The sequence below is a fragment of the Mesorhizobium sp. M1329 genome (genome assembly GCF_040318035.1).
Classification (GTDB): Bacteria; Pseudomonadota; Alphaproteobacteria; order Rhizobiales; family Rhizobiaceae; genus Mesorhizobium.
The window spans coordinates 87,501-143,468 of the sequence record NZ_JAMYLN010000007.1; the positions used below are offsets into that span (position 1 = coordinate 87,501).

General features: G+C 63.1%; 55 protein-coding genes and 1 pseudogene (2 of these 56 running past the window's edge). 22 read left to right on the forward strand and 34 right to left on the reverse strand.

Annotated elements, in window-relative coordinates; all coding sequences use genetic code 11:
- Positions 1-695: the end of a M23 family metallopeptidase gene (locus tag NKH21_RS09250; protein WP_352864459.1), read on the forward strand. It extends 1,264 nt beyond the left edge of the window; 695 of the gene's 1,959 nt are visible here — the last part of the coding sequence; its start codon lies off the left edge, out of view; its stop codon occupies positions 693-695.
- 17 nt (positions 696-712) lie between these two features.
- Here the strand turns inward: NKH21_RS09250 and NKH21_RS09255 are convergent, their stop codons facing one another.
- Complete coding sequence (locus tag NKH21_RS09255; protein WP_352670279.1) at positions 713-2,278, reverse strand: MFS transporter; 1,566 nt, start codon at positions 2,276-2,278, stop codon at positions 713-715.
- 168 nt (positions 2,279-2,446) lie between these two features.
- Here NKH21_RS09255 and NKH21_RS09260 point away from each other — a divergent pair, with 168 nt between their 5' ends.
- Positions 2,447-3,079: a TMEM175 family protein gene (locus tag NKH21_RS09260; RefSeq protein ID WP_352670282.1), complete on the forward strand. Its 633-nt coding sequence runs from the start codon at positions 2,447-2,449 to the stop codon at positions 3,077-3,079.
- Between the two features lie 21 nt (positions 3,080-3,100).
- Here the strand turns inward: NKH21_RS09260 and NKH21_RS09265 are convergent, their stop codons facing one another.
- The 9 genes from NKH21_RS09265 to NKH21_RS09305 all read right to left on the reverse strand — a co-directional run bounded on the left by NKH21_RS09265 (position 3,101) and on the right by NKH21_RS09305 (position 15,913).
- Positions 3,101-4,582 carry a L,D-transpeptidase family protein gene (locus tag NKH21_RS09265; RefSeq protein ID WP_352864463.1) on the reverse strand — a complete coding sequence of 494 codons (1,482 nt, stop codon included), beginning with the start codon at positions 4,580-4,582 and terminating at the stop codon, positions 3,101-3,103.
- 236 nt (positions 4,583-4,818) lie between these two features.
- Positions 4,819-5,184 carry an MmcQ/YjbR family DNA-binding protein gene (locus NKH21_RS09270; protein WP_352670285.1) on the reverse strand — a complete coding sequence of 122 codons (366 nt, stop codon included), beginning with the start codon at positions 5,182-5,184 and terminating at the stop codon, positions 4,819-4,821.
- A gap of 147 nt (positions 5,185-5,331) precedes the next feature.
- Positions 5,332-7,938: an ATP-dependent chaperone ClpB gene (clpB, locus tag NKH21_RS09275; protein ID WP_352670287.1), complete on the reverse strand. Its 2,607-nt coding sequence runs from the start codon at positions 7,936-7,938 to the stop codon at positions 5,332-5,334.
- A gap of 237 nt (positions 7,939-8,175) precedes the next feature.
- Positions 8,176-9,150 (reverse strand): DUF4167 domain-containing protein, encoded by a 975-nt coding sequence (locus tag NKH21_RS09280; RefSeq protein ID WP_352670289.1) that lies wholly within the window; start codon positions 9,148-9,150, stop codon positions 8,176-8,178.
- A 331-nt stretch (positions 9,151-9,481) separates the two neighbouring features.
- Positions 9,482-10,360, reverse strand: coding sequence for a peptide chain release factor N(5)-glutamine methyltransferase (gene prmC, locus NKH21_RS09285; protein ID WP_352864467.1), 879 nt, complete (start codon positions 10,358-10,360; stop codon positions 9,482-9,484).
- Positions 10,353-11,432, reverse strand: a complete 1,080-nt coding sequence (gene prfA, locus NKH21_RS09290; RefSeq protein ID WP_352864469.1) for a peptide chain release factor 1 — start codon at positions 11,430-11,432, stop codon at positions 10,353-10,355. The genes prmC and prfA overlap by 8 nt, the downstream gene beginning before the upstream one ends.
- 8 nt (positions 11,433-11,440) lie before the next feature.
- Positions 11,441-13,711 carry a phosphoenolpyruvate--protein phosphotransferase gene (gene ptsP / locus NKH21_RS09295; RefSeq protein ID WP_292661374.1) on the reverse strand — a complete coding sequence of 757 codons (2,271 nt, stop codon included), beginning with the start codon at positions 13,709-13,711 and terminating at the stop codon, positions 11,441-11,443.
- A gap of 181 nt (positions 13,712-13,892) precedes the next feature.
- Positions 13,893-15,146 (reverse strand): aspartate kinase, encoded by a 1,254-nt coding sequence (locus NKH21_RS09300; RefSeq protein ID WP_254816709.1) that lies wholly within the window; start codon positions 15,144-15,146, stop codon positions 13,893-13,895.
- 197 nt (positions 15,147-15,343) lie between these two features.
- The gene (locus NKH21_RS09305) at positions 15,344-15,913 is read right to left on the reverse strand and encodes a putative glycolipid-binding domain-containing protein (RefSeq protein WP_352864472.1); all 570 of its coding nucleotides are present in this window, start codon (positions 15,911-15,913) and stop codon (positions 15,344-15,346) included.
- Positions 15,914-16,126: 213 nt separating this feature from the next.
- On the opposite strand from NKH21_RS09305, the gene ubiG reads away from it, so the two are divergent.
- On the forward strand, positions 16,127-16,876 hold the full coding sequence (ubiG, locus tag NKH21_RS09310) for a bifunctional 2-polyprenyl-6-hydroxyphenol methylase/3-demethylubiquinol 3-O-methyltransferase UbiG (RefSeq protein ID WP_352864474.1): 750 nt from the start codon (positions 16,127-16,129) through the stop codon (positions 16,874-16,876).
- A 19-nt stretch (positions 16,877-16,895) separates the two neighbouring features.
- On the opposite strand, the gene NKH21_RS09315 is transcribed toward ubiG, so the two are convergent.
- Positions 16,896-17,786, reverse strand: a complete 891-nt coding sequence (locus NKH21_RS09315; RefSeq protein ID WP_352864476.1) for a DMT family transporter — start codon at positions 17,784-17,786, stop codon at positions 16,896-16,898.
- A gap of 101 nt (positions 17,787-17,887) precedes the next feature.
- Between NKH21_RS09315 and NKH21_RS09320 the strand changes: the two genes are divergently transcribed.
- Together NKH21_RS09320 and NKH21_RS09325 are read left to right on the forward strand one after the other, a co-directional pair.
- Entirely contained in the window at positions 17,888-18,373 is a 486-nt protein-coding gene (locus NKH21_RS09320) for a MarR family winged helix-turn-helix transcriptional regulator (RefSeq protein WP_352864478.1), read from the forward strand.
- 69 nt (positions 18,374-18,442) lie between these two features.
- Positions 18,443-19,936 (forward strand): FAD-dependent monooxygenase, encoded by a 1,494-nt coding sequence (locus NKH21_RS09325; RefSeq protein ID WP_352864480.1) that lies wholly within the window; start codon positions 18,443-18,445, stop codon positions 19,934-19,936.
- A gap of 74 nt (positions 19,937-20,010) precedes the next feature.
- Here NKH21_RS09325 and NKH21_RS09330 read toward each other — a convergent pair whose 3' ends face one another.
- Complete coding sequence (locus tag NKH21_RS09330; protein ID WP_352491808.1) at positions 20,011-20,664, reverse strand: Vgb family protein; 654 nt, start codon at positions 20,662-20,664, stop codon at positions 20,011-20,013.
- A gap of 9 nt (positions 20,665-20,673) precedes the next feature.
- Positions 20,674-21,894: a helix-turn-helix domain-containing protein gene (locus tag NKH21_RS09335; protein ID WP_352670317.1), complete on the reverse strand. Its 1,221-nt coding sequence runs from the start codon at positions 21,892-21,894 to the stop codon at positions 20,674-20,676.
- A gap of 158 nt (positions 21,895-22,052) precedes the next feature.
- On the opposite strand from NKH21_RS09335, the gene NKH21_RS09340 reads away from it, so the two are divergent.
- A complete protein-coding gene (locus tag NKH21_RS09340; protein ID WP_352670320.1) occupies positions 22,053-22,853 on the forward strand; it encodes an SDR family NAD(P)-dependent oxidoreductase in 801 nt (266 codons plus the stop codon).
- A gap of 113 nt (positions 22,854-22,966) precedes the next feature.
- On the opposite strand, the gene NKH21_RS09345 is transcribed toward NKH21_RS09340, so the two are convergent.
- From NKH21_RS09345 to NKH21_RS09360, 4 genes are read right to left on the reverse strand one after another with little or no spacing between them, the layout of a single operon-like run.
- Entirely contained in the window at positions 22,967-23,392 is a 426-nt protein-coding gene (locus NKH21_RS09345; RefSeq protein ID WP_352670323.1) for a DUF1178 family protein, read from the reverse strand.
- Positions 23,389-24,273, reverse strand: a complete 885-nt coding sequence (locus NKH21_RS09350) for a carbon-nitrogen hydrolase family protein (protein WP_352670326.1) — start codon at positions 24,271-24,273, stop codon at positions 23,389-23,391. Before NKH21_RS09350 ends, NKH21_RS09345 begins: the two co-directional genes overlap by 4 nt.
- Positions 24,274-24,283: 10 nt before the next feature.
- On the reverse strand, positions 24,284-24,553 hold the full coding sequence (grxC, locus tag NKH21_RS09355) for a glutaredoxin 3 (RefSeq protein ID WP_352670329.1): 270 nt from the start codon (positions 24,551-24,553) through the stop codon (positions 24,284-24,286).
- A gap of 37 nt (positions 24,554-24,590) precedes the next feature.
- Positions 24,591-25,391, reverse strand: coding sequence for a ComF family protein (locus NKH21_RS09360; RefSeq protein ID WP_352864485.1), 801 nt, complete (start codon positions 25,389-25,391; stop codon positions 24,591-24,593).
- Positions 25,392-25,445: 54 nt separating this feature from the next.
- Here NKH21_RS09360 and NKH21_RS09365 point away from each other — a divergent pair, with 54 nt between their 5' ends.
- A complete protein-coding gene (locus NKH21_RS09365) occupies positions 25,446-26,318 on the forward strand; it encodes a methyltransferase domain-containing protein (RefSeq protein ID WP_352864488.1) in 873 nt (290 codons plus the stop codon).
- 50 nt (positions 26,319-26,368) lie between these two features.
- Here NKH21_RS09365 and NKH21_RS09370 read toward each other — a convergent pair whose 3' ends face one another.
- The 5 genes from NKH21_RS09370 to argJ all read right to left on the reverse strand — a co-directional run bounded on the left by NKH21_RS09370 (position 26,369) and on the right by argJ (position 29,529).
- Positions 26,369-26,548, reverse strand: a complete 180-nt coding sequence (locus NKH21_RS09370; protein ID WP_352566909.1) for a Flp family type IVb pilin — start codon at positions 26,546-26,548, stop codon at positions 26,369-26,371.
- Between the two features lie 108 nt (positions 26,549-26,656).
- A complete protein-coding gene (locus NKH21_RS09375; protein ID WP_352864490.1) occupies positions 26,657-26,962 on the reverse strand; it encodes a hypothetical protein in 306 nt (101 codons plus the stop codon).
- Between the two features lie 127 nt (positions 26,963-27,089).
- A complete protein-coding gene (locus NKH21_RS09380; RefSeq protein ID WP_352491816.1) occupies positions 27,090-27,512 on the reverse strand; it encodes a (deoxy)nucleoside triphosphate pyrophosphohydrolase in 423 nt (140 codons plus the stop codon).
- The gene (locus tag NKH21_RS09385) at positions 27,509-28,288 is read right to left on the reverse strand and encodes a GNAT family N-acetyltransferase (protein ID WP_352670340.1); all 780 of its coding nucleotides are present in this window, start codon (positions 28,286-28,288) and stop codon (positions 27,509-27,511) included. Before NKH21_RS09385 ends, NKH21_RS09380 begins: the two co-directional genes overlap by 4 nt.
- The gene (argJ, locus tag NKH21_RS09390; RefSeq protein WP_352670343.1) at positions 28,288-29,529 is read right to left on the reverse strand and encodes a bifunctional glutamate N-acetyltransferase/amino-acid acetyltransferase ArgJ; all 1,242 of its coding nucleotides are present in this window, start codon (positions 29,527-29,529) and stop codon (positions 28,288-28,290) included. The genes NKH21_RS09385 and argJ overlap by 1 nt, the downstream gene beginning before the upstream one ends.
- A 180-nt stretch (positions 29,530-29,709) precedes the next feature.
- Between argJ and NKH21_RS09395 the strand changes: the two genes are divergently transcribed.
- A complete protein-coding gene (locus tag NKH21_RS09395) occupies positions 29,710-30,936 on the forward strand; it encodes a caspase family protein (protein WP_352670346.1) in 1,227 nt (408 codons plus the stop codon).
- Between the two features lie 3 nt (positions 30,937-30,939).
- On the opposite strand, the gene NKH21_RS09400 is transcribed toward NKH21_RS09395, so the two are convergent.
- Positions 30,940-31,176, reverse strand: a complete 237-nt coding sequence (locus NKH21_RS09400) for a putative antibiotic biosynthesis monooxygenase (protein ID WP_352670349.1) — start codon at positions 31,174-31,176, stop codon at positions 30,940-30,942.
- Between the two features lie 109 nt (positions 31,177-31,285).
- On the opposite strand from NKH21_RS09400, the gene NKH21_RS09405 reads away from it, so the two are divergent.
- Entirely contained in the window at positions 31,286-31,942 is a 657-nt protein-coding gene (locus NKH21_RS09405) for a TetR/AcrR family transcriptional regulator (RefSeq protein ID WP_352670351.1), read from the forward strand.
- Between the two features lie 43 nt (positions 31,943-31,985).
- On the opposite strand, the gene NKH21_RS09410 is transcribed toward NKH21_RS09405, so the two are convergent.
- Positions 31,986-32,903: a peptidylprolyl isomerase gene (locus NKH21_RS09410; RefSeq protein WP_352670354.1), complete on the reverse strand. Its 918-nt coding sequence runs from the start codon at positions 32,901-32,903 to the stop codon at positions 31,986-31,988.
- 252 nt (positions 32,904-33,155) lie between these two features.
- Between NKH21_RS09410 and secA the strand changes: the two genes are divergently transcribed.
- Positions 33,156-35,888: a preprotein translocase subunit SecA gene (secA, locus tag NKH21_RS09415; protein WP_352670357.1), complete on the forward strand. Its 2,733-nt coding sequence runs from the start codon at positions 33,156-33,158 to the stop codon at positions 35,886-35,888.
- Positions 35,889-36,175: 287 nt separating this feature from the next.
- On the opposite strand, the gene NKH21_RS09420 is transcribed toward secA, so the two are convergent.
- The 4 genes and pseudogenes from NKH21_RS09420 to NKH21_RS09435 all read right to left on the reverse strand — a co-directional run bounded on the left by NKH21_RS09420 (position 36,176) and on the right by NKH21_RS09435 (position 38,093).
- Positions 36,176-37,126 carry an NAD(P)-dependent oxidoreductase gene (locus NKH21_RS09420; protein ID WP_352864494.1) on the reverse strand — a complete coding sequence of 317 codons (951 nt, stop codon included), beginning with the start codon at positions 37,124-37,126 and terminating at the stop codon, positions 36,176-36,178.
- A 177-nt stretch (positions 37,127-37,303) separates the two neighbouring features.
- Positions 37,304-37,506, reverse strand: a pseudogene (locus NKH21_RS09425) (hypothetical protein); the annotation flags it as partial.
- Positions 37,507-37,722: 216 nt separating this feature from the next.
- Positions 37,723-37,893, reverse strand: coding sequence for a hypothetical protein (locus NKH21_RS09430; protein WP_352670047.1), 171 nt, complete (start codon positions 37,891-37,893; stop codon positions 37,723-37,725).
- Between the two features lie 2 nt (positions 37,894-37,895).
- The gene (locus NKH21_RS09435) at positions 37,896-38,093 is read right to left on the reverse strand and encodes a hypothetical protein (protein ID WP_352670050.1); all 198 of its coding nucleotides are present in this window, start codon (positions 38,091-38,093) and stop codon (positions 37,896-37,898) included.
- A 265-nt stretch (positions 38,094-38,358) separates the two neighbouring features.
- Here NKH21_RS09435 and NKH21_RS09440 point away from each other — a divergent pair, with 265 nt between their 5' ends.
- The 5 genes from NKH21_RS09440 (at position 38,359) to NKH21_RS09460 (ending at position 43,102) form a co-directional block, all read left to right on the forward strand.
- Positions 38,359-39,759: a lipopolysaccharide biosynthesis protein gene (locus tag NKH21_RS09440; RefSeq protein WP_352670141.1), complete on the forward strand. Its 1,401-nt coding sequence runs from the start codon at positions 38,359-38,361 to the stop codon at positions 39,757-39,759.
- Complete coding sequence (locus NKH21_RS09445) at positions 39,759-41,039, forward strand: GNAT family N-acetyltransferase (RefSeq protein ID WP_352864498.1); 1,281 nt, start codon at positions 39,759-39,761, stop codon at positions 41,037-41,039. Before NKH21_RS09440 ends, NKH21_RS09445 begins: the two co-directional genes overlap by 1 nt.
- A 214-nt stretch (positions 41,040-41,253) precedes the next feature.
- Complete coding sequence (locus NKH21_RS09450; protein WP_352670054.1) at positions 41,254-41,862, forward strand: hypothetical protein; 609 nt, start codon at positions 41,254-41,256, stop codon at positions 41,860-41,862.
- A 338-nt stretch (positions 41,863-42,200) separates the two neighbouring features.
- Positions 42,201-42,449, forward strand: a complete 249-nt coding sequence (locus NKH21_RS09455) for an Arm DNA-binding domain-containing protein (RefSeq protein WP_502903478.1) — start codon at positions 42,201-42,203, stop codon at positions 42,447-42,449.
- Between the two features lie 53 nt (positions 42,450-42,502).
- A complete protein-coding gene (locus NKH21_RS09460) occupies positions 42,503-43,102 on the forward strand; it encodes a TetR/AcrR family transcriptional regulator (protein ID WP_352670057.1) in 600 nt (199 codons plus the stop codon).
- Positions 43,103-43,158: 56 nt separating this feature from the next.
- On the opposite strand, the gene NKH21_RS09465 is transcribed toward NKH21_RS09460, so the two are convergent.
- From NKH21_RS09465 to NKH21_RS09475, 3 genes are all read right to left on the reverse strand, one after another.
- Positions 43,159-44,364 carry an MFS transporter gene (locus NKH21_RS09465; protein ID WP_502911885.1) on the reverse strand — a complete coding sequence of 402 codons (1,206 nt, stop codon included), beginning with the start codon at positions 44,362-44,364 and terminating at the stop codon, positions 43,159-43,161.
- A gap of 93 nt (positions 44,365-44,457) precedes the next feature.
- A complete protein-coding gene (gene chrA, locus NKH21_RS09470; protein WP_352670063.1) occupies positions 44,458-45,873 on the reverse strand; it encodes a chromate efflux transporter in 1,416 nt (471 codons plus the stop codon).
- A gap of 17 nt (positions 45,874-45,890) precedes the next feature.
- Positions 45,891-46,868: a chromate resistance protein ChrB domain-containing protein gene (locus NKH21_RS09475; protein WP_352864505.1), complete on the reverse strand. Its 978-nt coding sequence runs from the start codon at positions 46,866-46,868 to the stop codon at positions 45,891-45,893.
- Between the two features lie 110 nt (positions 46,869-46,978).
- On the opposite strand from NKH21_RS09475, the gene NKH21_RS09480 reads away from it, so the two are divergent.
- From NKH21_RS09480 to NKH21_RS09495, 4 genes are all read left to right on the forward strand, one after another.
- Positions 46,979-47,953, forward strand: coding sequence for a Fe-Mn family superoxide dismutase (locus NKH21_RS09480; RefSeq protein WP_352864507.1), 975 nt, complete (start codon positions 46,979-46,981; stop codon positions 47,951-47,953).
- A 1-nt stretch (position 47,954) separates the two neighbouring features.
- Positions 47,955-48,419: a chromate resistance protein ChrB domain-containing protein gene (locus NKH21_RS09485; RefSeq protein WP_352864509.1), complete on the forward strand. Its 465-nt coding sequence runs from the start codon at positions 47,955-47,957 to the stop codon at positions 48,417-48,419.
- Between the two features lie 54 nt (positions 48,420-48,473).
- The gene (locus tag NKH21_RS09490) at positions 48,474-49,346 is read left to right on the forward strand and encodes a DUF1259 domain-containing protein (RefSeq protein WP_352864579.1); all 873 of its coding nucleotides are present in this window, start codon (positions 48,474-48,476) and stop codon (positions 49,344-49,346) included.
- Positions 49,347-49,709: 363 nt separating this feature from the next.
- The gene (locus tag NKH21_RS09495; protein ID WP_352864512.1) at positions 49,710-50,327 is read left to right on the forward strand and encodes a sulfite exporter TauE/SafE family protein; all 618 of its coding nucleotides are present in this window, start codon (positions 49,710-49,712) and stop codon (positions 50,325-50,327) included.
- Positions 50,328-50,381: 54 nt separating this feature from the next.
- On the opposite strand, the gene NKH21_RS09500 is transcribed toward NKH21_RS09495, so the two are convergent.
- The 3 genes from NKH21_RS09500 to NKH21_RS09510 form a co-directional block, all read right to left on the reverse strand.
- Entirely contained in the window at positions 50,382-51,713 is a 1,332-nt protein-coding gene (locus NKH21_RS09500; RefSeq protein ID WP_352670079.1) for a cation diffusion facilitator family transporter, read from the reverse strand.
- A 10-nt stretch (positions 51,714-51,723) separates the two neighbouring features.
- Positions 51,724-52,005, reverse strand: a complete 282-nt coding sequence (locus NKH21_RS09505; protein ID WP_352670082.1) for a metal-sensing transcriptional repressor — start codon at positions 52,003-52,005, stop codon at positions 51,724-51,726.
- A gap of 183 nt (positions 52,006-52,188) precedes the next feature.
- Positions 52,189-53,259 carry an NAD/NADP octopine/nopaline dehydrogenase family protein gene (locus tag NKH21_RS09510; RefSeq protein ID WP_352670084.1) on the reverse strand — a complete coding sequence of 357 codons (1,071 nt, stop codon included), beginning with the start codon at positions 53,257-53,259 and terminating at the stop codon, positions 52,189-52,191.
- A gap of 242 nt (positions 53,260-53,501) precedes the next feature.
- Here NKH21_RS09510 and NKH21_RS09515 point away from each other — a divergent pair, with 242 nt between their 5' ends.
- The 3 genes in view from NKH21_RS09515 to NKH21_RS09525 are tightly spaced (each overlapping or abutting the next) and all read left to right on the forward strand, a layout consistent with a single transcriptional unit that may run on beyond the window.
- Positions 53,502-54,473: a LysR family transcriptional regulator gene (locus NKH21_RS09515; RefSeq protein ID WP_352670086.1), complete on the forward strand. Its 972-nt coding sequence runs from the start codon at positions 53,502-53,504 to the stop codon at positions 54,471-54,473.
- Entirely contained in the window at positions 54,470-55,939 is a 1,470-nt protein-coding gene (locus tag NKH21_RS09520; protein ID WP_352864516.1) for an NAD(P)-binding domain-containing protein, read from the forward strand. Before NKH21_RS09515 ends, NKH21_RS09520 begins: the two co-directional genes overlap by 4 nt.
- Positions 55,936-55,968: the start of a CMD domain-containing protein gene (locus NKH21_RS09525; RefSeq protein ID WP_352864518.1), read on the forward strand. It continues 450 nt past the right edge of the window; 33 of the gene's 483 nt are visible here — the first part of the coding sequence; it begins with the start codon at positions 55,936-55,938; its stop codon lies beyond the right edge, outside the window. Before NKH21_RS09520 ends, NKH21_RS09525 begins: the two co-directional genes overlap by 4 nt.

Consider the following 55,968-nt stretch of genomic DNA (forward strand, 5'->3'; position numbering starts at 1 on the left):
CGGACCGCATCGAGGTGCTGTTCTCGCAGCCCGATGGCGACGACCAGGCGTCCGACGAATCCGAGCTGCTTTACGTCTCCGCGACTTTCGGCGGCACGACGCGAAATTTCTACCGTTTCCAGATGCAGGACGGCAGCACCGACTACTTCGACGAAAACGGCAGCAGCGCCGAGCAGTTTCTGCTGCGCAATCCCTTGCCCAATGGCCGGTTTACGTCCGGGTTCGGTGCCAGGCGTCACCCCATTTTGGGGTATGTGAAAATGCACACCGGCACCGACTGGGCAGCTCCCGTGGGATCGCCGATCATTGCCGCGGGCAACGGCGTCGTCGAAAAGGCCGGCTGGGCCGGCGGCTATGGCAAGCAGATCATCTTGCGTCACGCCAATGGCTACGAGACGTCCTACAATCACCAGAGCGCCTTTGCCAAAGGCATCGAGCCGGGTGTTCGCGTTCGCCAGGGTCAGGTTATCGGCTATCTCGGCTCAACCGGCCTCTCCACCGGTCCGCATCTTCATTACGAACTGATCGTCAACGGCACCAAGGTCGATTCGATGCGCGTCCGCCTGCCGGTCGGCAAGACGCTGAAGGGCGACGACCTCGTCGCCTTCAAGCGCGAGCGGGAACGCATCGACGACCTGCTCAAGCAGGAAGACAGCAATCAGTTGAAGGTCGCGAGCGCCAAGATCGAAGGCTGAGCCGACGTTTTTCGTCGTCAGCCCTGCTGATTCGCCGTGTCGCGCGCCCATGGCAGCCGCTCGCCCGAAACCGTCGTCCACGCAGTGATTGCCGAAAGCAGGCAAAGCAGCGCGGTCACTGCGGCAACGGCGGCGAATGCCGCGTCGCTGGCGGCAAGTCGCGCCGCATCGAGGCCGGGCGCCAGGCCGGCTGGCGGCGGTTCGCCGAAACCCGGAATGCCGGAGCCGGCACCGGTGCCGAGCACGCCAGCGTAAACCCAGGCCGCCAGCGATCCCATCGCCGCCACGGCGATCAGGCCGCCGATGCGCGAAACGGCGTTGTTGATGCCCGAGGCCGCACCCGTATCCTTGTCCTCGACCGCCGTCATGATGGCGGTCGACAGCGGCGATACCACCAGCGCCATGCCGAACCCCATCAACGCCATCAGCGGGAATACCCCCAGCCAGAAATTGTGGATGCCCCAATAGGCCAGCAAGGCAAGTCCGGCAAAGGCAAGAGCCACAACCAGACTGCCGCTGGCGATCGGAAAGCGAGGCCCGATGCGGTCGGACCACTGGCCGACCGGTCCGGACAACAGTGCGATCAGTGCCGACAACGGCAGGAATATGAAGCCGACCTCGGCCGCGCTCAGCCCCCATCCGGCGATCATGAGCATCGGCAGATAGAACAGATTGGCCGACAGCGCGAAATAAAGGAAGAAGGTCGCCACATTGGCGCCCGCGAACGCGCCGATCCGAAACAGCGACAGATCGATCATCGGCTCGCGCCGCCGGCGCTCGAAGACGATGAACATGACGAGCAAAACTGCACCGGCGACAATACTCGGGCCGGACATCAGCCCCTCCCCGTCGCCGCTCATCGAGGTCAGGCCGTAAGCGAGAGCTCCGAACGCCAATATGGCGAGTGCAGCCCCGCCGAGATCGAGGCTGCGCTTTTCCGCCGGCGCGTCGGCAGGGACCTTGGCCAGCAGAAGATAGATCGAGATAAGACCGAGCGGCAGATTGATGGCGAAGATCGCCCGCCAGATGCCGTCGCCGAACGCTGACAGCACGAAGCCGCCCAGCACCGGGCCGAGCGCCGTCGTCAGTGCCGATGCCGCGGCCCAGATGCCGATCGCCCGGCCGCGTTCCTTTTTCGGATACGCTTTGGCGATAATGGCCAGGCTGCCCGGCACCATGATGGCCGCTCCGACACCCTGGATAGCCCGAAATGCAATCAGCACTGCCGGGTTAGGCGCCAGCGCACAGGCAAGCGAGGCGGCAATGAACAGGACGATGCCGGCGACGAAAGAGTGGCGCAGGCCGAAGCGATCGCCGGCGGCGCCGCCGACGAGAATGAGGGCTGAAAGCGTCAATGCATAGGCATTGGAAATCCATTGTGCCTCGGCGAGGCTGGCGCCGAGGTCGACGCGGATCGCCGGCGTCGCAATGGCCAGGACCGACCCGTCGATGAAGCCGAGCGCGGAAGCCAGGATCGCGGCGATCAGCACGAACCGCCGCTGTGCCTGCGGACAGAACGTATCGGCGGGAAGCGAGCCGGTCAGGGGAACGGCGCCGGTACCGACTTTGGTTGGCGTGTGCATGCCGCCTTACCTAGATCGCCGGCGCGCCGGCGACAACCGGCCAGCACGGTGTTCTCATTGAAACCAGGCCAACCTGGCCATACAGGCAGGATCACGGCGCTCCGGGTGCAAACGACAGATGCCGTGCTAAGCTTCTCGCAGCGCCACGGACAAGGGGGGAAATACCGCATGAAACGACCGCTCGAACCCTCGGCGGAAGGGCGCGGGCGCGTCGTCGGCATCACCGACGGCGTGTTCGCCATCGCGCTCACCCTGATCGTTCTCGAGATCAGGGTGCCGGCGCATGAAACGGTGCATTCCGAACGCGAGTTGATCACCGCGATCACAGCACTGGCACCGCGCTTCCTGACCTATGCGCTCAGCTTCCTGACGCTGACCATCTTCTGGTTCGGCCAGCAGGCGCAACACGGGCTGATCGCAAAATCCGACCGGCGGCTTGCCACGCTGAACCTCTGCTTCCTCGGCTTCATCGCCTTGCTGCCGTTCTCGACCGACCTTCTCGCCGACTTCCTCGAATTCAGGACTGCGGTGATCGTCTACTGGCTCAATCTTTTGATGCTCGGCCTGACGCTGCTCGCCAGTTGGCGCTATGCGGACAAGAACGGATTTCTGGCCGAAGGTGTCGACGCGGAGACCACCCGAACGGTCTATCTGCGCATCGTCAAGGCACAGATCCTGTGGGCCGTCGGCGCGACACTGTGCCTGATCAGCCCGTTGCTCAGCGTCGGCTTTATCCTGGTGATGCAGTTGATCTATGCCGCAGCGCTGCACGCGCCACTGCTGCGCAAGGTCATCGGGTGATTCGAGCGAAGGCGTTGCGCTTTACTCGACGAACTCCACGATAACGCCGGGCGTCACGATCTTGGCCAGCTCGCGCGCATCCCAATTGGTCAGCCGCACGCAGCCATGGCTCTCAGTCTTGCCGATCTTTGACGGATCCGGCGTGCCGTGAATGCCGTAGGTCGGCTTGTCCAGCGCAATCCAGACCGAGCCGACCGGGCCGTTCGGCCCCGGCGGGATGGTCAGGATCCTGTCGTTTTCGCCCTGCTTGAAATTGATGTTCGGGTTGTAAGTGTAGTTCGGGTCCAGCGCGACACGCGACACCGTATGCGTGCCGGACGGCGACGGCGTGTCCGACGAGCCGATAGTCGCCGGATAGGCTGCGACCAGCTTGCCCGCCGCATCATAGGCGCGGACCTGCTTGTTGGCCTTGTCGGCGATGATGCGCGCCACCGGCGTCGCCACCAGCCTCCCGAAATTGGCGACCTTGATGATGGTGCCTGGACGATTGAAATTGGCCTCCGGATTGAGCGATTTCAGATAGGCCTCGTCCATGTGGAAGCGCTCGGCCAGCGCTTCGGGCACCGACGTGTAGCCCATGCGATCGAGCTGGGCCTTTTGGCTGTAGTCCTCCGGTATCGATGCGACATAGGGACCGGCCGCATCCTCGGGCGTGATCGTATAGGAGGCGAAGGCATCGCCGCCGGATTGCGCCAGGGCGGCCTGGATGCCGATCGCGTCGGTCGACTTCAGATTGCTGCCGGTGATCTCATTATAGGCGGCGAGCGCCTTGTCGACATTCGAGCCGAACCGTCCGTCGATGACGCCGGGCGACGCACCGGCACGGTCGAGCAGCACCTGCAGCGCCGCCACGTCCTCGCGGGCGCCGAGCGCAAGCGACGGGTCGACCGCCGTCTTGCCGCCAGTGTTTGGCGGCGAGGCTGTGTCTGGCGGCAAGGCCGCCTGCTCGTTCGGCACTGTCGGCTCGACCGGCTCGATCGAGGCCTCGTTGAGCGGCTGGCGCTCGATGGTGCGCGGCTTCACCGGCTGCGCTGCCTCCGGATAATCGTTGCCGTAGCCGTCATCCGGTGGCGCTTCGGGGAACGCTTCCACCGAATTGTCGCCATTAAGATCGTAGTCGTCGGCCGGCGGCACGATGATCCTGCCCTCGTCTTCCAACTGCCTGCGGCGGTAGCGCGCCATGTCCTGCGGGTCGTAGAGATAATAGCGGTCGTCCTCGACCGGTCCGAGATTGCGCAAGCGCTCACGGCGCAAGGCACGGCGGTCGAGCCTGGTCTGCGGCGGCTGGATGGCGACAACCTTGCCGGTCTCCGCATCGACGATGACGCGGTTTCCCCTGGCGTCGTAGTAGATATCGAGATTGCCGTTCTGGGCGATCAGAACGCCGCCCGTATCGGCAGCGCGAACAACCCCCGGTACGGTGTCCGCCAGCGGTGAGGCCATCGCATTAGACGCCAGCAGCCCGGCAGCAAGCGCTGAAAGGGTGAAGATGGTGCGCAACATGGTGGCCAAGATTCTCCGGTCCGTAAATGCCGCCGTCGGCGTTGTCCCCTCAGAGCGCCGCGCGTCCTTTCGGACGCGCAAGGTCGCTCCAACACCTGAATCTCCGCACGTGCTTTCCGAACATCGAATTCGATCTTCGGGCCGATGCGGCAGGCGAACCCCTTCGACGGCAAATCAGTTGTCAACCATAAGGTTCCAATATGAACCGGGCATGAAGATGGCGGATTTCTGACCGATCAGACGACAGTGAGCCCCAACTCCTTGCGCGCCTGCTTCGTCAGCTTCAGCGCCACAAGACGGTGGCTTTCGCGCAGATAATCCTTCAGCGCCTCATCATCCATGCTTTCGCTTGTCCGGCGCTGGATCCATTTCATGCCGCGCGAGGCGAGATACGGCGCCGGCCGAAGGCCCGGCTGTTCCCTCAGCACATCATAGGCGATATCGGAGCATTTGAAGGTGACGAACGGCTCCTTGCCTTCACTCCAGCCGCCGATTGCGAAGACTTTGCCGCCGACTTTCCAGACATGGGCGCCGCCCCACTGCACGACATGGGTCGTCGAAGGCAGCGAGGCGCAGAAACTGTTGTAGTCGTCCAACGTCATCTGCGCCCCGCCAGTGGTGTAGGACCATGAACCAAAGGTCGGCTTAGCAAAAAGCGGATGCCGATTTTTCGGAAAAGATCATGGTCAAGATTGAAGATAGGAATTCCATCCCGATTCCATCGGGATGGAACAGGTCTTAGCTTGAACTCAGGCGGCCGCCTCGGTTGCCACGACTGCGGGCTTCGAGCGGAAGTTCAAGCGGTCGGATCCAGCGGTGACCTTGACGGTCGAGCCATCGAGGATCTCGCCGAGCAGGATCTTTTCCGCCAGCGGGTCCTGCAATTCCTTCTGCATCACCCGCTTCAGCGGCCGCGCGCCATAGGCCGGGTCGTAACCCTTGGCCGCCAGCCAGTCGATCGCCTCCTGATCGAGCGAAAGCGATATCTTGCGGTCGACAAGCAGGTTTTCCAGCCGCTTGAGCTGGATTTGGACGATCTGGCCCATATCCTGGCGGCGCAGCCGGTGGAACAGGATCACCTCGTCGATGCGGTTGAGGAATTCCGGCCGGAACGAAGCCCTGACGACATTCATCACCTCGTCGCGCACGACGTCGACATCCTGGTCCTCGCTAAGATTGACCAGATATTCGGCGCCGAGATTGGACGTCATGATGATCAGCGTATTGCGGAAGTCGACAGTGCGGCCCTGCCCGTCGGTCAGCCGGCCGTCGTCGAGCACCTGCAGCAGCACGTTGAAGACGTCCGGATGCGCCTTTTCGATCTCGTCGAACAGCACGACCTGATAGGGCCGGCGCCGTACCGCTTCGGTCAGCGCGCCGCCTTCCTCATAGCCGACATAGCCGGGAGGCGCGCCGATCAGCCGGGCGACCGAGTGCTTCTCCATGAACTCCGACATGTCGATACGCACCATGGCGCTCTCGTCGTCGAACAGGAAGCTGGCCAGCGCCTTGGTCAATTCGGTCTTGCCGACGCCCGTCGGCCCGAGGAACATGAACGAGCCGAGCGGCCGGTTCGGATCCTGCAGGCCGGCGCGCGCACGGCGTACGGCTTTCGACACTGCCTGCACCGCCTCGCCCTGGCCGACGACTCGCTTGCCGATCTCGTCTTCCATGCGCAACAGCTTGTCGCGCTCGCCTTCCAGCATCTTGTCGACCGGGATCCCCGTCCAGCGCGAGACGATATGGGCGACGTGGTCGGGGCCGACCACTTCCTCGACCATGCCGGCCTTGCCATCCCTGGCTTCGGCCTGCTGCAGCTGCTTTTCGAGTTCCGGGATCTTGCCATAGGCAAGTTCGCCGGCGCGCTGGAATTCGCCCTTGCGCTGGGCAATGGCAAGTTCGTTGCGCGTCTCGTCGAGCTGCTTCTTGAGGTCGGCGGCAAGCCCGAGCTTCTGCTTCTCGGCCTGCCATTTCGAGGTCAGCTCGGTCGATTCCTCCTCGAGGTTCGAGAGTTCCTTCTCGAGCCGGGCGAGCCGGTCCTTCGAGGCATCGTCCTTCTCGACCTTGAGCGCCTCGCGCTCGATCTTGAGCTGCATGATGCGGCGGTCGATCTCGTCCAGCGCCTCGGGCTTCGAATCGACTTGCATGCGGAGCCGCGACGCGGCCTCGTCGACGAGGTCGATCGCCTTGTCCGGCAGGAAGCGGTCAGCGATGTAGCGGTTGGACAGGGTTGCGGCCGCGACCAGTGCCGAATCCGAGATGCGCACCTTGTGGTGCTGCTCGTATTTCTCTTTCAGGCCGCGCAGGATCGAGACGGTGTCTTCGACCGTCGGCTCATTGACGAAGACCGGCTGGAAGCGGCGGGCAAGGGCCGCATCCTTCTCGACATGCTTGCGGTATTCGTCGAGCGTGGTGGCGCCGACGCAGTGCAGTTCACCGCGGGCCAGCGCCGGCTTCAGCAAGTTCGACGCATCCATGGCGCCATCCGCCTTGCCGGCGCCGACGAGCGTGTGCATCTCGTCGATGAACAGGATGATGCCGCCGGCCGCAGACGTGACTTCGGAAAGCACCGCCTTCAGCCGCTCCTCGAACTCGCCGCGGTATTTGGCGCCGGCGATCAGCGAGCCCATGTCGAGCGCCATCAGTTGCTTGTCCTTGAGTGATTCCGGCACGTCGCCATTGACGATGCGCAGCGCCAGCCCTTCGGCGATCGCCGTCTTGCCGACGCCGGGTTCGCCGATCAGCACCGGGTTGTTTTTGGTGCGACGCGACAGCACCTGGATGGTGCGGCGGATTTCGTCATCACGGCCGATGACCGGATCGAGCTTGCCCGCGCGAGCGTCGGCCGTCAGGTCGCGCGCATATTTCTTCAGCGCGTCGTAGCCCTGCTCGGCGCTCGCCGAATCGGCGGTGCGACCTTTGCGTACGTCGTTGATGACCTGGTTCAGCGCCTGCGGCGTGACACCCGCCTTTGACAGGATGTCGGCGGTCTTGGCCGATTTTTCCATGGCCAGCGCCTGCAATAGCCGTTCGACGGTGACGAAGCTGTCACCGGCCTTCTTGGCCAGTTCCTCGGCGGTCGAAAACACCTTTGCCAGCGGCTGCGCCAGATAGAGCTGGCCATTGCCGCCCTCGACCTTGGGCATTGCCTCCAGTGCCGTCTCAACGCCGAGCTTGACGTCACGGACATTGCCGCCGGCGCGCTCGATCAGCGACGCAGCGAGGCCTTCGTCGTCATCGACAAGGACCTTAAGGATATGTTCGGGGGTGAATTGCTGGTGATTGCGGGAAAGCGCCATGGTTTGCGCGGACTGGATAAAGCCGCGCACACGCTCGGAATATTTTTCAAGATTCATGCCTGTCTCCTTCCGTCACCGGCCCGCTTCGCGGCACCGGATCAGATTGCGGTGACGGACCCGCCCGTTCGAGCCGGATCCTGTTCACGCAAGATATGGGACGCAAACCACGGACCCTCAAGACGCCTCGACACTGGCGGACGCATAATATCGCGAGCGCACAAAACAAAACGGCGGAGATTTCTCTCCGCCGTCCAGGGTAAAGGATGCGCTAAGGTCGGCTGAACGTTTTTTCGATCAATTCTCGACGTCTGCGATCACAGCTTGACCGCCGGGGCCTTCAGCCGGCGCTGCATCGACATTCCCAGCGTCGGTATTGCCAGTCTCGGTATTGCCAGTCTCGGCATTGCCCGTCTTGGCATTGCTTGTCTCGGCACTCTCAGGGCCGGCGTTGTCGTTGCCGCCATTTGCCTGTTCGACATCGAGGCGCGGGCGACGCGGACGCCTGGGGCGGCGGGCCGGGCTGTTTTCGGCAGCGGCTTCGTTGAGCTCGGCCTGGGCGGCGAGACCCGCCGGCGAAAAATTGTCGAATTGCGGTGCGGGCTCACCCACAAAGTCCGGTTCAGCGGCCGGTACGGGCTCCGCCTGCGCCGGCGTCTCGTCGCGCCGTGGCTGTTCGATGCGCTGGCCACCCTGCTCGCCGCGCGCGCCATACTCGCCGCGCTGGCCGTTCTGGCCGTAACCGCCGTTGGGACGACGGTCGCGGTGGCGTCCGCCATTGTTGTCGCGGCCGTCACGGTTGTCGCGACCGCCCCGATTGTCGCGGCTGTTTTCCTGGTTCAGCGCCAGTTCGGCCGGCGTGCCATCGATGACCGGCTGCGGGCCGGCCCCGTGATTGACGGTCGAACCCGACGTCTCGTTGGCATTGTTGTTGCCGGCATTGTCGAACTCGTCGCGATCCTCGTCGCCATCATCGTCGAAATCGTCGCGATTCTGCTGGGCGTTCTGGATCGGCATCTGCGCCTGAGCGGCTGCGATGATGCGGTTATAGTGTTCTGCATGCTGGAGATAGTTTTCCGCCATCACCCGGTCGCCGGAGCTTTGCGCGTCACGGGCAAGGGTTGCGTACTTCTCGGCAATCTGCTGAGCCGATCCGCGGATCTTCACGTCCGGGCCGTTGCTCTCGTAGTTGCGCGTCAGGGGATTCGGCCCCTTACGATTGTTGTTGTTATTGTTGTTGCCGCCGCCGCCATTGTTGTTGCGACCGCGCATGCGCCTGTTTTGCTGTTGTGGCCTCATTAGACTCTCTTCACTTTGAAATTTTCGAAAAACTCTTCACGAACGGAGGCGCTCATGCGGCCAGCCGTTTCGTTCCTTCACCGGCGTTCGCCCGCATCAATTGCGTTGGCGCCACGTGCCATCCTGTTCCGGTTACTTCACTTGCCGGACGATTCCCGCACGAAGCTTGGGCGTCGTTTGCGCAAGAAGGCAGCTATTTCCAAGGAAAACCGAATCGCTAAGAGCACTGCCTGCTTCGTCTCATCCGGTTATGGCGACCCTAGCCGCATTCCCCGGTATTGCCAAGCGCTTTTTTCGCACTGCATCACGGCTTCCACCGTTCGAACACAAGAACTCTGTCGATTCCGCCGAGATCACGAAACGCCCCGACCGAACGGTACCCGGCCGCGGAGAATATCTCCGTAACCTGTTGGTGCTGCGTATGGCCGATCTCGACCGCAATCCTGCCTTGGAGTTCCAAATACGCTGCCGCTCCTGCGGCGATCTTCCTGTAGGGGCTCAGACCGTCCACGCCGCCATCGAGGGCCTGGCGTGGATCGAAACCGCGGACCTCGTCCTGCAGATTTCCAATGTCGTCTGAGGGTATATAGGGAGGGTTTGCGACAATTACATGGTACCGGCCAGAAACTTTTTCAAACCAGTCGGATTCGAGCGCCGTGAACCGGCCGGCGAGCCCCAATTCCCCGGCATTACGCATGGCTGTGGCCAGCGCCTCCTGCGAAATGTCGACGCCGGTGGCGGTCGCGGCCGGAACGGCGCTGAGCAGCGCCAGCGCAATGGCACCGGTGCCGGTCCCGAGATCGAGGATGCGGCAACCGCCTTCGCGTGCCGCTATCGCCTTGACGAAGGGCAGTATAGCCTCGACCAGCGTTTCGGTATCCGGCCGCGGCTCCAGCGTTTGCGGCGAAAGCGAAAGGCGCAAGCCGTAGAATTCGCGGTAGCCAAGGATTCGGTGTACCGGCTCGCCGGCGATGCGCCGTCGCAAGGCGGCTTCGATTGCCGCCGTCACGTCCGCATCGACCGCGTGCCCGGGCTCGGCGATGGCCTGCGTGCGACTGGTGCCGGAAAAATGCTCGACGATCAGCCTGGCATCGAGCGCCGGATCCGCAACTCCGGCTGCGGTGAGCCGGTTTCGCGCCTCCCGCAGCAGCGGCGCCAGCGTGGCGGGCAGGCTGTCAGCCATCAATGCCGATGTCGGCGAGCAGCTTCGACTGGTGATCGGCGATCAGCGCGTCGATGATCTCGTCGAGCTCGCCCATCATCACCCGGTCAAGCTTGTAGAGCGTCAGGTTGATGCGATGATCGGTGACGCGACCCTGCGGAAAATTATAGGTGCGGATGCGTTCCGAGCGGTCGCCCGAGCCGACCTGCGACTTGCGCGATTCGGAACGTTCCTCGTCCGCCTTGCTGCGCTCAAGATCGTAGAGCCTGGCGCGCAGGATCTGCATGGCCTTCGCCCGGTTCTGGTGCTGCGACTTTTCCGCCTGCACCACCATGATGCCGGTCGGCAGATGGGTGATGCGCACGGCCGAATCGGTGGTGTTGACGTGCTGGCCGCCTGAACCCGAGGCGCGCATCGTGTCGATGCGGATGTCTTCGGCCCTGATGTCGATGTCGACCTCTTCGGCTTCCGGCAGCACAGCGACCGTCGCCGCCGAGGTATGAATGCGTCCGCCCGCCTCGGTCGTCGGCACGCGCTGCACCCGGTGCACGCCGGATTCAAACTTCAGATGGGCAAAGACGCCCTTACCCGAAACGGTGGCGATGATTTCCTTGTAGCCGCCGACCTCACCCTCGCTGGCCGACACCGTCTCGAAACGCCAGCCATGCGCCGCGGCATAGCGCTCGTACATGCGAAACAGGTCGCCGGCGAAAAGCGCCGCCTCGTCACCGCCGGTGCCGGCGCGGATTTCGAGGATGGCGTTCTTGTCGTCGGCGGCATCCCTTGGCAACAGCAGGATCTGGATGTCCTTCTGCAGCGCCTCGATTCGATGCTTGACCTCCGGCAGGTCGGCCTCGGCCAAGGCGCGCATCTCGGCGTCGGTGCCCTTGTCGGCGAGCATCGCCTCCAGATCGGCCTGTTCGCGCTCCGCGGCGCGCAGTGCCCTGATCTTTGCCGCCATCTCCTGGATGTCGGCATATTCGGAGGCCATTCTGACATAGGCGTCCGGCGCCGGCCCGGCCGACATCTGCGCTTCGAGCATGTCGAAACGCTTGACGACTTGATCCATACGGTCGCGGGGCAGGTTGATCATGGCGAAGTCTATAGCGGTATAGAGCGGTCGTCGGCAAAGGCTTGCAGCAGCGCCCGCATCGGCAGGCCATGCGCCGGCGCCATCAGATTGTCGTCGAAGAACGCTTCCAACTCGCTGAGCGGCAGTTCCGTCAGCATCGCCTTGACCGGGCCGATCGATGCCGGCGACATCGAGATCGAGCGGTAGCCAAGGCCGATCAGCGCCATCGCCGAAATCGGCTTGCCGGCAAGTTCGCCGCACAGGGTCACCGGCGTATGGTTGCGCGCCCCGGCGTCGGCAATCTGCTTCAGGACGCGCAGGAACGGCGTCGAGAGCGGGTCGAAGCGGTCGGACAATTGGGTGTTGCCGCGATCCACCGCCATGACGAACTGGAACAGGTCGTTCGAGCCGACCGAGACGAAATCGACCGCCTTCATCAGTTCATCGAGCTGGAACAGCAGCGACGGCACCTCCAGCATCGCCCCGAGCTTGAGGCTGGTCGGCAAATGATGGGCAAAACGCGACAGATGCCGCACCTCGCGATCGATGATCTCGCGCGCCTGCGCGATCTCGCCGAGTTCGGTCACCATTGGCAGCATCAGCTTCAGTTCGCGTCCACCGCACGCCTTGAGCAGCGCGCGGATCTGGGTGCGCAGCAATCCGGGCCGGTCGAGCGTCAGACGGATGGCGCGCCAGCCGAGCGCCGGATTCTCTTCCTGGATCGAGCCCTTGAAATAGGGCAGCACCTTGTCGCCGCCGATATCGATGGTGCGGAACGTCACCGGCTTGCCACGCGCCGCCTCGAGCACGTCACGATAGAGCCGCTCCTGGGCTTCGGCGCGCGGAAAGGTCGAAGCGACCATGAATTGCAGCTCGGTGCGGAACAGGCCGATGCCGGCCGCGCCCGCTTCGGCCAGTTGCGGCAGATCGACCGCCAGCCCGGCATTCATCAGAAGATCGACCTGGACACCGTCCTTGGTCACCGACGGCTTCTTGCGCAGTTCGCGGTAGACCTCCTGCCGCCGCGCCCTGAAGCGCACTTTCTCGGCATAGGCCGCCTCGAGGTCGGGCTGCGGCCGCAGATGGATCGCGCCTTCCTCGCCGTCGACGATGATGGCATCGCCGTTTTCCGCCATGGAAACGGCGCCCTTCATCTGGCCGGCGACCGGTATGCCCATGGCCCGCGCCACGATGACGACATGGCTGGTCGCGGCGCCGTCCTCCAGCACCAGCCCGCGCAGCTTGTCCCTGGGATAGTCGAGCAGCTCGGCAGCCCCCATCGAGCGAGCGACGATGATGGCGTCCTTGGGCAGCGAGGCCGCGACGTCCTCCGGACCGCGCCCCATAAGCTGCCGCAGCAGCCGATTGGCGAGATCGTCGAAATCGCTCATCCGTTCGCGCAGGTACGGATCGGTCATGTGCAGCATGCGGGCACGCATGTCGCTCTGCACCTTTTCGACCGCCGCTTCGGCCGTCAGGCCGTTGCGGATCGCCTCCTCGAGCCGGCGCACCCAGCCGCGGTCGTTGGCGAACATGCGATAGGCTTCGAGCACCTGGCGATGCTCGCCCTCGAAGGCGACGTCGCGGCGCTCCAGCATGTCGTCGATAGAGAGCCTGAGCGAGCCGAGGGACGCGTCGAGCCGCCTGACCTCTTCCTCGCTGTCCTCGTTGAACAGATTGGTGACGACGATGCGCGGCTCGTGCAGCACCACATGGCCGAGCCCGACGCCTTCGTTGAAGGACAGGCCGGTAAAGCTTACCGGGCGGCGCAGATCGAGCTCGAGGCCGGGCCTTGTCAGCCGCTCCAGATCGCCGGTGGCGATCATCTCGGCGATCACCATCGCCGTCGTTTCCAGCGCCTCGACCTCGTCGTCGCGATAATGGCGCATGGTCTTGTTCTGCACGACCAGGACGCCCAGTGTCCGCCCTGCCCGCAGCACCGGCACACCGAGGAAAGAATTGTATATCTCTTCCCCTGTCTCCGGCAGGTAGGCGAAGGCCGGATGCTCCTGCGCGTTGGAGAGGTTGAGCGGCCGCGCCGAGGCCGCGATCGTGCCGACCAGGCCTTGGCCCAGCCTGAGCTGCGCCAGGTGGACGGCGTTCGGGTTCAGGCCTTCGGTCGCGTAGAGTTCGAGCACCGAATCGGCGCGCAGCACATAGAGCGAGCAGACCTCGGCAACCATGTTGGAGGCGATGTCGCGCACGATTCGGTCAAGCCGCTCCTGCGGCTCCAGCGGCTCTTGCATGAGCTCGCGGAGCCGTTTCAGCAAAACGCGCGGGCCGCTGGCCGAATCACGCATCGCGGCTTCTTCTCCAATAGCGTTTCAACCGGTGCAGGTTGCCCTGCACAGCGGCACAAACGCAACAACTCAATTAGAGCGCCATCGTCCAATTGGACGCATAAAGGCCGCTCCAAGACTTTCGATCCGCTGCATCCTGCCTTCCGAAAATCGATTCCGATTTTCGGGCCGATGCAGTCTGCTACTGCTTATCCAGACCGTACACGGAATGCAAAGTGCGAACTGCTAGTTCCGTATAGGGACCGTCGATCAGGATCGAAATCTTGATTTCGGACGTTGTGATGGCGCGGATGTTGATCGCGCGGTCGGCCAGCGCCTTGAAGGCGGTGGCGGCGACGCCAGCATGGCTGCGCATGCCGATGCCGATGACCGAGACCTTCGACATGCCGGCTTCCGATTGCACCACATCGTAGCCGATCGTCGCCTTCAGCCGCTCGAGCACCGCAAGCGCCTTGTCGACATCGCCGGACGGCACGGTGAAGGTCATGTCGGTGAACTTGCCGTCCTCGGAAATGTTCTGGACGATCATGTCGACATTGATGTTGGCCTCGGCCAGCGGCCCGAAAATGCCGGCGGCGACGCCCGGACGGTCGCCGACGCGGCGCAGCGAAATCTGCGCTTCGTCCTTGGCATAGGCAATTCCGGTGACGACCTGCTGTTCCACGATCTCTTCCTCGTCGCAAATAAGCGTTCCCGGCGGATTGAGCAAATCCCCCATTCCGGGTGCATCGGGATCGTCGAAGGACGACCGCACAAAGGTACGCACCCTGTGCACCATGGCAAGCTCGACCGAGCGCACCTGCAGGACCTTGGCCCCGAGCGAGGCCATTTCGAGCATTTCCTCGAAGGAAATCTTGGCCAGCCGCCGCGCCTTGGGCTCGATGCGCGGATCGGTCGTGTAGACCCCGTCGACGTCGGTGTAGATATCGCACCGGTCGGCCTTGACCGCCGCCGCGATGGCGACAGCGCTGGTATCAGAACCGCCGCGGCCGAGCGTTGCGATCCGGTTGTCCGGCCCGATGCCCTGGAAACCGGCGACCACCGCCACCTGGCCTTCGCCGAAGCGCTTGATCAGGAACGCGCCGTCGATATCGAGAATGCGCGCCGCACCATGCGCGTTGTCGGTCTTGATCGGGATCTGCCAACCTTGCCAGGAGCGGGCATGCACGCCGATATTCTGCAGCGCGATCGCCAGCAAGCCGGCGGTGACCTGCTCGCCGGACGCGACGACGGCGTCATATTCGCGCGCATCGTGCATCGGCGAGGCTTCGCGCGTCCACTGCACGAGTTCGTTGGTCTTGCCGGCCATCGCCGAGACCACAACGGCGACCTCATGGCCGGCATCGACCTCGCGTTTGACATGACGCGCCACATTGCGGATGCGGGCGATGTCGGCGACGGACGTTCCGCCGAATTTCATCACGATGCGCGCCATGGAAGCGAAATGCCTTTGACTGGATGCCGGACCGAAGGCCGAAGAGCGAAAAATGCGCCAAGCTGTGGCTGGGCGCTCAATGCGCGGCCTCCTTAGCCAAATGACAGTCGTTTCGCAAGGCGTGCCGCCGCTGCCGGCCGGGCGACACACCAGCGCAGCATCGGGCTTGCATACTTCTTGCCAAAATGACGCGCGCCTCAGCCCAGCTGTGCCGTGGCTCTCCACAGGCGCGGATAGTCGAGGACGAAACCGAGCGGCGAGATCTCCAGCATCTCATTGTAGCCGAACATCGGGGCGGCATAGGCGTAATGTGCCGCATCGACGCGCTGATAGCTCTGTTCCAGGCGCACGAGCCTGAGTTCGGGAAATGTCAGATAGGCTGCCGGGGCGGGCGTCGCCATGCCGATATCGAGGGCAAAACGGCGAAGCGCCACAAGGTTTGTGGCGGGCGTGAAGCCGAGATCGACATCGATGAGACCGTCGACTTCCGCTTGATGCTCGCCGTTCAGCGCCCATTGGCGCTCGGTCAGCCGATCGATCCTGTAATGCAGCTCTTGCGTGCCGAAAAAGCCGTCGGCGCGCGCCGATCGTGTATGCCAATCGGCGTCGCAGTCCACCTCGTAGGCGATGCTGCACGGCTTGCCGTCCTGGACGAAAAGCGCGTGTCCCCTCAGGTTCCACCCGGAACTCGCTTCTGACAGCAGGCAAGCGTCGTGGCCTTCCTGGTCAAGCCGGCGCCAAAGAATGGAAGCAACCGCTCGCATCATGCGCACTCCTCCGAACCCGATGTCTCTGCTTCGTTCGCCAAAGCCTAGGTGTTTCCTTCCGGCACACCATCAACTGACACGTGCTGACACAAATGCAGCCGGCAAAAGACGGCGCCGGCAGGCATCGCGCGCATCGCGCCGCCGGCGGTGAATTTCGCGCCTTGACATTCGCAGCCTCGCGCCCGACTTCCTAGCGTCCGAGGAGACCAAACCATGCCAGAGCCCCGACGATCGACGATCGATGCCGGAGAGGTGGAACGCTTTTCCGCCCTTGCCGCCGAATGGTGGAACCCGAACGGCAAGTTCCGCCCGCTGCATAAGTTCAACCCGATCCGGCTTGCCTATATCCGCGACCAGGTGGCGACCCGCTTCGGCCGCGATCCGCGTGCGGCACGGCCGTTCGAAGGCCTGCGCTTCCTCGACATAGGCTGCGGCGGCGGGCTGTTGTGCGAGCCGATGGCGCGGCTTGGCGCCGAAGTGGTCGGTGCCGATGCCTCAGTCACCAACATCGAAGTGGCCAAGATGCATGCGGCGGAAGTCGGCGTGAGCGTTGATTACCGCGCCACGACCGCGGAAGATCTGGCCGACGCCGGCGAAAAATTCGACGTCATCCTCAACATGGAAGTGGTCGAGCATGTCGCCGATGTCGATCTGTTCCTGGCCAAATGCGGCGAGATGGTCAAGCCTGGCGGCATCATGTTCGTCGCCACTATCAACCGCACCCTGAAGGCCCTGGGCCTGGCCATCATCGGCGCCGAATATGTGCTGCGCTGGCTGCCCCGCGGCACCCACCAGTTCGGCAAGCTGGTGCGTCCCGAGGAACTCGAAAAAGCGCTTGCCGGCGCCGGCCTGACCGTCATCGACCGCACCGGGGTCACCTACAGCCCGCTCGCCGACCGCTGGCAGCGCTCGAAGGACATGGACGTCAACTACATGGTGCTGGCGGAGAAGGCATCCGTCTGAACCTTACGCCTTCTGGCCCCTATGTCTTCTGGCTTTGCGCTTTGGTGGTGATGAACACGCCGGCGGTGATGATGACGGCACCGGCCCAGGTCAGCAATTGATAGCGCTCGTCGAGGAAGAGGGTCCCGGCAAACAGCCCGACCGCCGCCGCGACATAGCCGATCTGGCTGAGATAGACCGGGCCGCCGACCGCTTGCAGCCGGAAGAAGAATGCGAACATCGCCGAGGCTGATGCCACCTGTGCCGCAGCGACCAGCGGCACGCCGCCGAGCGAGCCGAATGCATTGCCGCCCAGCAGGACCAGAATGCCGGAAAACAGCATCAAGGCTGCTGCCAGATGACTGCCGACGGCAAGCTCGATCGGGCCGGTGCCTTCGGGCCAGTCGACGGTGCGGTAAATATTGCCGGCGGCGAGGCTGACCGGGATGAGCAGGCCCATCGCCACCCAGAAAAATTCGGCCGGCTGGCCCGCTTCGCCGCGCGTCACCGCCACCATGACTGCGCCGACGAAACCGACGGCAATGCCGACAACGCCCAGCATGGTCGGGCGCCTGACGCCGAGCAGCATCGAGAACACCAGCGTGACAACCGGCGACAGCGTGAACATGATGCCGCTGTAGCCGGCACCCAGATGCGGAATGGCTGAAAACATCAGCAGATTGGGGATTGCATAGGAGACGGCCGCGGTGACGAAGAAATAGCGCAGTCTGTGCGGCGTAAGCCGCATGCGCTTGCCGTTGAGCAGCAATGCGCACAAAAGCACGCCGCCGGCACCAAGCGAGATGACGAAGGCCCAGACCATGGCGGGCACGGCGGCCGCCGTCGCGATCTTGCCGAACGGCAGCGTCAGGCCGAGCAGTCCGCCGGTGACGACCAGAAGGCCAAGCGCCGAGTCCCAGAGAAATTTCATCGCACCGTCCCGTCGCCCGTCCGCGGCCCTTGGCCTACACCACAAGCTGAGGTAAGATAATATAAAGATTCTTTACGTCAAGATACATAACGGTGAGAGACATGGATCGCGCGGCAAAAGCGATCGAGCAATGGAAAAAGGAGCGGCCGGATCTCGATGTCTCGCCGATGGCCGTGCTCGGACGGCTGAACGAGGCCGCCTCGCTGATCGCGCGAGAGCGGCTGGCGCCGCTGTTTGCAAGTTACGGGCTGCAATCCGGAGAATTCGATGTGCTGGCGACGCTGCGTCGTTCCGGGCCGCCATACGCGCTGACACCGACGGCTCTCTACGAGGCGACAATGGTGACGTCGGGCGCGATGACCAATCGCCTCGATCGGCTCGAGAAATCCGGCCTGATCAAGCGCGGGCCGCATCCCGATGATCGCCGTGGCATTGTCGTGCAACTGACCGGGAAGGGCGTCGCTCTGATCGACGAGGCGGTTACCGCTCACGTCGCCAACGAGCACCAGATACTTTCTGGGTTAGCGCGCCCGGAGCAGATCATGCTCGCACGCCTGCTCGAAAAACTGATAGCGAGCCTGAGCTAGCCCAAACGGCAACCACTAGGACTCTGCGATCATTGCATTGGGAGTCGTAACTGCCGGGGGAGTTTGCGGATGACAGAACATGCAGTCGTGATTGCCGGAGGAGGTCCGACGGGCCTAACCCTGGCAGGCGAGTTGGCGTTGGCAGGCATCGACGTAGCCATTGTCGAACGCCGCCCGAACCAAGAGCTTGCCGGTTCGCGTGCTGGCGGTCTGAGCTCACGTACTCTCGAAGTTTTCGATCAGCGCGGCATCGCGGACCGGTTCCTCGCGGAAGGGCAAATAGCCCAAGTCACGGGATTCGCGGCGATGCGTTTAGACATCAGCGATTTTCCGACCCGCCACAACTACGGGCTGGCGCTGAGGCAGAAACACATTGAGCGCATTCTAGCTGGATGGGTCAGCGAGTTGGCAGTGCCGATCTATCGCGGCCGTGAATTGACGTGTTTCGTGCAGGACGACGCCGGCGTCACCATCGAACTGTCCGATGGTGGGTCGCTGCGGGCAAGCTATCTCGTCGGGTGTGATGGAGGCCGCAGTCTGGTCCGCAAAGCTGCTGGCATTGAGTTTCGAGGATGGGATGCGACGACCAGCAGCATCCTCGCCGAGGCCGAGATGGCGGAGGAGCCGCCACTGGGTATTCATCGCACGGCACTTGGCATCCACGCCTTTGGCAGGGAAGAGTACGAAATTCGTGACGGCAAGGTCGTCTTTGCCGATAAAGGTCCCATAGGCGTCATGGTCACTGAAAAGAGTGTCGGCGCCACGACCGAGCCCACGCTGCGCGATCTCCGCGAAGCACTCGTCGCCGCATGCGGAACAGATTACGGAATCCATAGCCCAACCTGGATTTCCAGGTTCACCGACATGTCGCGGCAAGCGGCGGCTTACCGCAAGGGCCGGGTTCTCTTAGCGGGCGATGCCGCCCATGTGCATTCCCCGGTGGGCGGACAAGGCCTCAATACCGGTGTGCAGGATGCGGTGAACCTCGGTTGGAAGTTGGCCCAAGTGGTGAAAGGAACATCGCCTGAAGGCTTGCTCGACACTTATCACATCGAGCGGCATCCGATTGCGGCCCGCGTGTTGCGAACGACAATGGCACAGGTCGCATTGCAACATACTGATGATCGCACTGAAGCCTTGCGTGAAATCGTATCAGAGCTCCTTGGGATGGAGGAGACTCGCAAACGGATCGCTGCCGAGATGTCCGGACTTGGTATCCATTACGACTTCGGCCAGGGGCATCCGCTGGTCGGCCGCCGCATGCCTGACCTCGACCTGGCCACGCCTGATGGTCCTATGCGCGTATTTGCGCTCCACCAAAATGCGCGGCCAGTGCTCTTGAATCTCGGTGCGCCGGGCAGCTTCGACGTCAAGCCGTGGTCAGACCGCATTAAGGTGGTTTACGCCAAATGTGACGATCCATGGGAGTTGCCTCGGCTAGGCTTGGTCTCCGCTCCAACCGCAGTTTTAATCCGACCCGATGGATATGTTGCTTGGGTAGGCGACAGGACGCAGGATGGTCTTCAAGACGCGATGAACACCTGGTTCGGGCCACCGGGCTAAAAGCCGCGAAAACCAGTTAGCTCTTGACCTGGTTGAATGGTCCCGAAATCAAACGGGTACCGACGGCAAAAAACTCAGATCCTGGCCGCCGAGCCTCGTTTGGGCCGACGAACAGCTCTGATCTTGCCGCTGTTTCCGCCGCCACAGAAAAACTGGTCGCCGCCATCGGATTCGAGCCCCGACACGCCTGTTCCCGGCGGCATATCGAGCTTCTCCAGGACCTTACCCGTTTCAGGATCGATCCGCCGGACATCGCTCTCCTCACCCTCCCAGGTGCCATGCCAAAGCTCGCCGTCGACCCAGCTGACCCCGGTAACGACGCGGTTGGAAACGATGGTGCGAAGGATTGCTCCTGTCTCGGGATCGACCTGATGAATCTTTCGGCCCCGGTGCTGCCCGACCCAGAGCGTTCCTTCGGCCCAGGCGAGCCCGGAATCACCGCCGTTGCCAGGAGCCGGGATCGACGCCAGCACCTGGCCATTCTTCGGATCGATCTTCTGGATGCGATCCTCCGCGATCTGATAGAGGTACTGGCCGTCGAAAGCCGTTCCGGCGTGTGCCGCGACATCGATCGAGCGCACCACTTTGCCGCTCGCCGGATCGAAGGCGTTCAATCTGTCGCCTGAGGCAAACCAGACATGCTCACCGTCGAAGGTAACGCCGTCCACGTGGTCGACACCCGGAAAGGGCCCATATTCTCGAAGGATTTCGGCTGCGGATCGTTCCATGATTCTATCCTAGTAGCCCGGCAGTGGGCCGGGGAGTAACAAGATTGTCGGGAAACCCGTCAGCGGCGGGGTCATCCAGCGACGCGCCCGGCCGCGGCCGAACGACTGCACCTTGCCGGCCTGGGCAAGCTGCTCGAGCGCCCGCTGCACGGTACGCGAACTGGCTCCAAGCGCAATCGCCAGGGCCGAACTCGACCACGACTCGCCGTCGGCGAGGAAGGCGAGCACTGCGGCATGCTCTTCTTCGACGGGCGGCGCCAGCACGACGACCTCACCTGCGCGGCGTGGCGCCAGCGCAAAGCCCCGCTTCGTCGCGCTCACATCGGCCAAGCTCCGAAGCTCCGCGCGAAGCCGCCCGGCTTCGACCCGTAACCGTGCGCGATGTGATTCGTCCGCGTCCTTTCCGCGAAAAGCGCGCGCAATAAGCGTCGATCTTGCCACGTCCCCCGGCCAGGCTTCGGCCAGCGCACGGGCCAGCGCGAACAGCACCGGGCGGGTCGCCAGCGAGACGACGGTATCTGCGACCCGCACGACATTGCGGCATGCATCCACCACGAGCGCCCCCGACGCCAGGAGGGCTTCGACTTCGTCGAGCAGGATCGGCCGTTCCTCGCCACGCACAACAAGGCGTGCGGCCGGCGTGTCCAGCACCAGCGATGCGCTCTCCACCTCCGCCATCAGCGCGGCGATGCCGGACGCGCGCGCCGCCCGCGCCGCCAGGCCAAGGGCGGCGCGCGCAGGGCCGGTCCGCAAGCGACGGATGGCGATGCCGGCGACAGCCAGCTCGTGAGCAGCCCGCGATGCCGGCGGCAGCGGCGAGGGATCGAAGCCGTCCAGCCTGCGCTCGGCTTCGTCGAGATGGCCAATCAGCAGCAAGCGCCGGACGTCGAGGTTGCGCGCATGCGCGGCGTTGACGCGGTCGCCATGCTTTTCAAGCGTCGCCCGCGCGGCGTCGAGTGCCTTGGCCGGCCAGGTAAGGTCGCGCGAGACGAGCGCGATCTCGGCCTCGGCGACGACACACCTCGCGCGGGCCACGGCCTCCCTCGGGCTGAATGCGTGCGCCGCCCTCTTGAGGAGAACCTTCGCCCGAACCAGGTCGCCAAGCTGCGCCATCGCGATGCCGCGCAGCGCCAGTGCCGGCGCATCGTCGCGCAGCGCAACCCGCTTCAAGGCGCCGAGCGGATCGCCCGCCGCAAGCGCATGCGCCGCGGCCGTGATTAGCGAGTCCATCGGAATCCCGTCACACTTGTCACTCCCATGGCTTCGACGTCCGGCGCTAAGTCCATCTCACCAACCAGTCGTATCGACAACGGCGACTGTAGCCAACCTGAGTTGCGGCGCGATTGTGCACTAGCTCGAACGCAACGATAAGCACTAGGAGAGACGCAATGAAGATCGAAGGTTCAACCATCCTGGTGACTGGAGCCAATCGGGGCATCGGTCGGGCACTGGTCGAGGAAGCCCTGAGCAGAGGCGTAAAGCGCGTCTATGCAGCAACCCGCCAAGCCATGGCCCACCCGGACCGGCGTGTGACGTCCCTGACCATGGATGTGACCAACGCTGCGCAGATCCGGGAGGCGGTCGAGAAGATCGATGCTCTCGACATCCTCATCAACAACGCCGGCGTATCGCCCTTCGACGACCTCAGCGACCGTCGTGTGCTCGAACAACAGCTCGCCGTCAACCTCTTCGGCTCGTACGACGTTACCCAGGCACTGCTGCCGTTGCTGGCCCGGTCGCGAGGAGCCATCGTCAACATTCTGTCGCTGGCCTCGATTGCCGCAGTGCCGTTCAGTCCGGCCTACTCAGTCTCGAAGGCGGCCTCGTTCTCGCTGTCGCAGTCGTTGCGCACGCTCCTGGCCGGACGGGGTGTCAGCGTCCACAGGGTCCTTCCCGGCCCGGTGGACACGGACATGACACGGGGCCTGGACATCGCGAAGGCCTCTCCGGAGTCTGTTGCGCGGGCGATCCTGGACGGAGTGGAGAACGGCGAAGAGGAAATCTTCCCCGATCCCATGTCGGAATCCCTGGCGGAGGGCTGGCGCAGCAGTGCGGTCAAGGCGCTTGAACGCCAGTTTGCAGCCTATGCGGAAGCAAGTCCGTCCAGTGAAGCAAGCCCGTCAGACAGTGGGTATGAAAGAAGCAGCGAAACGATTGCCCGCGAGGCCCATCCTTGCTGCTCGGCCTGAAACTGCAGACGCCTCTGCAGGGGCGGCAGCATCGCCGCCCCTCGGCGCCGCCCGACCTTCACGGCGCTGCCTGGCAAAGAGATGCCTCGCTATGTCCGGAGCAGGTTGACGGATCAGTTGCGATCGTCGGGGAAACTTGGAATAGGCATGAACTCGACGCCGTCGTCGGCCAGGCTCTTGGCTTCCTCCAGCGTCGCCTCGCCATAAATGCCGCGCGGATCGCTCTCGCCAAAATGGATCTTGCGCGCTTCCTCGGCAAATTTGTCGCCGACATAATCGGCGTTCTCGCGCACCTTTTCGGCCAGCGCCTTGAGCTGCGCCAGCGCCTGCTTCTGGGCCTCGCCCATGGCGAGCGCAATCTTTTCTCGGCTGCGCCCGGTCGAGACGGCCGGCGCCATCAGCGCCTTCTCGATCTTGTGCGAGCCGCAGGTCGGGCAATCGACGAAGCCACGCTTCTTCTGCGTGTCGAAATCGTCGTTGCTGCGAAACCAGCCTTCGAATTCGTGCTCGTGCTCGCAGATCAGGGAAAAGCGGATCAAGAGGCGGCACCCCTGAGCGGCATTGCCTGCGCCGAACCGGCGTTTACGGCAAAATCGCGTGCGTTTTTGAGATTCGGTATCTTCTTGCGCGCGGCGACTGACTGCGCCGCGTCGATCTCGGCGACGATCACCGCCGGCTCGTCATGGGCAGCCTCGGCGATGATGCGGCCCCAGGGATCGACGATCAGCGAATGGCCATAGGTTTCGCGGCCGTCCTCGTGCACTCCGCCTTGCGCGGCGGCAACCACGTAGGCGCCGTTCTCGATGGCGCGCGCCCTGAGCAGCACATGCCAATGCGCTTCGCCGGTCTGGCGGGTGAAGGCGGCGGGCACCGAAAGCAGATCGGCGCCGGCCAGCGCCTCGGCACGGAACAGCTGCGGAAAGCGCAGATCGTAGCAGACGGCAAAGCCGAGCTTCGCGCCATCGATTTCGGCGACGACGGCCTCGGTGCCTGGCTCATAGGCGGCGGATTCGCGCCAGCTCTCGCCATTGTCGAGATCGACGTCGAACATGTGAATTTTGTCGTAGGTGGCAATCGTGGCGCCGTCCGGCCCGAACAGAAGGGCACGGTTGGCAAGCTTGCCGTCGGCGCGCAGAATAGCGGTCGAGCCGATATGCAGGAAGATGCCGAGCTCGCTGGCCAGCATCCGCGACGTCGAGACGACGATGTCCTTGTCTTCGGAGGTAAAGGAAGCGGCCCGCGCTTGGCTGTCGCGGATCAGCGCGCCGGTCATTTCCGGGGTCTGGACATAGGTCGCGCCAAGACCTGCCGCCTCGCGCACCAGCCGTTCCAGATCGACCGCATTGCGCTCCGGGCTGGTTCCCGAACGCATCTGGATCGCCGCCGCCTTGAAAGCACCCCCCGACTTGATGGCACCCATGGTCATGTCCTTATCTGGTCGAGCCGTTGGCGAGCAATCCGTCCAGCCGTCCTTCCGCCTCCAATTCGTGGAGATCGTCGGAGCCGCCGACATGCGTGTCGCCGATAAATATCTGCGGAAAGGTGGAGCGGCCGTGGGCCCGGGAAATCATTTCCCGGCGCAGTTCCGGCGAGAAGGAGGCGTCGTGCTCGGTATAGGCGACACCCTTCCTGTCGAGCAGCCGTTTGGCCGCGGTGCAATAGCCGCACATCATCCGCGTGTAGATCGTCACATCGACCATCGGTCAGCAACCCTGCCTCGTTCCGCTGTCATATAGGCTATATAGGCGCCGATTCGTCGGCCCGAAAGTCCCCCGGCAGCACGCGCGCGAAGGTCAGTACGTCGACCGCGCCGGCACCGCCCTTCTTCAATGCCCTGGCGACCGCGCGGACGGTGGCGCCGGTGGTGTAGACATCGTCGATCAACAGCACCCGGCGGCCGGCGATTTCGATCTCCGCCTCATCAGGCACTTTAAATGCGGCGCGAACATTTTCCTCGCGTTCCCGCCGCTCAAGCCCGACTTGCTGGCGCGTGAGTTTGACGCGCTTGATAGCTGATGGCGCGAAAGGCCGCTCCCCGAGCTGCGCCACCGCCCGCGCCAGTTCCGCCGACTGGTTGAACTGCCGCCGGAAGAAACGCCGCCAGTGCAGCGGCACCGGCACGACCACATCGGCCTCGGCGATGAGCTCGGCACCGGCGCGAAGCATCCAGCGCGCCATCCACGGCGCCAGATCGGTGCGGTCCTGGTACTTCAGCCCTTGCACCATCTGGCGGGCAACGCCGGAATAGGCAACCGCCGCCCGCGCGCGCTCGAACGGCGGCGGGTCGGCTATCGCCTCCGCCGACAGGAAACCCTCACCCATACTGTGGGTGAACGGCGTGCCCATCACCGGGCACCATGGCCGTTCCAGCAACCTGAGTTTCGGCCAGCAGGCGCCGCACAACACGCCGGGCTGCGAGACATGGCGGCGGCAGCCGGCACAGACCGGCGGGAACAAGAGGCGCGCTGGCCAGCCCAATGCCTTGCTGGCAATGCGCTTGGTCGCAATACGCTTGATCTCTGGCATGGGATCGGCCACGTGGTTGGTCCTCCGCATCACTATATCAGAGAGCGAAGCACAAGGACCTGTCCATTGCAGCCTGTAATCGACACCTCGCTCTGGCTGGCGCGCAAGCGCCGGGCACTGGCCCGTCCCATCGCCGGCGTGGATTTCCTCATGCGGCGGGCGGCCGAGGATCTTGCCGACCGGCTCGGCGCCGTCGAACGCAGCTTCGGCAAGGCGGCTTCGTTGTTTTGCCAGACGCCGGCAGCAGCAGAGGTGCTCGCCGAAAGCGGCAAGGTGACGGAAAACATGCGCGTCGAGGCCGACGCCGCTTTCCTGGGCGGCCAGCCAGGACTGTTGGCGCCGTTGGAAACCGTGCCATTCGAGCCGGAAAGCCTCGACCTAGCAGTCTCGCTGCTGTCGCTGCAAGCGATGAATGATATTCCAGGCATGCTGGTGCAGATCCGCCGAGCGTTGAAGCCGGACGGGCTTTTCCTCGGCGCCTTCGCCGGCACAGGCACGCTCTCCGAGCTGCGCGAAAGCCTGCTTGCCGCCGAGACCGAGCTCTATGGCGGCGCCAGCCCGCGTGTGATCCCGTTCACCGACGTCCGCGACGCCGGCGCGCTGCTGCAGCGCGCCGGCCTGGCACTGCCGGTTGCCGACGTCGAGACGATCACGGTGCGCTACGATTCGCTATTTGGCCTGATCGCCGACCTGCGCGCCATGGGCGAGACCAGCGCGCTTGTCGACCGCAGCAGGCGGCCGGGCACGCGAGCGTTGTTCGCGCGCGCCGCCGAAATCTATACGGAGCGGTTTTCGGATGCCGATGGCCGCGTCAGGGCGAGTTTCTCGGTGGTCTGGATGTCAGGCTGGGCCCCCGATGCCTCTCAGCAAAAGCCGCTGAAGCCGGGCTCCGCAAAAATATCGCTGAAGACAATCCTGGAAAACCCCGGTGGCCCCTGAGCGGAATCCCTGCGCAAAAGCTAAGCTATCCCACGCAAAAACTAAGCGGGTCACTGTCCAAAAGCGTTGGCAAGCTTGCTGCTGTTGTCGCTGAACAACCACTGGATGGCGCCGGCAGCCTGGCCAATGCCAGCGACAATGGCAAGCGACAGCACGGCAACGATCAAACCATATTCGATAGCCGTCGCACCCCTCTCGTCTTCTAAAAATCGTTGCAGCAAGATTTTCATGGGCGCCCATCCCTCTTGCCCTAACCTAGCGCCGACCCGTTAAGAAAGGTTAACGCGACAGGCTTAATGGGCGGTGAACCAGCTGCATTCTAGAGATCTGTTGAGGAGTCAGCAGTCGCCGCTGCTTCTGCCATCGGCCCGTATAACGCAAACCGAACTGGGCAGCGGCTGCAGCACGCTCTTGCGCAGCGTATAGCTATCGCGCTGGCCGATCGAGCCGGTGCTCATCGTATCAAGGCCGTCGCGGGCAAACTGCGAGCGGGTCCGGCTGTCGAGGTAGGGCGTCGCGATCAAGGCCAGAGCCACTGCGGCCGAGCCGAACAGGAGGGCGATGCGCAATATTCCCATGTCGGCATTGGCGGCGCCAGGAAGGCGGTCGGACCAAGGCGAGTCCCAGTCCTTGTCGAAGCTCATGCAAATCGCTCCCCAGCGGTGGAATCGGCGTAACCGCCTTGCGTCAATTTTTCACGGCCAGATAAATCTTTCATTAACGCTGCTGGCAGCGCGTTGTGGAGCTTCCTGGTTTGCGGGAGGTCGGCCGTTACAGCAGATCGATGAGGAACTGGATCAGCGGGGCGTCGGCCGGCGGCATCGGAAAATCGCGCATCTGGCGCGGCCGCACCCATTTCAGCACCTGGCCTTCCTTCGGCTGGGCAATGCCGCGGAAGCGACGGCAGACGAACAGCGGCATCAGCAGGTGAAAATCATCGTAGGAATGGCTGGCGAAGGTGAGTGGGGCCAGGCAAGGGATGTCGGTCTCGATGCCGATCTCCTCGTACAATTCGCGGATCAGGCATTGTTCCGGCGTCTCACCGGGCTCGACCTTGCCGCCCGGAAACTCCCACAGGCCGGCGAGTTGCTTGCCTTCGGGCCGCTGCGCCAACAGCACGCGCCCGTCGGCATCGACCAGAGCGCAGGCGGCGACCAGGAGCAGGCGCTTGCCGACCGTATCCAAGCCGCTCATGCGCCGGATGGCCGGCGATAGTGATAGCGATAGACTTCGTCGAATCCGAGCGAACGGTAAAGCGCCAGCGCCGGCGCGTTGTCCGCCTCGACCTGCAGCCAGGCTTCCCGCGCCCCGCGCAGCCGCGCCCATTTCAACGCCGACCGGATGAGATGGCGGCCATAGCCCTGGTTGCGCACCGATCTGTCGGTGGCGATCTCGAACAGGCCGGCAAGGTCGCCGTCGTGCACGCAGATCAACGTTGCCAGCGGCTCGCTCCCGGCCTCCAGCGCAAACAGCCCGGCCTCCGGCTGGATGGCGCCGATGATCTCCGACAGGCCCGGCCGCAGCGACACATCCGAACCGCTCACCTTGAGCGCGACGCCGATGAAACGGCTGATGTCCTTCAACGGAATCTGATCCATGGCGTCGTCGAGCGTGGCGTCCGCCAGCGGCAGCCGCATGACCAGCGATTCGGCGAATGTGCTCCAGCCCTCGCTGTCGAGGTACTTTGAAAGATCAGGCCCCGACAGCGGCGAGATGCGAAAGGTCAGCGGCCTGCCATAGGCGTCGAAGCGGCGGCTGGCGCGGCCGATGCGCTCGGCAATGTGCTGGATGTCGCCTGGATCGAGCGGATTGACCGAATTCAGCCGCTTGGCCGGGTGGCCGGCCGTCAGCCGCACCACCCAGGTACCGTCATAATGGACGGCGGCCGCCGGCCAGGCGCGAAAGCCGGCCGCCTCATAGCGGCGCACGATCGCCAGCACGCTTGCCGGATGTCTGGAAGCCAACGTCATCAGCTCCGATAATCGCCGTTGATGGCGACATATTCCTTGGTGAGGTCGCAGGTCCACACCGTCGCCTTGCCGCGGCCGATGCCCATATCGGCGCGGATGCGGATCTCGTCGCGCTTCATATACGCCGAAGTCGCCTCCTCGGAATAGGCGGCGTCGCGCTCGCCCTGATAGGCCAGGCGGTTGTCGCCGAACCAGATCGACAGAAGGTCGCGGTCGGCCGGTTCGCCGGCCTTGCCGACGGCCATGACGACGCGGCCCCAATTGGCGTCCTCGCCGGCGACTGCCGTCTTGACCAGCGGCGAATTGGCGATCGACAGCGCGATGCGCTTGGCCGAGCGGGCCGATTTGGCCCCGGTGACGGTGACCTCGACCTGCTTGCGGGCGCCCTCGCCGTCGCGCACCACCTGCAGTGCAAGCGATTTCAGCACCTTGCCGAGGGCACGGCGGAAGGCGCCGAGACGCGCATCCTTGGGATCGGAAATTGCCGGCGCGCCCCGCCTGGCGGCAGCACCCGTGGCGAACATCAGCAGCGTGTCGCTGGTCGAGGTGTCACTGTCGACGGTAACCGCGTTGAAGGTCTTGGCCGTGCCGCGCGACAAGAGATCCTGCAGCACGGGTGCTGCAATCGGCGCATCGGTGGCGATGAAGGAAAGCATCGTCGCCATGTCGGGCGCGATCATGCCGGCGCCCTTGGCGATACCGTTGATGATGACGTCGGCATCGCCGAGCTTGACCGTCGCGGTCGCCAGTTTGGGATAGGTGTCGGTGGTCATGATCGCCTTGGCGGCTTCGGTCCACAATTCCGGCTTGCCGTCCTTGACCAGCCCGGCCAGCAGATGGCTGAACTTGCCGGCGTCGAGCGGTTCGCCGATGACGCCGGTCGAGGCCAGGAACACCTCGCCTGCTGTGCAGCCGGCCGCCTTCGCCGCCACCTCGCCCGTGAGTGCCGTCGAGGCGCGGCCCTTCTGGCCGGTAAAGGCATTGGCATTGCCGGAATTGACCACCAGCACCCGTGCCTTGCCAGCCACGAGGTTCTGCCGGCAGAAATCGACCGGCGCCGACGGGCATTTCGACCTGGTGAACACGCCGGCGACGGTGGTGCCGGCGTCGAACACCATGGCCAGCAAGTCGGTGCGGTTCTTGTATTTTATGCCGGCCTCGGCGGTGGCGATGCGCACGCCCTCGATCACCGGCATCTTGGGATATTTCTTCGGCGCGAGCGGCGAAACCTGTGTGGACATGGAAGACCCCGGGCGGGAAAAATCGCGAAAGGAACGCCGGTTTGCCCGATAGCACGCGCTGGCGCAAGGCGTTTTCACAGCTGTTACGGGTGCCGGAAGCCTGACACTGCCTCATGCAGCAAGCCGGCTGTTGCAAATTTGTTGACGTCGCTGCGACCGATAGCGCTATGATCCTGCCCCATGGGCAGGCTTGTGGTCTTGGCACTGGCGTTTCTGGGTTTTCTGCTGCTGCGCGCCGATGCGCAGACGGCGCGGCGCGTGGCGCTTGTGGTCGGCAACGGCAGCTACGCCGAAGCCGGTACGCTGGCCAATCCCGTCAACGATGCGCTCGACATCGCCGACAAGCTGCGCGCCATCGGTTTCGAGGTGATCGAAGGCAACGATCTCGGCAAGCGCGAGCTCGAACGCAAGATCGGCGAATTCTCAGATGCGCTGCAAGGCGCCGGTGCCGGGCTGTTCTACTATGCCGGCCATGGCCTGCAGGTCGACGGGCGCAACTTCATCGTGCCGGTCGATGCCAGGCTGGACATGCCGGTCAAGCTGCAGCTCGAGGCGGTGCCGATCGACGAGGTTCTCGACATCATGGAGCAGCAGACCAAGGTCAGCCTGGTCTTCCTCGATGCCTGCCGCAACAACCCGTTTGCCCGAAGTCTCAGCCTCAGCGCCACGACGCGCTCGGCGACGGCTCTCGTCGGCCTTGCCCAGTTCGAGTCGACACGCGGCTCGTTCATCGCCTTCTCGACGGCGCCCGGCGCCGTGGCAATGGACGGGACGGGGCGCAACTCGCCCTTTGCGGCCGCACTTTTGCGGCACATGGCCGAGCCCGGACAAAGCATCAACGACATGATGATCGCGGTGCGCCGCGACGTCGTTTCGGCAACGCGCGAGGCGCAGCGTCCCTGGGAGCAGGGGTCGCTGCTCGAGCGTTTCGAATTCGTTCCGGGCGGCGACACTGCCCAGCAACCGAAACCGGCCGTCAGCCCGGCGCCCGCGTCCGAGGTGGCCGCGCTCGAACGCTCCGTCGGCGACAAGGGCGCCATCGAAAAATTCCTGCGCGACGACTATCTGGCGCCTGATGCCAGGAGAATGCGCGAAACCGTCAAGCGGCTTTATGGTTCGTCGGCCACCATCTACGGCACGCGTTACGACAGCGAGGCCATCGTCAAGGTCAAGACCGACTGGTTCGCGCAATGGGCGTCGTGGTCGTTCGGTCTCGAGCCCGGCAGCCTCGAAGTGACGCCGAACGGCAAGGATCGTGCCGACGTGGTTTTCGCCATGCGCTACGACTATGTGCCGAAGGACAAATCGGCGCAGCGCCTGACCGGCAGGGCGCGGGTGACGCTGGAACTCGTGCTGGCCGATGGCGCCTGGCGCGTTGCGTCGGAAACGTCGCAAGCGCTGGAATGAACATCAGCGGACCGCTGGGTTGATGAAGCCGCGAAACGCCCGCTGCACCCCCGGAATCAGTCCCCAGATCATGATCGAGACCATCAGCGGCGCGATGACCAGCGTACGCTGCCAGATTTGCCATTCCTGCGTCAGCGGAAAAACCACGTACAGAATGGCAGTGATCAGTGGATAGACGCCGAGCAGCACCAGCACGGCGAAGCGCAGGCGCGAAAAGCGGGTGACGGCGGTCGAGTTCATCAAACTCTCCTTATCGTTACGGAACGTTCCGTTACATATAAAACGGATCGTTTCGTTTCGTCAAGAGTTGTATATGATGGCTGCAGAAATCGCGGGTAAGGACAAAGAAATGGGCGAAGCCACCGATCCCGGGCGCAAGTCAGCCGGCGCACGGCGCAGCCCCGAAAGCGCCGATGCCATTCTCGATGCCGCCGAGGCGGTGCTGGTCGAAGCCGGCTATTCCGGCTTCTCGATCGAGGCTGTGGCGCGCCGCGCACGCGCCGGAAAGCCGACGATCTATCGCTGGTGGCCAAGCAAGGCCGCCTTGCTGCTCGACGTTTACCAGCGGCAAAAGCGCGTCGACAATCCCGATACCGGGAACCTGGAGCAGGATCTCGTCGGCTTCCTGAAGAGCTTGTTCGCGCACTGGCGCGACACATCGTCGGGCAGCGTGTTCAGATCGCTGATTGCCGAGGCGCAGTCGGACGAAAAAGCCGCCGCCGCCCTCGCCGAATACGCAAGAGGGCGTCGCGTCCATACCGGCCAGATGGTCGAACGCGCCAAGGCAAGGGGAGAGGTGGCAGCCGATGTCGATGCCACGGTCGTCGCCGACCTGATCGCCTCGTTTGCCTGGGCGCACCTTCTGACAGACCGCCTGGACGAGGACGAAGCGATCTTACGCAGGGCGGTCGGCTATATCTTGAAAGGCATAGTCGCTGGCGATGCCGGCGACGCCACGGCGGTCCGGCGGCGGCGTCGACGCATCATCGCTCGCCCTAGCAAATAGAAGCGACAGGGCGGCAGCGCGCCCTGTCGTAGCCCAATCTGGCCTACTTCGCGCTTTCCAGCGCGTCGACCGTCTTCTTCAGGTTCGCATCGGGGATTTCGACCTTGGCGTTGGCGCGCAGCGACTTGACCAGCGCGAAATACTTGTCGCGGATGACCGCCTGGCGCGCCTGGTCCTTGACCTGGTCGAAGGCCGGCGGCTGCTTGGTGCGCTTGTCCTCGACCTTGATGACGTGCCAGCCGAACTGCGACTGCACCGGCTGCTCGGTGTATTTGCCGACTGCCAGCGCAAACACCGCCTTGTCGAACTCCGGCACCATCTGGCCAGGCCCAAACCAGCCGAGATCGCCGCCGCTGGTCTTGCCGCTCGGATCGCTGGTGTGCTCGTTGGCGAGTTTCTGGAAGTCGGCGCCGCCGTCGAGCTGCTTGATGATGGCGTCTGCCTCTTCCTTCGTCTTCACGAGGATGTGACGGGCGTGCACCTCATTGCTGGGCGGCGTGTTGGCGATTTCCTGGTCGTAGCGGGCGCGGACCTCGGCATCGGTAACCTTGTCGACGACGCCCTTCTCGACCATTTCGCCATGCAGCGCGCGCTGTTGCAGGAAGGCCATGCGGCGCTGGAAGTCGGGATCCTTGTCGAGGCCGGTGGTCACCGCCTGAGCCGCCATGACGCGGATTTCGATCGCCGCCGACAGTGCCGCGGCGCGGCGCTGCTCGGGCGGAAGCTGCGCGAACTGCTGCGACAGCTCGCCCTCGGCAAGCCCAAGGTCTGCCTCGGTCAGCGTCTGGCCGTTGATGGTGGCGACCACGGCGTTCGGATCGACCGGCTTGGCCGCCGGGGCGGGCGCTGCCGGCTGGGCAGGGGCGGCTTCCTGCGCCATCAGCGGCGACAGCGAGAGGGCCGTCAGCCCGAATGCCAGACCAAGGCTGGCGAGCGACGCGCGGCGGAACAATATAGACATTACGATTATCTCCAAAGCGGGGTAGCTAGAGCGGAATGGCTTCCAGACCAGCAGGATTGTGGCGGAATTTGGCGCGGTCGACAGGGCGAGCGCGGCGTTGACATCGAATGAGCCCCCTCTTATCTGTCCAACGACTTTGCGTCCAGAACCGTTTTCCGGGCGCTTTTTGCGTTTGTCCGCGTTCACGTGGATTTGATGGGGCCGGCCGGCGCCCGTCGCAATGACTTGGAATGCTATCGAAAGGGCCATTGGATGGTCAGTCTCGGCGGTCTCGCCCGTAAGGTTTTCGGCTCCTCCAACGATCGTCGGGTCAAATCGACCCGGCCGCGCGTCGAGGCGATCAATGCCATGGAAAACGAGATGCGGGCGCTCTCCGACGCCGAGCTTCAGGCCCGCACCGACAAATTCCGCCAGGATATCGCCAACGGCGCCAGCCTCGACGACCTCTTGGTGCCGGCCTTCGCCACCGTGCGTGAGGCCGCGCGCCGCGTGCTCGGCATGCGGCCGTTCGACGTGCAGCTGATCGGCGGCATGGTGCTGCACAATGGCGGCATTGCCGAGATGCGCACCGGCGAAGGCAAGACGCTGGTGGCGACGCTGCCGGTCTACCTCAACGCGCTCGCCGGCAACGGCGTCCATGTCGTCACCGTCAACGATTACCTGGCCACGCGCGACTCGGAATGGATGGGCCGCGTCTACAAATTCCTCGGCCTTAAGGTCGGCGTCATCGTCCATGGCCTGTCCGACGAGGAGCGCCGCGTCGCCTACGCCGCCGACGTCACCTACGCCACCAACAACGAGCTCGGCTTCGACTATCTGCGCGACAACATGAAATACGAGCGCGCCCAGATGGTGCAGCGCGGTCACAGCTACGCCATCGTCGACGAGGTCGATTCCATCCTGGTCGACGAAGCCCGCACGCCGCTGATCATTTCCGGTCCGCTCGAGGATCGTTCGGAAATGTACAACACCATCGACACCTTCATCATCCAGCTGCAGCCGCAGGACTACGAGATCGACGAGAAGCAGAAGACCTCGATCTTCACCGAGGAAGGCACCGAAAAGCTGGAGAACATGCTGCGCGATGCCGGCCTGCTCAAGGGCGAGTCGCTCTACGACGTCGAGAACGTCGCCATCGTCCACCACGTCAACAATGCGCTGAAGGCGCACCGGCTGTTCCAGAGGGACAAGGACTACATCGTGCGCAACGGCGAGATCGTCATCATCGACGAGTTCACCGGCCGCATGATGCCAGGCCGCCGCTATTCGGAAGGCCTGCACCAGGCGCTCGAAGCCAAGGAGCATGTGGCGATCCAGCCGGAGAACCAGACACTCGCCTCGGTCACCTTCCAGAACTATTTCCGCCTCTACAAGAAGCTCGCCGGCATGACCGGCACGGCGCTGACCGAGGCCGAGGAATTCGCCAACATCTACAATCTCGACGTCACCGAGATCCCGACCAACCTGCCGGTCATCCGCATCGACGAAGACGACGAGGTCTACCGGACGGTCGAGGAGAAATACCGGGCGATCGTCAAGGAGATCAAGGAAGCCCGCGCCAAGGGCCAGCCGACGCTGGTCGGCACGACTTCCATCGAGAAATCCGAGCAACTGGCCGAGCGCCTGCGCAAGGAAGGTTTCAAGGATTTCGAGGTGCTGAACGCCCGCCATCACGAGCGCGAGGCGGCGATCGTCGCCCAGGCCGGCAAACCCGGCGCCATCACCATTGCCACCAACATGGCCGGCCGCGGCACCGACATCCAGCTCGGCGGCAATGCCGACATGCGCATCGCCGAGGAGCTTGGCGACATGCCGGCCGGCCCCGAGCGCGAGACCAGGGAAAAGGAAATCCGCGACGACATCGCCCGGCTGAAGGAAAAGGCGCTCGCCGCCGGCGGCCTCTACGTGCTCGCCACCGAGCGCCACGAATCGCGCCGCATCGACAACCAGCTTAGAGGTCGTTCAGGAAGACAAGGCGACCCCGGCCGCTCGAAATTCTTCCTGTCGCTGCAGGACGACCTGATGCGCATCTTCGGCTCCGAGCGCATGGACGGCATGCTGCAGAAGCTCGGCCTCAAGGAAGACGAGGCGATCATCCACCCGTGGATCAACAAGGCCTTGGAAAAGGCGCAGAAGAAGGTCGAGGCGCGCAACTTCGACATCCGCAAGAACCTCTTGAAATATGACGACGTCTCCAACGACCAGCGCAAGGTGGTGTTCGAGCAGCGCATCGAGCTGATGGACGGCGAAGGCCTGTCCGAGACCATCACAGAGATGCGCGAAGGCGTCATCGAGGAGATCGTCGCCAAGAACATTCCCGAAAACGCCTATGCCGAGCAGTGGAACGTCGCCGGCCTCAAGGCCGAGATCGCCGAATTCCTCAATCTCGATCTGCCGGTCGAGGACTGGGTCAAGGAAGAAGGCATTGCCGAGGACGACATCCGCGAGCGCATCAGCCAGGCCGCCGAAGCCGCCGCCAAGGATCGCGCCGAGCGATTCGGCCCCGACGTGATGGCCTATGTCGAGCGGTCGGTGGTGCTGCAGACGCTCGATCATCTGTGGCGCGAGCACATCGTCAATCTCGACCATCTGCGCTCGGTCGTCGGCTTCCGCGGCTATGCCCAGCGCGATCCGCTGCAGGAGTACAAGGGCGAAGCGTTCGAGCTGTTCCAAGCGATGCTGGGCAACCTGCGCCAGGCCGTCACCGCGCAATTGATGCGCGTCGAGCTGGTCCGCCAGGCGGCGGAAGCGCCGCCGCCGGAAGCCCCCGACATGTTCGGCAGCCATATCGACGGCAGCACCGGCGAGGACGATTTCGAAGGCGGCGAGACGGCGGTGCTGGTCCGCCAGGAGACCAATGCCATCGTCGCCCCCGAAGACCGCGACCCGAAGAACCCGGCGACCTGGGGCAAGGTCGGCCGCAACGAAGCCTGCCCGTGCGGGTCGGGCAAGAAATACAAGCATTGTCATGGGGCGTTTGCGTAAGCACCACCTTTCCTTCTCCCCGTTCACGGGGAGAAGGTGCCCGAAAGGGCGATGAAGGGCAGCAGAGGCGTTGGCGACTAGTCGATCTCCCCACTTGAGGGGGAGATGGCCGGCAGGCTACAGGGGGCGCTGTCCCGCCGATACCAAAATACGCATTTCGAATTTTCTGTATCTCGACCGTCGGTGGTGTTTCAGTTTGAAATCTAATAGCCGGCTGACGCACGCGCTGATGTCCGCGCTTCATGAAGATCGGAACCTGCTAAAGTGGGTAAAGACACTACTTCGATTCAATAACCCCGTTCGAGGTCGATCTTGTTGGACAGAGGCTCTCCTCTTGCGACTTGACCGCAGAGATCGGCGGCCTGGTCGATTCCAGAATCCACCCAGAAGCTCGCGACATGAGGTGTGACGGTCACCTTGGGATGAGTCCACAACGGCGATGAAGCCTCCAGCGGTTCACGCTCAAACACGTCAAGACAAGCACCAGAAAGCTGACCTTCGTCGAGAGCGCGGATCAGGTCGGCTTCGTTGACATGCGCGCCCCTGCCGACGTTCACAAGGTAGGCACCTCGCTTCATTGTTCCAAAGGCACTCGAGTTCAGTATCCCACGAGTGTCACCAGTCAGGGGAAGTGAACAGATAACGAAGTCCCGATTTGTGAGTGCGTCCGCAAGCTGGGCACGGCCAAAGTAACTGTGTATACCAGGAAGCGTCTTTTGATGACGAGACCAGACTGCTGTGTCGTAGCCAAAGTCTGCAAACAGCTTTGCGGCCCAGCCACCGATCCGGCCCGCACCCAGCACAACAAGTCTTGTCTCGGAGATCTTCCGCGGCGCGATCGGATTCCACAACTTGCGGGCTTGTAGACTCATGTAATCCGCAACATGCCGTTGCTGGCAGAGAACGCGAAGGACGATGTACTGCACCACTTCCGAAGCCTGCTCACGCGTTGCGAGCCTGATGAGCGGAACACTCTTGGGAAAGCTCTGAAGATCAATACCCTCGACACCGGCTCCCAAATAGACGACGGCGCTTAGCCCCGTCATGGCATCAAAAAAGCCAGGACTGGCGCCCTTGTCGATCAGCACAATATCTATGTCACTTTTGTTCCCGGCGTCTGGCCAAAGCCTGAACTCCAGCTGCGGCACACGGGTTTTCAGCTCAGCAGCCCATACTTGTGCATCAATGTAGTCAGGATACTCATTGACCATCAGAACGGTAATGGGCTCGCCTAACACTTCGCCCCTCCCAGATTCAGGTAATCAGGCATCCACCGGATTACCAGTCTGTTGAGACTGAGGTTTGCGCAAACTGGCACCAGTTGCAAGACCAGACCCCGGCAAAAATGGCGTTGGTGATCCGCCAAAGCCGTGATGTCTGCCCGCTGCTGGCCGAGGATATCGATTTCGCTTTCTTCAAGGCATAGTTCTCCCCTGGTTTTGCTGGAACGCATGACAACCGGGCCGGTCACGCCGGTGATGGATGGGCGATGGCCGGAGTTCCGCGATCAACCGCAGGATGTCGGTGAAGAGTTGCCTCGGGATAGCGACCTCCGCATCTGGAAGGCGACATAACGCCCATGGCTGATAACCTCGGCACCGATCTTGATGAGCTTCTTTGTCACCTGGTAAGTGGTGCCAGAACATCTTTCCTGCTGTCGGCACTGCGGACGTTGCCGGGACGCAGGGCACGGCGTTCGAGGTCACCTAGCTGGTTGAATTCCACGCATCCCTCTTCTGGGATAGAGATTCTTGCAAAAGCCTATTTCGGCAGATGCTGCGATCAGGTTTTCACTGGCGGCTATGTTTGGCGATCTCAGCCCGACGCTCTGGCCTCATAATCTCGGCCCGCTTCTTGCCGCCTTTCGCGCCCAGCGCTTTCGCGGCAGGTCTTTGCCGTCGTCAATCACGTCGTCGGCTTCCTCGCCAGTGGCAATCCGCATGACGCGAACGACATTGCCGATAATGTCGGCGGGGCGCTTCTGGCCTTTAGGTCCGGTTGGCATTCCTAGTTCTCCGCATGGCTAAAGACGACAGCGCCGTTGTCCTTACGAACTTCAACGGACACGATTCCATCGTCACCCTTTCGGATTTGGAACATGGAGGTTGCATGATCTTTCGCGGTCTTCTCCTCGTCGAAGATCACCTTGTCGACGATGCCTTGCCTTCCATACCAGATCACAGTGTAGACCATTGTTGCTGCCATGCGTTCCGCTAAGCATATAGGCGTTTTCGCATATGGGGCAAACGAGATAGGCGTTTCCGCGTATTTCAACCTGAGACACTACCGAGCAGGGTGAAGGGTTGCGCGAATGATGAATAGGAAGCAGCGCACCCGCCCCTCATCCGCCTGCCGGCACCTTCTCCCCGTATAGAGACGGGGCGAAGGGCTCCGCTCACCCAACCGTTTCTTAATGTGTTTTCGCTACACGCGTAGCCAGAAAAGAAGCGGAAAACGGAGTGTGATCGGGGTGCGCTTTTCCGCGGCGACGACAGCCGGGCGGTTCTTGCCGCAGCGCCTTGCGCTGCGCATCGGGCCGCTGCTTGGCCTGATCGATGCCGTGCTGTTCAGCGCCGGCGCGCGGGGCGAAGCCGGCCGCATGTCGCTGATCGCCTTTTCGGTCCGCATCGTCAGCGCCGTCATCGCCTTCGTCAGCCAGGTCCTGATGGCGCGCTGGATGGGCTCGTTCGAATACGGCATTTTCGTGCTTGTCTGGGTGACTATGGTCATCGTCGGCAACCTTGCCTGCCTCGGTTTCCACACCTCGATCATCCGCTTCATCCCCGAATATCGCGAGCGCGGCATGTTGGCCGAATTGCGCGGCATCGTGCGGGCCAGCCGGCTGTTCGTGCTGATTGCCTCCACCGTGATCGCCGGCCTCGGCGCGCTCGGCGTCTGGCTGCTGTCGTCCTACATCGAAAACTATTACGTCGTGCCGTTCATCCTCGGCATCATCTGCCTGCCGATGATCGCCATGTCCGACCTTCTGCAAGGGCTGGCGCGGGCCAATTCGTGGGCGCTGTTTGCGCTGTCGCCGACATTCCTGGTGCGGCCGGTGCTGATCCTGGCGTTCATGGCGCTGATGCTGCTGGCGGGCTACGCACCGGACGCCAAAACGGCGATCTTCGCCGCCATCGCCGCCACCTATGCCACCACGCTCGGCCAACTCATCGGCGTCACCTCGCGCATCGACAAAAGGATCCCGGCCGGGCCGATGAAGCTGCATTTTGGCCAATGGTTCATCGTCTCGCTGCCGATCTTCCTGGTCGAGAGCTTCTTCTTCCTGCTCACCAATGCCGACGTGCTGATGGTCGGCGCCTATCTCGATCCCAACGACGTCGCCGTCTATTTCGCCACGGTCAAGACGCTGGCGCTCGTGCATTTCGTCTATTTCGCCGTCAAGGCCGGCGTTGCCCAGCGCTATGCGCAGTTCACCCATGGCGAGCCGCAAAAGCTCGCCGCCTTCGCCCGCGAAACCGTGTCGTGGACCTTCTGGCCGTCGCTGGCGATGGCGCTGCTGGTGCTGGCGTTGGGCGAGCCGATGCTGACCCTGTTCGGCCCGGAATTTTCCACCGGCTATCCGCTGCTGTTCCTGCTGGTGTTCGGGGTCGTCGCGCGGGCCGCCGTCGGCCCTTGCGAAAGCCTGCTCACCATGAGCGGCAACCAGAACATCTGTGCCGCTGTCTATGCCATGACGCTGGCCTTCAACATCGCGCTCAGCGTCGTGCTGATCCCGCTCTTCGGCCTGTGGGGCGCGGCGATGGCCACCGTCTTCGCCATGATCTTCGAGGCCGGCGCGCTGTCCTTCACGGTCTGGCGCAAGCTCGGCATCGCCATGGCCATTTTCGTGCCCGCCAAAGGAGCCGCCTGATGGCTGCCGTCCCCTTGCTCGAGGAAACCAGCGGCGGCCCGGCCGGCGCCATGGTGTCCGGCCTTGCCGGACTTGCCCGCGAAGCCGATCCCGCCCATGTCGAGATCCTCGCCAACAACCGGCCCGAGCGCAAGCTTGCCATCTATCCGGCCTCCGCCGGCTTCGACCTGGTCGAGGAGCTCGACTATCTCTGCACGCGTACGATCGAGCCCAACGTCTTCTTCAATCCGCGCTTCCTGGCGCCGGCGATGCCTAGGCTCGAGGACCGCGAGGTGCGGCTGGCCGTAATCCGCGACGGCGACCAGTACCGCAACCGGCTGCGCCTGCTGGTGCCGTTCTCGGTCGAGCGACCGGTGGTGCCGCTCGGGGTTCCCGTGATGCGCACCTGGTCGAGCCCGTTCGGCCCGATCGGCACGCCGCTGGTCGATCGCGACGATCCGATCGGCGTCATTGAGCATTTCTTCGCGATGCTGTCGAGGCCGCATCTGAAGCTGCCGAAGGTCTTCGTGCTGCCCGACATAAGGCTGGATGGCCCGGTGGCGAGCCTGCTCGCCAGCGTCGCCGAAACGCGCGGCCTGACGCTGGTGACCACCGGCAAGGCCGACCGCCCGGTGCTCGAAAGCGGGCTCGACGGCGAGGAGTATCTGAAGACTTCACTGCGCGCCCACCATTATCGCGAGTTCCGCCGCCTGAAGCGCCGTCTCGCCGATCTCGGCCAGCTGGAGCATGTCGTGGCGCGCGGGCCGGACGAGATCCGCCACGCCATCGAAAATTTCCTGACGCTGGAGGCTTCCGGCTGGAAAGGCCGCGAGCGCACCGCCATGGCCATCGACCGCTACCGCGCCGCCTTCGCCCGCGAAGCGGTGCACCGGCTGGCCGAGCAGGACCTCTGCCGCATCCATTCGCTGACGCTCGACGGCCGCACCATCGCCTGCCTGGTCGTCTTCGTCGAGGCCGGCGTCGCCTACACCTGGAAGACCGCCTATGACGAGACGCTCGCCGCCTATTCGCCGGGCACGCTGCTGATGATCGAGGTGACCAGGCAGCATCTCGACGACCCCAACATCATGATGACCGATTCCTGCGCGGTGCCCGACCATCCGGTGATGAGCCGGCTGTGGTCTGAACGCAAGCCGATGGGCACGCTGGTGATCGGGCTGACGCCGGACGCGGACCGCCCCGCCCGTCAGGCGGCCTCGCAGCTTCACCTCTACCGCGAAACCCGCAACATGGCGCGCCTCCTGCGCAACCGGATGAGGAGCCTGCTGCGGCGGCGCTAGTGCATCGGATCCAAAGTGGGACCCGGCCCGGCCGTCCGTCTCCACACCGTCGGCCCGCTCGGGCCTAGCTCGTCAGGGTTAATTCTCCCGATCAACGGAAAGGATTAGCATCGACGCAGTCCCAACCGGGATGAGGCGATCAATTACGGCCGCGCGTCCAGCATCATTGCCGCCTCGGTCCTGCACGGCCAGAAGAAAAATCTGGGAGGAATGCATGACGAAAACAACTCACCTCAGGCGTCTCGGTATCGTCGCCTTGGCAGGTCTCGTTGGCGCGTGTCTGAATGCCGCCGCGCCTCGGGCCGCCGAACCCGACAAGGCCGAGATCGATGCCCTGCGTAAATCGCTGTCCAGGTATGAAGACTACAAGGTTGCCATTCGCGAGCTTTATCTATCGACGGTTGGATGCGTCTTCTACAGCGGAGAAAAGGTAGAGGGGGCGATGGACTACCCTAAGGGCGCGATGGGCATCCATTTCGTCAACGTCACGACTGTCGGCCCGACCGCGGATCCGACGCGTCCCAATGTGCTGATCTATGAGCCGGTCGGCGGCGAATTGCGCCTGGTCGGCGTGGAATGGCTCGTGCCCTTGACGCCGGACACCAAGGAGCCGCCGAAGCTTTTCGGCCAGACATTCATGGGGCCTATGGAGGGGCATTATCCGCTCATCCCGAAGGAGTTCCACCACTACGACCTTCACGCTTGGCTGTTCAAGGAGAACCCGCTCGGAATGTTCAGCCCGACGAACCCGGACGTGAAATGCGACAATTATGCGTTTCCGATGCCGGAGCAGCCCACCAAGATGGTGCCGGGGCCGATGTGATAGCGACCACCGTTACAGTCTGGGTTGTCGAAAGCGCTCGGGGCCTCAGTTATCCCAGGAGGCTCCTGGGATAACGACCAAACCGAGCTCTCTCGACGGATGGGAAAATGGTGCCCCTAGCCGGGATCGAACCAGCACTCCTTGCGGAACTCGATTTTGAGAAGCCGGATATGCCTTATCCTAATCTTATCCGGCAGTATCCAATTGTACGGTAACCGATTGTAGCGGCTAGCCTTTTCGGCCCGTCCAATCATCCATACCTAACCGGACATACGCCACGGTTTGATTTCTGGCTGCACCTACTCTGCACCTGAAATCGACCTCAACGGAGGTTAGGCATGCCCAAGATCAAGCTCACAAAGACGGTCGTCGATGCCGCGAGGGCCGATCAGGAACCCTACGAACTTCGCGACACAGTCATACCTGGGTTTTTGCTGAAGGTCACCCCGACGGGACGCAAGGCATTCATGGTGGCCTACGTCGCGACCAACGGCCAGCGGCGCAAACCGGCCATCGGGCGCTTTGGCGAAATCACCGTTGAGCAGGCTCGAACGATTGCCCAGGACTGGCTCGCCGACGGCCATTGACAGACACCGGGGCGCCGAATGTCCGAAATCGCACGCGGCAAGGGGCAGTGACCATGAAAATTGAGCGGACCGACGACAGGAGTACGATCGACCGGTGCGTCGCGCGCACGCGCGCTCTGCTGCAGGACGCGCTGATTGCCCTGATCCCCGAGCGCGGCTATGCGGCTCTCACCGTGGGAGACATCTGCCAGAAAGCTGATGTCGGCAGGTCGACCTTCTATACCCACTACGCCGGCAAGGACGAACTGCGCAGCGCGACCCTGGAGGCGCATCTGCAGTCGCTGAGCAAGCGCGTGTCGGCAGACGGAAAGACGGGCTACCGCCTGTTCGAATTCAGCCTGCCGATGTTCGAGCACGCGCGGACGTTCCGGTCGCTTCATCACGCGCTGCTTTCGAGCAGCGGCGACACGATCCACGACCAGTTGCGCGAACGGATACGGCGCGCTGTGCGGGTGGAACTTGCCGGCAAACGGACCGGCGGCACAGGGATGCCCACCGAATTCGCCGTCCAGTTCATATCAGGAGCATTTCTCGCCGTGCTTGCCTGGTGGATCGCCGAGAGCGCCAGCCTTTTGCCGGCGCAGGTCGACGACCTCTTCCAGCGGATGGCCGCTCGGGGTGTCTCCGCCATGGGCATCGGCGGCTCGGATTGAAGCAGGCTTAAGTTGAATCATTCGCGTCGCCGATCCCGGCGTCGTTGGGCACTTTATTATCGTTCCTCCGGCGGCCGAATCTTGCGGAACGTCACGAGCAGAAGAATGTCATAGACGATCTTCAGGGCTCCAGCGATGAGGAGCGGCCAGCCAAAGCCCGAAACGGCAAGCAGCGAGCCGGCCAGCATCGGACTCGCCGCCGATGCGAGGCTGCGTGGCACGGCGGTGACGCTCGCTGCTGCGGCACGCTCGCCCGGCGTCACCACCGCCATCACGTAAGAGGTGCGGGTTGGCACGTCCATCTGCGACAGCGCACTCCGGATCAGCAGAAGGACGATCACCGGAGCGAGGCTGTGCATGAACGGAATGAGCAGCAGGCAAAGGCTCGACGGCAGGTGGGTGAATACCATCGTGTTCACCAGTCCGATTCGTTTGGAGATTTGAACCGCCACCAGATACGACACGGCTGAAAGCACGCCCGTGCAGAAGAAAATTGCGCCTGTGGTAGCGAGGGACAGGCCAAAGGTTTGATAAAGCCACAGTGCCAGCAGGGACTGAACCACAAGGCCGCCCGCAAATGCGTCCAGGCTGAAGAGCGCGGCAAGCGCAAGGACGATGGTTCGAGACTTGCGCAAGGGCTCCGCCGGCGCAGCATCCGCTTCGATCGATGCGTCGGGCAGCCGCCGATACAGGAGCAGCGATCCGACCCCAAGGAAGGCATAGAGCAGGAAAGCAAGCTGAAGGGCCTGTTTGATTTCTATCCCGATCAGGTGTCGCAGGAGGTCGGGAGCGCCGGCCGCCAGAGCGCCGACAGCCCCAATGAGGGAGCCGACAACGCTGTAGCGGGCAAACAGCGCGGTTCGATCGCGATCGGTGACGCTGTGGGCAAGTTCCGCTTGCTCGAGTGGCAGAAACACGCTCACGTCGCCGGAGGATGGGTTCAATGTTCCGACGAACGCGACCAAGAGCAGCGGCCAGAAATCATGGACGAGCGCAAAGGCAAGTCCGGTCAGAATCATCAGGCCCGCTGCCGCGATGAGCAGCGAGCGGCGCGAGAAACGGTGCGCGATGGCTCCGACGCCCAGCGTGAGCGCCGCCGATCCCGAGAGCGTTGCCGTGGCGAAGATCCCGATCTCGAAAGCGTTGAAGCCGAGCGCCGCCAGATAGGCGGGAAGCAAAAGACTGACAAGTCCGTCGCCAAACGCCCGCAATCCCCGTGACGCCAGCAAATGGGAAGCCGTCGGGCCGGCACCGGACGGCAGGAGCACAAGTCTGCGCTTCGGCAATTGCAACGCTTCCGTCGGCCTTCGAATTGTCAACGCACCTCCTGCATACCGCCGGGCAGAATCCAGAGCCTAGATCGAACCCGTGGCGACGCCGTAAAGAATACCCAATATTGAACAGGCCACCAGGACCGGGATCATGCCGACCTTGAAACGGAATACCGCTACCAGTGCGCCGAGCGTCAGGACCAGTGACGGGATATTGACGGAATTGAACACCGGCACGTCCAGCGTGATGCCCAGCCAGCTGACGTCATGGAGTTCGCGGAACAGGACATGAAGCGCGAACCATACCGCCAGGTTCAGGATCACACCAACCACCGCGGCGGTGATGGCAGACAGCGCTGCGGACAAGGCCTTGTTGCTGCGCATCGTCTCCATGAACGGCGCGCCGAGGAATATCCACAGGAAGCACGGGACGAAGGTTACCCATGTCGTGAGAAGGCCGCCGAGCGTTCCGGCAACCAGCGGGCCGAGCACGCCTGGCGCCCGATAAGCTCCCATGAAGCCGACAAACTGGGTGACCATAATCAATGGGCCGGGCGTCGTCTCGGCCATGCCGAGGCCGTCCAGCATCTCTCCTGGCTTGAGCCAGCCATAGTGCTCCACACCCTGCTGGGCGACATAGGCCAAGACCGCATAGGCGCCGCCGAAGGTAACCATCGCCATCTTCGAGAAGAAGATCGCAATATCGGTGAAGACGTTGCCTTGCCCGAGGAATGCAAGCAGCGCGAGGACCGGGACCAGCCATAGCAGCAGTCCCACACCTGCCACCTTGAACCCCCACGCGGCGGAGGGCCGTGCATGAGCCGGCACCCCTTCGCCAAGCGCGGAGTCGGCATCGTCGACCTGCGTTCCGCCAACCTTGCCATGTCCGTTGCCCGACTTGAAAGCAGCCCAGCCTGCCCTGCCCCCCACGTAACCGATCCCAGCTGCGATCAGAATGACCAGCGGAAACGGCGCATGAAAGAAGAACAAGGCGATGAAGGCAGCCGCAGCGAGGCCGACCATCACATTGTTCCTGAGCGCTCGCCTGCCGATCCGCAGGACCGCTTCGAGCACAATGGCCAGGACCGCAGCCTTCAGGCCGAAGAAGAGCGCCTGGACAGCGCCGACATTGCCGAAGACCGCGTAGATCCAGCTCAGGATCATGATGGCGATCGCCCCGGGCAGCACAAACAGGGTTCCCGCCACGAGACCGCCCTTGGTCTTGTGCATAAGCCAGCCGATATAGATTGCCAATTGCTGTGCCTCAGGACCGGGCAGCAGCGTGCAGTAGTTGAGCGCATGCAGGAAGCGAGTCTCGCCGATCCAGCGCTTTTCCTCGACGATGATGCGATGCATCATGGCGATCTGGCCGGCCGGGCCGCCAAAGCTGAGCATCGCCACGCGAGCCCATACGCGCATAGCGGCAGCAAACGAAACGCCATGGTCGTGAGCCTCGGCCGGAGACGGGTGGGCCGCGATGGACTGCTCCAGATTGGCCATTGTTCGGGTCCTTGCGATCATCCACGTTTCTTGCGGAAATACTGATAGAGGTTGTCGAAGACAGGAGCGCCCTGCGCGATCCGCTGCTCGTCGCTCTCATTAGCCATGGCTATGCCGGCAATCAGGCTGGCAATTCCTGTCGCCTCCTCGCGGCCGAACTTGTTGTCCTTGAGGTCGATGTCATGGACGATCTCGGCGATGGCCTGAAGCGCTGGGTCATTGATGCCGGCGCGGGTAACCAGAACCTCGAAGCTGCAGCGATCGCCCTCATGGGTGATTTCGCCTTCGAACATGTCGAAGCGCAATTCCCCCTCCTTTGGCACGTATCCCTTGCCCGCCACGAAGCGGATGATCGCGTCAGCATCGATGAAGCGATGGATCAGCCAGCTGCAGGCAATACGGTCGACATGCACGTCCCGGCGTGTGACCCAGATCCGGCCCTTGAGCTCGCTCGGCTCGGCGGCCTTCTTCGGTTCCTTGGTCATAGCCTTGTCCTCTACAAGCTGTGTCTCGAGTTCGGCGATCAGGCCTTCGACGGCGAGGCGGCCGCTGGCGCCGAAGAAGTCGATTGCCGCCACTTCGGCGAGCCTCTTGCGCAAGCGGCTGAGTTGCGAACGCGCTTCCGCCCGTCTTTCCGATGTCGCGTTCGTCTTGATTTCAGCGGCCAGATCGCGGGCTTCCTCGACGATCTCCCCGTAATCGACGTCACGGGCGGCGTCGAACATCGCCCGCACCTGCGCGTCCGACAGACCGTCGACAAGGCGTGCCTCGCACATCATGGCCTCGCCGCCGCCAGCGACGATCTCCTTCAGAAGCCATTCGAAATCCTCCTGCATCTCGGCATTGGCCGGCAGGGCGTAAACGGTGCTTTTGACTGCGACCGCGCCGATGCCTTGCAACCGTCGCCAGATCTTCACCCGGAAATAGGCTGGCTTGCTTGGCAGCTGATGGATCAGGAGCAGCCAGCGCTGATCCTGCGATTCCCCCTCATTCATAAGTGAACCGTATCACGAACAGAGTGAGATGCAACACTTGTATCATTCTTGATTCGAGCATAGCGTTTGCTTCCTCACGGATGGGCCGTGCCGCCGAACGAGGGAACCCGATGCCACACCAGATCATGCCGCTGCCGTTCAAGCCGCCCAGGCTCGTCGGATTGTCCGAACGGTTGTTGGCCAGCCACTACGAAAACAATTACGGCGGTGCCGTTCGCCGCCTCAACGCCATCGAACGGCGGCTCGACGGTCTCGATTGGAACACGGCGCCCGTCTTCGACATCAATGGTTTGAAGCGCGAGGAGTTGGTTGCCGCCAATTCGGCGATCCTGCATGAAATCTATTTTGATGGGCTGGGTGGCGCCGGCGATGCCGGTGGCGATCTTGCCGCAGCACTGGAGCGCGACTTCGGCAGCGTGGCCGCATGGCGCGCCAAGTTCATGGCTTGTGCGAAGGCGCAGGCCGGAGGCTCGGGATGGACACTGCTGACCTGGTCGGAGCGCCGCGATCGGCTGACGATCCAATGGGCGGCGGATCACACCAACTGCCTCGCTGGCGGCATGCCGATCCTCGCGCTCGACATGTACGAACATGCCTACCACCTCGATTTTGGCGCCAAGGCTGGCGCCTATGTCGATGCCTTCATGAAGAACATCCATTGGGAGCGGGTTGCCGCCCGCCACCGGCGGGCTGTCGTGCAGAGCGATCCTTCAACAGGACCTGCATCGGACGAAAGGCTTCCAACTGTTGCGCCAGAGGAACTGCGGATCCGGCTCGACCAGGGCGAAGATCTCGTCGTGCTCGACGTCTGCCTCGCCGAGGATCTGGCAAAACGCAGCGATATGCTGCCCGGAGCCAAGCTCCGCGCTCCCGAGACCATTGCCGATTGGGCCGCTGAACTGCCGAAGGACAGGCCAGTCATCGTCTATTGCGTCTACGGCTTCCAGGTCAGCGGCGACGCCGTCGCCGAACTGCGTCGCCGCGGCGTCGATGCAACAGCGCTCTCAGGCGGCATCGCCGCCTGGCACGCCATTGGCGCCCCAACTGTCCCCCTGGTGATCAGCGAAGAAAGGATTGCGTCATGAAATGGGTACCCGCGAGCGTCCGGTCATCGACCGAATCGCCTGCCCCTGGTTGATTGCACGCTTCATCGACAAGGAACCGGAGTTTCTCTTTGTGCCGCCTGATCAGGTGATCCCTGTTGCCCGGGAGACTGGCGCGACGCCTTATGACGTGCCCGGCGTCGAGTTCACGCATGTCGGCGACGGCTGCAGCTTCGACACTTTCGTCTCGAAATATGGCCTCGAGCGCGACCCGGCGATCGTGACCATTGCCGCGATCGTGCGCGGCGCCGACACCGACCGGCACGATCTCACGCCACAGTCGGCCGGCCTGCTCGCGATCTCCATGGGTCTGCGGGATGTGACACCCGACGACCACGAGGTGCTGAAGCACGGTTTCGTCATCTATGATGCGCTCTACGCCTGGGCCTCCCGACGCAAGGCGGAGACCCACAGCTGGCCACCCGGCTCGAAGCCGGCGGCCGCATGACCAATTGGGCACTGGGGGCGGATCTCAAGGAGATATCCCATGCATGCAAAACTGATGATCGGTGCGATGGCCACGGCAATGTCAGCGCTGCTCCAGCCCGCCGCCGCAGCTCCCGACTGGCAGATGGTTGCAAAGACATTCGGCAAATCCGGAACCGAAATGCCCGATGGCGTCTACAGGGTCGGCCTGCCGCGAACTGACTTGAAAGTATCGCTCGACGGGGTGGCTCTTAAGCCGGGATTCGCCCTCGGAGGCTGGGTCGCGTTCGAACCGATGGGAAACCAGGCCATGGTCATGGGTGACATCGTCCTGACGCAGGACGAAGTGAACCCGGTCATGAAAAAGCTTGAAGAAAGTGGCATCGAGATCACCGCGTTGCACAACCATCTGCTGCGCTCGCAGCCGATGACGCTTTACATGCATGTCTTCGGCGAGGGCGACCCCGTCGCGCTCGCCACAGCACTTCATGCCGGGTTGGCGCTGAGCAAGACGCCGATGGAGAATGCCACGCCCGCCGCGGCACAGCCGCAGATCCCGTTCGACACCGCCGCTGTCGACAAGGCTATCGGTCGCAAGGGCAAGGCCAATGGCGGCATCTATCAATTCACCATCCCACGGGCCGAAACGATCACCGACGGCGGCATGACCATCCCTGCGTCCATGGGCAGCGCCATAGGCATTAACTTTCAGCCAACCGGAGGCGACAAGGCTGCGATCACAGGCGATTTCGTGTTGATCGCGTCGGAGGTAAACCCCGTGCTGCGTGCCCTGCGCGACAACGGCATCGAGGTAGCGGCCTTGCACAGCCACATGCTCAACGAACAGCCACGGCTCTTCTTCATGCATTTTTGGGCCAATGACGATGCCGCAAAGCTGGCACGCGGGCTAAGGGCGGCTCTCGACAAGATGAATCTTTCAAACAGCTAGCCCGCGGAATCGCGGGCAGTCGCGAGCAATTTGTCTGGTCGTGATACGTGCCGTTCCAATCGTCGCGGCTAGTTCGATTGTGACGGACTGACTCGCCGTCCAGGTGCTACTGTCCATCGATCGACGCACGCGCGATAATACCGATCACTCGCACGAACGGGTCGACGCGGAGCCGACGTTGCATGGATTGGGTTCAACTGTGCCTGCTCAGCGTGGCGGGCTTTCTCACCTGGGCGCTCAATACGGTATCAGCGGGCGGTGGCGGTTTGCTGTTGATCTCAGCAGTGACGTTCCTCACGGGCAGCGCCGCAGTCGCTCCAGTGATCACCTTAACCGAGCTCATCGGCAATCCGGTTCGGATCCTTGCATTTCGTCGCGACGTCGATTGGAGCATCGTGCGCTGGTATTTGCCCGGCGCCATCTCAGGCGGCGGGCGCTTGGCTGTTCGCCAACGCACGCGCCGAATGGCTGCAGATCTTCATCGGCCTCTATCTGATCGGCGCCATTTTGGAATTCCATGGCGGCGCGCGCGAGCGGAGCTATCGGGCCCGCCTTTGGTGGTTCTTGCCCGCCGGCCTGATCGTGTCCCTGCTCTCCGCTTTGATGGGCACAGTCGGCCCGGTGCTGAACTCGCTTTACCTGAACTATGGGTCCCGCAAGGAGACCCTGGTCGCGACGAAGTCGGTGAATTCGTTCGTGACAGATATTGTCAAAGTCACGGTCTTTACCGGTCTCGGCGCATTTGGCGGCCAGGCGCTGGCTTTCGGCCTTGCGACCGGATTTGGTGCTGCGCTTGCGACGCTTGCGGCAAAACCTTGGCTCGAGCGGATGAGCGGACGGCAATTCCGGACAGCGGTCGTGATGCTGATGGCCGTGAGCGGCATGCTGATGATCTGGAAGCAGCACGACCTCGTCGTTGCGCTCTACCATGAGCTCGCCTTCTGTCTTCAAGCCAACCAGGACGAATGCGTCCAAACGTAAACCTGCGCCGCCCGGACTTCGGGGCGCGAGGTGGTGCTGGACCAGTCGTAAGGATCAGTGATGGTGACCTTCCGGCTCCGCCATCTTGAACGGCAGGATCTGTTCCCTGCCCTTTGCCGCCAGGATCAGCCTCGCCTTGAACTCGTGCGGCTCGGCCGGGGCGACGCTGCTCTCAAGGCTATGATGATCGCCCGCGACTGGTGCGAGGGAAAGCGTCTCGGAGCCTTCGGACCGGTCGATGATTACGGTTGCCTGGAGATCGTCGGCATGGCTGTCGATGGTGAGGCGCATACGTTCGCCGGCCGGCGTGTCGACGATTTCGAGCGTGCCCGTTGCCAGCTCGCAGGCGACCTTAAACGGCTCGGGCGCGTGGTGCGCATGGCCGGAACCTGCCACCACTGGCCCGCGCTCGCCTTCCAGGCGGATGTTCGCCTCCGAGAGCGCGGGTAGATGGTCGAACAACTCCCCTCTCAGAGCCTCTGTGATGCCGACCACATCGTTCGCGCTCGCGGTTTCGGCCACCTTGATGGCGATATCGGCATGCAGCCTGTGGCCGATCCAGCGCGCCTGCACCTGGGCGACCCGTTCGATGCCCCGCACATGTTCGGCGGCATGATGGATTTCGTCGACAATGCCTGGCTCGACGCCATCCAGCATGCGCGTCAGCACCGCCTTTGACGACTGCCAGACAATGGCGAAGATCGCCACCGTGATCAAAAGGCCGACAATCGGATCGGTGAGCGGAAAGCCGAGCCAGACGCCGATGGCGCCGAGAACGACCGCGAGGCTGGTGAAGCCATCGGTGCGGGCATGATAGCCGTCGGCGATCAGCGCCGCGCTATTGATCTCGCGGCCGACGCGGATGCGGAATACCGCGACCGCCTCATTGCCGAGGAAACCGACGAGGCCGGCGGCGGCAACCCAGCCAAGGAAACTGATGGCCTGGGGATGGATCAGCCTGTCGATCGCCTCATAACCGGCGACGATGGCGCTGAACAGGATGATCAGCACGATAACGATGCCGGCTAGGTCCTCGACCCGGCCAAGGCCGTAGGTGAAGGTCTTCGACGGTTTGCGCCTCGCCAGCATGAAGGCGATCCACAGCGGGATGGCGGTGACCGCGTCGCCGACATTGTGGATGGTGTCGGCAAGCAGCGCCACGCTGCCCGACAAGAACACGATGATCAGTTGCAGCAACGATGTGATCGCCAGCACGACAAACGACCATTTGATCGCCCAGATGCCGCGTGTCGTCGTCGCGATGGTGGGATCGACCACGCCGTGCGTATGGCCATGTCCACCGCCCTCGCCATGATCATGGCCGTGCCCGCCAAAGCCCTGGGTTGCCGGGCCGAAGCCAAACCAGTCGCGAATACCGTCCATCACGGGGGGTGTCTCACAGGTACTTGGTGATGTCCTTGAACTCGTCGATCGAGCGGCGCTGCTCGCGCGGCAGCGGCCCCACGACATCTTCCAGGCAATGATTGAGATGATCCTGGATGAGCGTCTTCTTGGCTTGGGAAACGGCCTTCTCGACCGCATGAAGCTGCTGGGCGATGTCAAGGCAAGGCCGGCCTGCTTCGATCATCTCTATGACGCCCCTCAGATGGCCGTCGGCCCGCTTCAGCCGTTTAACGATGTCGGGATGGGTCTCGTGTATGTGGGGACGCTCGTTCATCCTATGATACTATCCCCCTGGAGAGGATAGTCAAGGCAGGATGGTCGATCTCGCGGCACTCAGGAAACTGCTTCGAGGCAGGGACATCGCCCTGAGTCACCGTTAAATGCGACGCGATGATGTAGCGAGGTGCGCCGCTCAACCCCTCTCGAATGTGATCAGGCCGCATTGACTGCGGTGCACTCAAAACCCCTTGCGGCAAAGAGTTTCAAGATCCGCTTTCGCTATTCCCTCTAGGACGAGCGCGGGAAGAATATCGTTATCCCGCTTGAGATCGCGGCCATATGCCGCCGATAATATGGAAATTCCGGATTCGTGGAGGACCGCTGGGGTTCCGCTGATCTTCCCCAGAACGGCGGTCGGCAGCAGTCCGAACGGTACATCCTCGAGGATATAGCGGCTCTCGATAGTTGTCGGGCCAAAGCCACCGCGGCCACGGCGGTCCATCTCTTGGTTCATCTCCGAAACAGTGCTCATGGGCACATGGAACGACAATGAAAAATGTTCCTGGACGGTACGCACTGCTATCCCAAAATGGCCAGCGATCGCCAATCGTTCGGCGTCCAAAGCTTCGATAAAGCGGCCAACAGCCGGCGTGATGTTTCCGCCCTGGCTCCATTGCTCGGCTTTTTCCATGCGCGTCAGATTGAGAAGGGCAATTCCCAGATGGTTCTGCGGATTGAGGTTGCTGAGCGCGATAGCGAGCAGACCATCGCGCTTGACGAAACGATCGCCGAACAAGATCGTGCAAAGTTCGTGTCCTTGATCCTGGTAACTGAAAGGCAGCGTCGCGACATCAAGCTTCTGACGGATGGTGGTGACATGGACTTCGGTTGGTCCAAGCTGGCGACCGGTCAAGAGCGTTGTGCCCCAAACGACGATCGGCAAACTGACCTTTCGCTCCGCCAACCGGTTTGAGAGATACAGCGCCCCGAACGAACTATGCGAACTGATGATGACCGGGATTCCATCAATCAGATGAGGAACGGCGGCATCCATCACCATCTTGTGGGCGTACGCCGGAAGCGCAATCACCACCACGTCCGCGTTGACAATGGCATCTTTGCAATCCTTGGCAATGCGCACCGGCACCGTTGCCTCGATATCCCCCGTCGCTTTCAACAATTCGCCAGCAGCCAGCGCCTTGGTGCGCTGTCCCGACGGTGACCAAAGCATTGGCGAATGTCCCGATCCCGCCAAATACGCGCCAAGACCATAAGCAATAGCTCCAGCGCCCAGAATACTCACGCGCATAATATTCCTCCTGTTGCAGGCTTTTTGGTCCGAGAATCCTCGCCATCCTCACCTGAACGTTTTCCATCAAGAGGCTTCGCAAGTTGGAGCCGCATCTGCCGTCCTTGTCCACCTCCGCCAAGGACTCCGGCTCTAAAGCCGCCCAAACGCACAAAGCCGTAACGAACATTAGTTTCCGCTTGACATATATCAAAAACGAATGAGACGATGTCAATCATACGAATTGCACATGAAGGGAGAGCATGGAAACCCGCGACCTTCAGACCTTCCTTGCGGTTGCTGCCAGCGGCAGCATCACCAAGGCGGCTGACATGCTCGGGCGCTCCCAGCCTGCGGTGACACGCACCATTCAGGATCTCGAGGCCGAGCTTGGCTTCGAATTGTTGCACCGGATCGGTCGACGGGTGCAGTTATCCGAGGAAGGAGTGGCGTTCGAGGAGGAAGCTCGACGCCTGCTGATGTCCTTCACCGAACTGGCGGCGCGAGCCAAGATGATCGCCGCCGGCAGGGGAAGGATCCTGCAGATTGTCACAACCTCTGCGATCGGCACCGGCTTGATCCCGACGGCCCTGGCTGAGCTCCAAGGTGCCGAGCTTCCGCACGAGACGCATCTCGGGCAGTTTCTTCCCTCGATCGTCGCCCAGGAAGTGCGCAGCGGACGTGCCGAGATCGGGTTTTCAAGCCTGCCGCTTGATACGCCCGGTCTGGATGTCCTGCGGCTCTATTCGGCGCCCGATGTTGCAGCCGTGCGGGAGGACGATCCGCTGGCTGAACTTGATGTCATACCACTTTCCGCTTTTGCCGGCCGCCGCGTCGCCACGTTGCTCAATCCGCTGCGTTTTCAGTTGCATGTCTCCAAGGCATTGGCGGCCAGGGGCATCGACACCGGCCCAGTAATCCGGACGAATACTGCCTATGGCGCGTTGCAGCTTGTGCGCCGGACTGGTGTCGCGGCTGTCATCGACCCCCTCACCGCCTATGGCGTAGCCTTGCCTGGGGTCGCCATTCGCCCGATCGACGTAACCGTTCTCTTTTATTGGGGTGTTGTGGCTGCAGCAAACCGTCACCTTCGTCCAGTCGCGCAGGCGCTGATGGATGCGGTCGAGGCGGTGGCTGAACGGTCGATCGTCGGCTTCAAGAAACTCGATCCGGCCTTGGCCGGCCAATTGGTGACCGATCCTGCATCCGGCACAAATCACGGAACGGGAATATGAAGCATACGCCCACCGCGCCAATCTCGACAGGTCTTGCCGCGCTGGAAGCGCAGCTTGCGCAGGATCTCGACTTTCTCGAACTGCCCGCCAAGCCATGGGTTCCCGCGCGTCCGCACAATGGCACGCCTGTCCGTGACGTCGTGGTGATTGGCGCCGGCATGTGCGGACTTGCTGCCATGGCAAAGCTGGTGCTGACCGGGATCACCAACGTCGTCGCCTGCGACGCGGCTCCGGCCGGGCGCGAGGGACCATGGGTAACGTTTGCCCGCATGCAAACGCTCCGGTCACCGAAGACGCTTCACGGTCCGTCGCTCGGGCTGCCGCGGCTGACGTTCCGCGCCTGGTTCACGGCACAGTGGGGGTCCGAGGCCTGGCAGTCGCTGGACAAAATTCCCAAGGGCCAGTGGATGGATTACCTGGTCTGGTACCGCAAGGTTCTTGCTCTGCCGGTGCGCAACGGCGTGCGCATGACTGGTGTCGCACCCGTTGGTGATCTGATCGCGATCGATATCGAGGGCGCGGAAACCGGCCGGGTTCTGACCCGCCATCTCGTTCTGGCCACTGGTCGCTCCGGTCTCGGCGGCTTTGCCGTACCCGATTTCCTCAAAGGAATCGATCGCGCCTATTGGGCCCATTCGGCCGACGACATCGATTTCGACGCGCTGAAAGGCAAGCGCGTGGCGGTTATCGGCGCCGGCGCCTCTTCCATGGACAATGCCGCGACGGCACTCGAGGCGGGCGCCGGCTCAGTGGACATGTTGATCCGGCGCAAGGAAATGCCGCGCATCAACAAGCTGACCGGCATCGGCAGTCCGGGTGTTGTCCTCGGCATGCATCAATTGCCCGATGCCTGGAAGTGGAAGTTCTTCGACTACACCGCCTCGACCCAGACGCCGCCGCCGCGCTCATCGACGCTTCGCGTGTCTCGCCACCCCAATGCCCGGTTCTTTCTCGACTGCGGCATCGTCGCGGTCATGGAAGATGCGGGAGGCCTGCTGATTGAAACCACGCAAGGACCAATACGCTACGATTTTCTGATCGCGGCAACCGGCTTTTCAAACGACTTCAAAGGCCGTCCGGAATTCGCAGCCCTAGCACCACATATCCGCATCTGGTCGGATGGCCGATATACGCCGGATATGGGGCCGGCACGTGCAGGCATGTCGGACGCACCGGATCTTGGTCCCGCCTTCGAATTTCGCGAACGTGTCCCCGGTTCCTGCCCGATGCTGGCGCACATCCACTGCTTCAACGACGCCGCCATGCTGACCCACGGCAAGGTCTCCGGCGATATCCCAGCCGTCAGCGCGGGTGCCGACCGTCTGGTCCGCGGCATTGCCGCGTCGCTGTTTGCCGAAGATGTCGAAACCCACTTCGCCAATCTGATCGCTTACGACACGCCCGAACTTCTGGGCGACGAATGGGTGGATTCAACACCCTTGCTACAAAAGGAGGCCGCCCTGTGATCGACGCGATGGACAAGGCCGCCGGTCTT

Excerpts from the sequence above, each read along its gene's own strand:
- clpB (WP_352670287.1), bottom strand. The coding sequence starts at position 7,938 with ATGAATCTTGAAAAATATTCCGAGCGTGTGCGCGGCTTTATCCAGTCC.
- NKH21_RS09330 (WP_352491808.1), bottom strand. The coding sequence starts at position 20,664 with ATGGAACGATCCGCAGCCGAAATCCTTCGAGAATATGGGCCCTTTCCG.
- NKH21_RS09385 (WP_352670340.1), bottom strand. The coding sequence starts at position 28,288 with ATGACGTTGGCTTCCAGACATCCGGCAAGCGTGCTGGCGATCGTGCGC.
- NKH21_RS09405 (WP_352670351.1), top strand. The coding sequence starts at position 31,286 with ATGGGCGAAGCCACCGATCCCGGGCGCAAGTCAGCCGGCGCACGGCGC.
- NKH21_RS09485 (WP_352864509.1), top strand. The coding sequence starts at position 47,955 with ATGGGTACCCGCGAGCGTCCGGTCATCGACCGAATCGCCTGCCCCTGG.
- NKH21_RS09280 (WP_352670289.1), bottom strand. The coding sequence starts at position 9,150 with ATGCGCGGTCGCAACAACAATGGCGGCGGCGGCAACAACAATAACAAC.
- NKH21_RS09270 (WP_352670285.1), bottom strand. The coding sequence starts at position 5,184 with ATGACGTTGGACGACTACAACAGTTTCTGCGCCTCGCTGCCTTCGACG.
- NKH21_RS09370 (WP_352566909.1), bottom strand. The coding sequence starts at position 26,548 with ATGAAAATCTTGCTGCAACGATTTTTAGAAGACGAGAGGGGTGCGACG.
- prmC (WP_352864467.1), bottom strand. The coding sequence starts at position 10,360 with ATGGCTGACAGCCTGCCCGCCACGCTGGCGCCGCTGCTGCGGGAGGCG.
- NKH21_RS09505 (WP_352670082.1), bottom strand. The coding sequence starts at position 52,005 with ATGAACGAGCGTCCCCACATACACGAGACCCATCCCGACATCGTTAAA.
- NKH21_RS09320 (WP_352864478.1), top strand. The coding sequence starts at position 17,888 with ATGGATCGCGCGGCAAAAGCGATCGAGCAATGGAAAAAGGAGCGGCCG.
- NKH21_RS09395 (WP_352670346.1), top strand. The coding sequence starts at position 29,710 with ATGGGCAGGCTTGTGGTCTTGGCACTGGCGTTTCTGGGTTTTCTGCTG.
- NKH21_RS09490 (WP_352864579.1), top strand. The coding sequence starts at position 48,474 with ATGATCGGTGCGATGGCCACGGCAATGTCAGCGCTGCTCCAGCCCGCC.
- NKH21_RS09375 (WP_352864490.1), bottom strand. The coding sequence starts at position 26,962 with ATGAGCTTCGACAAGGACTGGGACTCGCCTTGGTCCGACCGCCTTCCT.
- NKH21_RS09300 (WP_254816709.1), bottom strand. The coding sequence starts at position 15,146 with ATGGCGCGCATCGTGATGAAATTCGGCGGAACGTCCGTCGCCGACATC.
- NKH21_RS09315 (WP_352864476.1), bottom strand. The coding sequence starts at position 17,786 with ATGAAATTTCTCTGGGACTCGGCGCTTGGCCTTCTGGTCGTCACCGGC.
- argJ (WP_352670343.1), bottom strand. The coding sequence starts at position 29,529 with ATGTCCACACAGGTTTCGCCGCTCGCGCCGAAGAAATATCCCAAGATG.
- NKH21_RS09305 (WP_352864472.1), bottom strand. The coding sequence starts at position 15,913 with ATGATGCGAGCGGTTGCTTCCATTCTTTGGCGCCGGCTTGACCAGGAA.
- NKH21_RS09380 (WP_352491816.1), bottom strand. The coding sequence starts at position 27,512 with ATGAGCGGCTTGGATACGGTCGGCAAGCGCCTGCTCCTGGTCGCCGCC.
- NKH21_RS09430 (WP_352670047.1), bottom strand. The coding sequence starts at position 37,893 with ATGCCAACCGGACCTAAAGGCCAGAAGCGCCCCGCCGACATTATCGGC.
- chrA (WP_352670063.1), bottom strand. The coding sequence starts at position 45,873 with ATGGCCAATCTGGAGCAGTCCATCGCGGCCCACCCGTCTCCGGCCGAG.
- NKH21_RS09520 (WP_352864516.1), top strand. The coding sequence starts at position 54,470 with ATGAAGCATACGCCCACCGCGCCAATCTCGACAGGTCTTGCCGCGCTG.
- NKH21_RS09325 (WP_352864480.1), top strand. The coding sequence starts at position 18,443 with ATGACAGAACATGCAGTCGTGATTGCCGGAGGAGGTCCGACGGGCCTA.
- NKH21_RS09480 (WP_352864507.1), top strand. The coding sequence starts at position 46,979 with ATGCCACACCAGATCATGCCGCTGCCGTTCAAGCCGCCCAGGCTCGTC.
- ubiG (WP_352864474.1), top strand. The coding sequence starts at position 16,127 with ATGCCAGAGCCCCGACGATCGACGATCGATGCCGGAGAGGTGGAACGC.
- NKH21_RS09265 (WP_352864463.1), bottom strand. The coding sequence starts at position 4,582 with ATGTTGCGCACCATCTTCACCCTTTCAGCGCTTGCTGCCGGGCTGCTG.
- grxC (WP_352670329.1), bottom strand. The coding sequence starts at position 24,553 with ATGGTCGATGTGACGATCTACACGCGGATGATGTGCGGCTATTGCACC.
- NKH21_RS09450 (WP_352670054.1), top strand. The coding sequence starts at position 41,254 with ATGACGAAAACAACTCACCTCAGGCGTCTCGGTATCGTCGCCTTGGCA.
- NKH21_RS09410 (WP_352670354.1), bottom strand. The coding sequence starts at position 32,903 with ATGTCTATATTGTTCCGCCGCGCGTCGCTCGCCAGCCTTGGTCTGGCA.
- NKH21_RS09400 (WP_352670349.1), bottom strand. The coding sequence starts at position 31,176 with ATGAACTCGACCGCCGTCACCCGCTTTTCGCGCCTGCGCTTCGCCGTG.
- NKH21_RS09340 (WP_352670320.1), top strand. The coding sequence starts at position 22,053 with ATGAAGATCGAAGGTTCAACCATCCTGGTGACTGGAGCCAATCGGGGC.
- NKH21_RS09260 (WP_352670282.1), top strand. The coding sequence starts at position 2,447 with ATGAAACGACCGCTCGAACCCTCGGCGGAAGGGCGCGGGCGCGTCGTC.
- NKH21_RS09460 (WP_352670057.1), top strand. The coding sequence starts at position 42,503 with ATGAAAATTGAGCGGACCGACGACAGGAGTACGATCGACCGGTGCGTC.
- NKH21_RS09515 (WP_352670086.1), top strand. The coding sequence starts at position 53,502 with ATGGAAACCCGCGACCTTCAGACCTTCCTTGCGGTTGCTGCCAGCGGC.
- NKH21_RS09255 (WP_352670279.1), bottom strand. The coding sequence starts at position 2,278 with ATGCACACGCCAACCAAAGTCGGTACCGGCGCCGTTCCCCTGACCGGC.
- NKH21_RS09350 (WP_352670326.1), bottom strand. The coding sequence starts at position 24,273 with ATGGGTGCCATCAAGTCGGGGGGTGCTTTCAAGGCGGCGGCGATCCAG.
- NKH21_RS09475 (WP_352864505.1), bottom strand. The coding sequence starts at position 46,868 with ATGAATGAGGGGGAATCGCAGGATCAGCGCTGGCTGCTCCTGATCCAT.
- NKH21_RS09455 (WP_502903478.1), top strand. The coding sequence starts at position 42,201 with ATGCCCAAGATCAAGCTCACAAAGACGGTCGTCGATGCCGCGAGGGCC.
- NKH21_RS09510 (WP_352670084.1), bottom strand. The coding sequence starts at position 53,259 with ATGCGCGTGAGTATTCTGGGCGCTGGAGCTATTGCTTATGGTCTTGGC.
- NKH21_RS09335 (WP_352670317.1), bottom strand. The coding sequence starts at position 21,894 with ATGGACTCGCTAATCACGGCCGCGGCGCATGCGCTTGCGGCGGGCGAT.
- ptsP (WP_292661374.1), bottom strand. The coding sequence starts at position 13,711 with ATGCGTGATTCGGCCAGCGGCCCGCGCGTTTTGCTGAAACGGCTCCGC.
- secA (WP_352670357.1), top strand. The coding sequence starts at position 33,156 with ATGGTCAGTCTCGGCGGTCTCGCCCGTAAGGTTTTCGGCTCCTCCAAC.
- NKH21_RS09435 (WP_352670050.1), bottom strand. The coding sequence starts at position 38,093 with ATGGCAGCAACAATGGTCTACACTGTGATCTGGTATGGAAGGCAAGGC.
- NKH21_RS09445 (WP_352864498.1), top strand. The coding sequence starts at position 39,759 with ATGGCTGCCGTCCCCTTGCTCGAGGAAACCAGCGGCGGCCCGGCCGGC.
- prfA (WP_352864469.1), bottom strand. The coding sequence starts at position 11,432 with ATGATCAACCTGCCCCGCGACCGTATGGATCAAGTCGTCAAGCGTTTC.